53 protein-coding genes, 1 rRNA gene and 1 riboswitch (1 of these 55 running past the window's edge) are annotated in these 57,671 nt (G+C 46.5%); of the genes, 17 read left to right on the plus strand and 37 right to left on the minus strand.

Going from position 1 to position 57,671, the window contains the following annotated elements; all coding sequences use genetic code 11:
- The 5 genes from OIU26_RS20855 to OIU26_RS20875 all read right to left on the minus strand — a co-directional run.
- Positions 1-77: ribosomal RNA gene (locus tag OIU26_RS20855) — 16S ribosomal RNA — on the minus strand; the annotation flags it as partial.
- Positions 78-522: 445 nt separating this feature from the next.
- Positions 523-1,893 (minus strand): NCS2 family permease, encoded by a 1,371-nt coding sequence (locus tag OIU26_RS20860; RefSeq protein WP_013369458.1) that lies wholly within the window; start codon positions 1,891-1,893, stop codon positions 523-525.
- A gap of 220 nt (positions 1,894-2,113) precedes the next feature.
- A complete protein-coding gene (locus OIU26_RS20865; protein ID WP_230493830.1) occupies positions 2,114-2,254 on the minus strand; it encodes a hypothetical protein in 141 nt (46 codons plus the stop codon).
- A gap of 149 nt (positions 2,255-2,403) precedes the next feature.
- The gene (locus OIU26_RS20870) at positions 2,404-2,874 is read right to left on the minus strand and encodes a MarR family transcriptional regulator (protein WP_264217898.1); all 471 of its coding nucleotides are present in this window, start codon (positions 2,872-2,874) and stop codon (positions 2,404-2,406) included.
- Positions 2,875-3,018: 144 nt separating this feature from the next.
- Positions 3,019-3,864, minus strand: a complete 846-nt coding sequence (locus OIU26_RS20875) for a LysR family transcriptional regulator (RefSeq protein WP_436449187.1) — start codon at positions 3,862-3,864, stop codon at positions 3,019-3,021.
- 129 nt (positions 3,865-3,993) lie between these two features.
- Between OIU26_RS20875 and OIU26_RS20880 the strand changes: the two genes are divergently transcribed.
- Positions 3,994-5,124: a Gfo/Idh/MocA family protein gene (locus OIU26_RS20880; protein WP_264217900.1), complete on the plus strand. Its 1,131-nt coding sequence runs from the start codon at positions 3,994-3,996 to the stop codon at positions 5,122-5,124.
- A 99-nt stretch (positions 5,125-5,223) separates the two neighbouring features.
- On the opposite strand, the gene OIU26_RS20885 is transcribed toward OIU26_RS20880, so the two are convergent.
- Complete coding sequence (locus tag OIU26_RS20885) at positions 5,224-5,841, minus strand: Type 1 glutamine amidotransferase-like domain-containing protein (RefSeq protein WP_090736877.1); 618 nt, start codon at positions 5,839-5,841, stop codon at positions 5,224-5,226.
- Between the two features lie 466 nt (positions 5,842-6,307).
- The gene (guaA, locus tag OIU26_RS20890; RefSeq protein WP_017428420.1) at positions 6,308-7,846 is read right to left on the minus strand and encodes a glutamine-hydrolyzing GMP synthase; all 1,539 of its coding nucleotides are present in this window, start codon (positions 7,844-7,846) and stop codon (positions 6,308-6,310) included.
- A 145-nt stretch (positions 7,847-7,991) separates the two neighbouring features.
- On the opposite strand from guaA, the gene OIU26_RS20895 reads away from it, so the two are divergent.
- From OIU26_RS20895 to OIU26_RS20920, 6 genes are all read left to right on the plus strand, one after another.
- A complete protein-coding gene (locus OIU26_RS20895; protein WP_165082863.1) occupies positions 7,992-8,648 on the plus strand; it encodes a DedA family protein in 657 nt (218 codons plus the stop codon).
- A gap of 279 nt (positions 8,649-8,927) precedes the next feature.
- Positions 8,928-10,469 carry a spore germination protein gene (locus OIU26_RS20900; RefSeq protein ID WP_264217901.1) on the plus strand — a complete coding sequence of 514 codons (1,542 nt, stop codon included), beginning with the start codon at positions 8,928-8,930 and terminating at the stop codon, positions 10,467-10,469.
- Positions 10,466-11,674: a Ger(x)C family spore germination protein gene (locus OIU26_RS20905; RefSeq protein WP_013369449.1), complete on the plus strand. Its 1,209-nt coding sequence runs from the start codon at positions 10,466-10,468 to the stop codon at positions 11,672-11,674. Before OIU26_RS20900 ends, OIU26_RS20905 begins: the two co-directional genes overlap by 4 nt.
- A gap of 5 nt (positions 11,675-11,679) precedes the next feature.
- Complete coding sequence (locus OIU26_RS20910; RefSeq protein WP_165082865.1) at positions 11,680-12,789, plus strand: GerAB/ArcD/ProY family transporter; 1,110 nt, start codon at positions 11,680-11,682, stop codon at positions 12,787-12,789.
- A 30-nt stretch (positions 12,790-12,819) separates the two neighbouring features.
- Complete coding sequence (locus OIU26_RS20915; RefSeq protein ID WP_013369447.1) at positions 12,820-13,056, plus strand: hypothetical protein; 237 nt, start codon at positions 12,820-12,822, stop codon at positions 13,054-13,056.
- A 15-nt stretch (positions 13,057-13,071) separates the two neighbouring features.
- Positions 13,072-14,187, plus strand: coding sequence for a GerAB/ArcD/ProY family transporter (locus tag OIU26_RS20920; protein ID WP_165082867.1), 1,116 nt, complete (start codon positions 13,072-13,074; stop codon positions 14,185-14,187).
- 64 nt (positions 14,188-14,251) lie between these two features.
- Here the strand turns inward: OIU26_RS20920 and bcp are convergent, their stop codons facing one another.
- From bcp to OIU26_RS20940, 4 genes are read right to left on the minus strand one after another with little or no spacing between them, the layout of a single operon-like run.
- Positions 14,252-14,728, minus strand: a complete 477-nt coding sequence (gene bcp, locus OIU26_RS20925) for a thioredoxin-dependent thiol peroxidase (RefSeq protein ID WP_013369445.1) — start codon at positions 14,726-14,728, stop codon at positions 14,252-14,254.
- Positions 14,729-14,770: 42 nt separating this feature from the next.
- On the minus strand, positions 14,771-15,559 hold the full coding sequence (locus OIU26_RS20930; RefSeq protein ID WP_013369444.1) for an ABC transporter permease: 789 nt from the start codon (positions 15,557-15,559) through the stop codon (positions 14,771-14,773).
- A 4-nt stretch (positions 15,560-15,563) separates the two neighbouring features.
- Positions 15,564-16,358 (minus strand): ABC transporter permease, encoded by a 795-nt coding sequence (locus tag OIU26_RS20935; protein ID WP_013369443.1) that lies wholly within the window; start codon positions 16,356-16,358, stop codon positions 15,564-15,566.
- Positions 16,351-17,391 carry an ATP-binding cassette domain-containing protein gene (locus OIU26_RS20940; protein WP_264217902.1) on the minus strand — a complete coding sequence of 347 codons (1,041 nt, stop codon included), beginning with the start codon at positions 17,389-17,391 and terminating at the stop codon, positions 16,351-16,353. Before OIU26_RS20940 ends, OIU26_RS20935 begins: the two co-directional genes overlap by 8 nt.
- A gap of 103 nt (positions 17,392-17,494) precedes the next feature.
- Here OIU26_RS20940 and OIU26_RS20945 point away from each other — a divergent pair, with 103 nt between their 5' ends.
- The 3 genes from OIU26_RS20945 (at position 17,495) to OIU26_RS20955 (ending at position 21,173) form a co-directional block, all read left to right on the plus strand.
- Positions 17,495-18,616 carry an LCP family protein gene (locus OIU26_RS20945; RefSeq protein WP_013369441.1) on the plus strand — a complete coding sequence of 374 codons (1,122 nt, stop codon included), beginning with the start codon at positions 17,495-17,497 and terminating at the stop codon, positions 18,614-18,616.
- 82 nt (positions 18,617-18,698) lie between these two features.
- Positions 18,699-20,015: a glutamate-1-semialdehyde 2,1-aminomutase gene (locus OIU26_RS20950; protein ID WP_436449188.1), complete on the plus strand. Its 1,317-nt coding sequence runs from the start codon at positions 18,699-18,701 to the stop codon at positions 20,013-20,015.
- Positions 20,016-20,222: 207 nt separating this feature from the next.
- Complete coding sequence (locus OIU26_RS20955; protein WP_264217903.1) at positions 20,223-21,173, plus strand: DMT family transporter; 951 nt, start codon at positions 20,223-20,225, stop codon at positions 21,171-21,173.
- Positions 21,174-21,278: 105 nt separating this feature from the next.
- Here OIU26_RS20955 and OIU26_RS20960 read toward each other — a convergent pair whose 3' ends face one another.
- From OIU26_RS20960 to OIU26_RS21025, 14 genes are all read right to left on the minus strand, one after another.
- Positions 21,279-21,680 carry a sensory rhodopsin transducer gene (locus OIU26_RS20960; RefSeq protein ID WP_264217904.1) on the minus strand — a complete coding sequence of 134 codons (402 nt, stop codon included), beginning with the start codon at positions 21,678-21,680 and terminating at the stop codon, positions 21,279-21,281.
- A 51-nt stretch (positions 21,681-21,731) separates the two neighbouring features.
- Positions 21,732-22,766, minus strand: coding sequence for a glycoside hydrolase family 88 protein (locus OIU26_RS20965; RefSeq protein WP_264217976.1), 1,035 nt, complete (start codon positions 22,764-22,766; stop codon positions 21,732-21,734).
- Between the two features lie 73 nt (positions 22,767-22,839).
- Positions 22,840-23,952 carry a rhamnogalacturonan acetylesterase gene (locus OIU26_RS20970; RefSeq protein ID WP_165082877.1) on the minus strand — a complete coding sequence of 371 codons (1,113 nt, stop codon included), beginning with the start codon at positions 23,950-23,952 and terminating at the stop codon, positions 22,840-22,842.
- Positions 23,953-23,970: 18 nt separating this feature from the next.
- Positions 23,971-24,810 carry a carbohydrate ABC transporter permease gene (locus OIU26_RS20975; protein WP_013369435.1) on the minus strand — a complete coding sequence of 280 codons (840 nt, stop codon included), beginning with the start codon at positions 24,808-24,810 and terminating at the stop codon, positions 23,971-23,973.
- A 5-nt stretch (positions 24,811-24,815) separates the two neighbouring features.
- Complete coding sequence (locus OIU26_RS20980) at positions 24,816-25,724, minus strand: carbohydrate ABC transporter permease (protein ID WP_264217905.1); 909 nt, start codon at positions 25,722-25,724, stop codon at positions 24,816-24,818.
- Positions 25,725-25,914: 190 nt separating this feature from the next.
- Positions 25,915-27,207, minus strand: a complete 1,293-nt coding sequence (locus OIU26_RS20985) for an extracellular solute-binding protein (RefSeq protein ID WP_264217906.1) — start codon at positions 27,205-27,207, stop codon at positions 25,915-25,917.
- Positions 27,208-27,381: 174 nt separating this feature from the next.
- A complete protein-coding gene (locus OIU26_RS20990; RefSeq protein ID WP_264217907.1) occupies positions 27,382-28,941 on the minus strand; it encodes a response regulator in 1,560 nt (519 codons plus the stop codon).
- Positions 28,919-30,649, minus strand: a complete 1,731-nt coding sequence (locus tag OIU26_RS20995; RefSeq protein WP_264217977.1) for a sensor histidine kinase — start codon at positions 30,647-30,649, stop codon at positions 28,919-28,921. The genes OIU26_RS20990 and OIU26_RS20995 overlap by 23 nt, the downstream gene beginning before the upstream one ends.
- Before the next feature lie 166 nt (positions 30,650-30,815).
- Complete coding sequence (locus OIU26_RS21000) at positions 30,816-31,058, minus strand: hypothetical protein (protein WP_013369430.1); 243 nt, start codon at positions 31,056-31,058, stop codon at positions 30,816-30,818.
- 36 nt (positions 31,059-31,094) lie between these two features.
- Positions 31,095-31,961, minus strand: coding sequence for an inositol monophosphatase family protein (locus OIU26_RS21005; RefSeq protein WP_017428433.1), 867 nt, complete (start codon positions 31,959-31,961; stop codon positions 31,095-31,097).
- A 173-nt stretch (positions 31,962-32,134) separates the two neighbouring features.
- On the minus strand, positions 32,135-33,136 hold the full coding sequence (gene uvsE, locus OIU26_RS21010) for a UV DNA damage repair endonuclease UvsE (protein ID WP_058831220.1): 1,002 nt from the start codon (positions 33,134-33,136) through the stop codon (positions 32,135-32,137).
- Between the two features lie 139 nt (positions 33,137-33,275).
- The gene (locus tag OIU26_RS21015; protein ID WP_016819326.1) at positions 33,276-33,599 is read right to left on the minus strand and encodes a hypothetical protein; all 324 of its coding nucleotides are present in this window, start codon (positions 33,597-33,599) and stop codon (positions 33,276-33,278) included.
- Between the two features lie 104 nt (positions 33,600-33,703).
- Complete coding sequence (locus OIU26_RS21020; protein ID WP_137077850.1) at positions 33,704-34,792, minus strand: D-alanine--D-alanine ligase; 1,089 nt, start codon at positions 34,790-34,792, stop codon at positions 33,704-33,706.
- Positions 34,793-34,865: 73 nt separating this feature from the next.
- Positions 34,866-35,861, minus strand: a complete 996-nt coding sequence (locus OIU26_RS21025; protein WP_264217908.1) for an amidase domain-containing protein — start codon at positions 35,859-35,861, stop codon at positions 34,866-34,868.
- A 423-nt stretch (positions 35,862-36,284) separates the two neighbouring features.
- On the opposite strand from OIU26_RS21025, the gene acnA reads away from it, so the two are divergent.
- Together acnA and OIU26_RS21035 are read left to right on the plus strand one after the other, a co-directional pair.
- A complete protein-coding gene (gene acnA, locus OIU26_RS21030) occupies positions 36,285-38,996 on the plus strand; it encodes an aconitate hydratase AcnA (RefSeq protein ID WP_165082891.1) in 2,712 nt (903 codons plus the stop codon).
- A gap of 363 nt (positions 38,997-39,359) precedes the next feature.
- Positions 39,360-39,629, plus strand: a complete 270-nt coding sequence (locus OIU26_RS21035) for a hypothetical protein (RefSeq protein ID WP_264217909.1) — start codon at positions 39,360-39,362, stop codon at positions 39,627-39,629.
- Between the two features lie 478 nt (positions 39,630-40,107).
- Here OIU26_RS21035 and OIU26_RS21040 read toward each other — a convergent pair whose 3' ends face one another.
- Positions 40,108-40,944, minus strand: a complete 837-nt coding sequence (locus OIU26_RS21040) for a YitT family protein (RefSeq protein ID WP_013369422.1) — start codon at positions 40,942-40,944, stop codon at positions 40,108-40,110.
- A gap of 507 nt (positions 40,945-41,451) precedes the next feature.
- On the opposite strand from OIU26_RS21040, the gene OIU26_RS21045 reads away from it, so the two are divergent.
- Positions 41,452-41,604, plus strand: coding sequence for a hypothetical protein (locus OIU26_RS21045; protein ID WP_010348453.1), 153 nt, complete (start codon positions 41,452-41,454; stop codon positions 41,602-41,604).
- Positions 41,605-41,809: 205 nt separating this feature from the next.
- Here the strand turns inward: OIU26_RS21045 and thiC are convergent, their stop codons facing one another.
- Positions 41,810-43,624 carry a phosphomethylpyrimidine synthase ThiC gene (gene thiC, locus OIU26_RS21050; RefSeq protein WP_436449186.1) on the minus strand — a complete coding sequence of 605 codons (1,815 nt, stop codon included), beginning with the start codon at positions 43,622-43,624 and terminating at the stop codon, positions 41,810-41,812.
- Positions 43,625-43,807: 183 nt separating this feature from the next.
- Positions 43,808-43,919: riboswitch (TPP riboswitch) on the minus strand.
- 117 nt (positions 43,920-44,036) lie between these two features.
- A complete protein-coding gene (locus OIU26_RS21055) occupies positions 44,037-44,780 on the minus strand; it encodes an IclR family transcriptional regulator (RefSeq protein ID WP_013369419.1) in 744 nt (247 codons plus the stop codon).
- 298 nt (positions 44,781-45,078) lie between these two features.
- Here OIU26_RS21055 and OIU26_RS21060 point away from each other — a divergent pair, with 298 nt between their 5' ends.
- Entirely contained in the window at positions 45,079-46,116 is a 1,038-nt protein-coding gene (locus OIU26_RS21060) for an alpha/beta hydrolase (RefSeq protein WP_058831224.1), read from the plus strand.
- A 250-nt stretch (positions 46,117-46,366) separates the two neighbouring features.
- Positions 46,367-47,746, plus strand: a complete 1,380-nt coding sequence (locus OIU26_RS21065) for a Fe-Mn family superoxide dismutase (RefSeq protein ID WP_264217979.1) — start codon at positions 46,367-46,369, stop codon at positions 47,744-47,746.
- 11 nt (positions 47,747-47,757) lie between these two features.
- On the opposite strand, the gene OIU26_RS21070 is transcribed toward OIU26_RS21065, so the two are convergent.
- The 7 genes from OIU26_RS21070 to OIU26_RS21100 form a co-directional block, all read right to left on the minus strand.
- Entirely contained in the window at positions 47,758-48,603 is an 846-nt protein-coding gene (locus tag OIU26_RS21070; protein WP_264217910.1) for a lipoyl protein ligase domain-containing protein, read from the minus strand.
- A 192-nt stretch (positions 48,604-48,795) separates the two neighbouring features.
- Positions 48,796-49,389, minus strand: a complete 594-nt coding sequence (folE, locus tag OIU26_RS21075; RefSeq protein ID WP_013369415.1) for a GTP cyclohydrolase I FolE — start codon at positions 49,387-49,389, stop codon at positions 48,796-48,798.
- A gap of 54 nt (positions 49,390-49,443) precedes the next feature.
- Positions 49,444-49,698, minus strand: a complete 255-nt coding sequence (locus tag OIU26_RS21080) for a YneF family protein (RefSeq protein WP_013369414.1) — start codon at positions 49,696-49,698, stop codon at positions 49,444-49,446.
- Between the two features lie 105 nt (positions 49,699-49,803).
- Positions 49,804-51,537, minus strand: a complete 1,734-nt coding sequence (gene queG, locus OIU26_RS21085; RefSeq protein WP_264217911.1) for a tRNA epoxyqueuosine(34) reductase QueG — start codon at positions 51,535-51,537, stop codon at positions 49,804-49,806.
- Positions 51,538-51,632: 95 nt separating this feature from the next.
- Positions 51,633-52,070, minus strand: coding sequence for a ribonuclease HI (gene rnhA, locus OIU26_RS21090; RefSeq protein ID WP_019686138.1), 438 nt, complete (start codon positions 52,068-52,070; stop codon positions 51,633-51,635).
- 90 nt (positions 52,071-52,160) lie between these two features.
- On the minus strand, positions 52,161-52,745 hold the full coding sequence (gene lepB, locus OIU26_RS21095) for a signal peptidase I (protein ID WP_264217912.1): 585 nt from the start codon (positions 52,743-52,745) through the stop codon (positions 52,161-52,163).
- A 119-nt stretch (positions 52,746-52,864) separates the two neighbouring features.
- Positions 52,865-53,290: a GNAT family N-acetyltransferase gene (locus OIU26_RS21100; protein WP_013369410.1), complete on the minus strand. Its 426-nt coding sequence runs from the start codon at positions 53,288-53,290 to the stop codon at positions 52,865-52,867.
- A 520-nt stretch (positions 53,291-53,810) separates the two neighbouring features.
- Here OIU26_RS21100 and OIU26_RS21105 point away from each other — a divergent pair.
- Positions 53,811-54,425, plus strand: a complete 615-nt coding sequence (locus OIU26_RS21105) for a superoxide dismutase (RefSeq protein ID WP_013369407.1) — start codon at positions 53,811-53,813, stop codon at positions 54,423-54,425.
- Between the two features lie 137 nt (positions 54,426-54,562).
- Complete coding sequence (locus OIU26_RS21110; protein ID WP_264217913.1) at positions 54,563-55,051, plus strand: DinB family protein; 489 nt, start codon at positions 54,563-54,565, stop codon at positions 55,049-55,051.
- An 85-nt stretch (positions 55,052-55,136) separates the two neighbouring features.
- Here the strand turns inward: OIU26_RS21110 and OIU26_RS21115 are convergent, their stop codons facing one another.
- Together OIU26_RS21115 and OIU26_RS21120 are read right to left on the minus strand one after the other, a co-directional pair.
- Complete coding sequence (locus OIU26_RS21115) at positions 55,137-56,576, minus strand: PTS transporter subunit EIIC (protein WP_025677448.1); 1,440 nt, start codon at positions 56,574-56,576, stop codon at positions 55,137-55,139.
- 24 nt (positions 56,577-56,600) lie between these two features.
- A protein-coding gene (locus tag OIU26_RS21120) for an alpha-galactosidase (RefSeq protein WP_264217915.1) crosses the window boundary here: on the minus strand, positions 56,601-57,671 show its 3' end. Its footprint extends 1,125 nt past the window's final position; 1,071 of the gene's 2,196 nt are visible here — the last part of the coding sequence; its start codon lies beyond the right edge, outside the window; the stop codon is at positions 56,601-56,603.

Consider the following 57,671-nt stretch of genomic DNA (forward strand, 5'->3'; position numbering starts at 1 on the left):
AAATAACCCCGCTCGACTTGCATGTATTAGGCACGCCGCCAGCGTTCGTCCTGAGCCAGGATCAAACTCTCCATTAAAGACCAACCGAAGTTGGTTTATCGAAAGAGCGATTAGCTCATGTTGAAACTGACGAGATAAAATATCTCATTGTTGATTTTGCGAACAAAATCAGTTTACTCACTCGTTGTTCAGTTTTCAAAGATCAAACACTTCTTTTTTGAATCAGCTCATCGCCTCATCAACTCTTATATCATATCACTTCCGAACCAACTTTGCAAGCATTTTTTTCAAAATCTTTTTTTGAAAGATTCGCTCACAACCTTGTGTTTCTTGGCCGGAATTAGAATATACCATATGTAATTTTAGTTTGCAAGTATTATTTATATAAAATTTCACAACACATATTTATCAATCGTTTTCTTTCATATATTACTTGTTTTGTTTTTACTCGTGGTAAACTAAAAAAGAACCTCCTCCCTTTTAAACAACAGGAAAGAGGTTCTGTATTTTATATCTACTGAATTATTCGGAGCCCATAAAGGCAAAGCGGATTACTACAATAATAGCAAGCACCCACATAAGCCAGTGAATTTTAACTTTATTGCTGGTAAACAGATTACTGAACACTGCCAGCACAACGTAAGACAGAATACCAGCAGAAATACCATTCGCAATTCCACCTGTAAAAGGCATCAAAACGATGGTCAGAAACGCTGGGAATGCCAACAGGAAGTTATCCCAATCAATATTGCGAACCTGACTCATCATCAACACCCCAACGATAATCAAAGCCGGAGCAGTAGCCGCAGAAGGCACAACCAGAGCCAGCGGCGCAATAAAGAGGGCCAACAAGAACAGAACGCCTGTCGTTACAGCAGTGAGACCTGTACGTCCACCTTCTTCTACCCCTGCAGAGCTTTCTACAAATGCTGTAATTGTACTTGTACCCAATACTGCACCAGTACTTACGCCAACAGCATCTACCAGCATCGCTTTACCGATAATTTTCTCGCCTTTTTTCTTATCTTTCATTATGCCTGCGCGTGTAGCTGTACCTACCAGCGTACCGAAGGTATCAAACAACTCTACAAATGTGAAGATGAAAATAATATCAAACAGACCAATATGCAAAGCTGCTTTCAGGTCTAACTGACCTACTGCCAAATTGCTGAAATTTGGAATCCAGTGCCCTGTTGTCAAGCTACTCAGATCCGTTACACCCATCGGAATACCGATTAAAGTAGTAGCTACGATTCCAATCAGCAATGCGCCTTTGACCCGAACGACCATCAACGCTGCGATAATGAGTAACCCGATTAGCGCCAGCAACGCATCCTTTTGATGTACCAGACTACCCAGAACCAAATTAAAAGCATGACCCGGAACCGGTTGACCAACATCTGTCCCTGGAACAATACTCACCATAACCAGATTACAAAGCTTGAAACCAACAATTGTGATAAACAAGCCAATACCAACTGTAATAGCAGTTTTTAAATTTTCCGGAACTGCAACAAGCAACATCTGTCTTACCCGGGTAACGGTTAAAATCAGAAAGACGATACCGGATATAAATACAGCGCCAAGTGCCGCTTGCCAAGTAATCATCCCATTAGAACTCAAGACTACAGTCATAAAGTAAGCATTCAAGCCCATCCCTGGCGCCATACCGATGGGCACATTTACAAACAAGCCCATCAGAATGGTAACTAAACCTGCACCTACTGCTGTTGCAAAGAAAACAGCTTCACTAGGCATCCCCGCTCCAGTTGGTCCCAAAAAGGTATTGTTGACCACTAGGATATAAGCCATGGTCATAAAAGTAGTAATCCCCGCAATAATCTCGGTGCGGACGTTTGTGCCATGTTCCTTTAATTTAAAGAAACGCTCCATGAGTCGTAATTCCTCCTACGCAAAGCATACTCGTATTGTTGTCGTTCACTTGCTGTAATATTCGCCTTTATATGCGCTATATTACATCCGTTATTTTAGGCTCTCGCCTACGGCTTGTCAACAGAAAAAACGAATGTTACAAATTAAAAACATATGTATTGTTCGGAAAACAGATAACCCGCGAGCTATTATACAGCTGGCGAGTTATCATTTAGAATAATCAGATATTTTTGTACTTATCAAAAGCATCAGCTGTATCCGGTATATTTTCCAGATAAACGATCTTCCCTTCTGCATCCAGTCGGGCTTTGTCCACTCCAGTAAGTGTATAAACTTCGCCTGTTGCCTTTTTACCGCACACTGCCCATCTAGTTTGATAGGTATCAGCTTCTTCAGCTGATTAATCGTTCTCTACTTACTTGATATTATCTTTTGCTAAATCGTAGTAATAAAAATATTCTTCTAAAATCTTCATCGAGTGGCCTCCAAAATCATTTGTCCTCGCACATTTCACATATTCTTCACATTGCTAGACATACGCTGTAGTGCATCTGTTAAAGCCACAATTTCCTCATCTGCAAACTTATAGAGGAGCTTTTCCTGAAAAGCTTGTCTTTGCTCTGTCAAAACTTGCAGCTCTTGAATTCCTAATTCGGTTAAACGTATATAGGTTATACGCTTATCCTGCTCTTTTTTACTTCGTAAAATCAGACCTTCCTCCTCCAGCCTTTTCAGATGCCGGGTCACTGCTGCACCATCCAGAACGAGCAGATGTTGAAGCTCCAGCTGACTTAGTTCCTGACGATGATCAATATGATACAAAATTTCGACCTTGGTGAAGCTGGTTTTTAGCTGTGTTTCAAAAGCGTTATTCATTTCTTTACACAAAAGATGCATTCGATAAAATAACTGGCTTTTTTCAGAGCAATGTTTGATGACAAACCCTCCTCCTAATACTTGACCCATCAATTGATTCATCAAGCATTATACACCCTCACTAAAAATAAACAAGTCCTGAGACAAGTCTATATACAAATCTTACAATCATAAAAAAATGCTCAAGCTAAACGAATAGCCGCATTCTAGAATTTATAGTTAAGGTCATTCGATGTCTTTCCTACTCTATTAGATCGTATTATTGATTTCGATAAATTTATGTTCAATTGCTGTCATTTTGTGATTGGGACGGGATATTAAATATGTATCCATGTAGCCAAAAATTGAAGGAACCGGTAAATAAGACGTTACTTTAAATTGTCGCGCCAGCTTTTTGGACATAAGGGTAATTCCCATTCCCATCAGAGCGAATTCTACCATCGTATCAAATATTCCAACCTCGACAACCTCGCCATGGGTCAATTGCATGCCCTGATACATCTTCTCTAAATGCGTGAGGTACAAGCAGCTATCCGACAATATGATAATAGAAGCTCCTTGCAATACCTGTTGAAGATCCGAGCCCTCGTGTATACCTTTCCCCACCAGCACAAGCTCTTCACGGCATATTTTTTGATAATGAATATATGGGTTGGTAGGATATCCTGTAACAAAAGCAATATCAAGCTCGCCGTCGAGGATGAATTGCTCCATTTCGGTGGTAATTCCGGTTTTTAATGTCACCGAAGCCTGCGGGTACATCTCATATACCTTCGTTAGCGCCCTTGTTGTTTCGCCTGCTACAATGGACTGCATTGTGCCGACACGCAATTTTTCCTCCTGGGGTCTCATTTTCATCTCCGTGTCTTGCCATAGCAGTAAAATTTGCTTGTACTGAGTATATAGAATTTCGCCTGCGGGTGTCAGTTCCATACCACGAGGCTTTCGGTTAAATAACGCTGTGCCGTAATAGGCCTCCAGCTTCTTTATTTTAGCCGTCATATTCGATTGCAGATGATTCAGCTTCTGGGCAGCTTCTGTTAGACTTCTAAGTTCCGCCACTGAAACAAATGCCTGCATATTCTGAATATCCACCATTTCATCTCCCATCAAATAAAATGATATCTATATCATTAACAAACATTATTCTTTATGAGTTAAGTGTATTATATTGGGCTTGAGCGGTATTTACTACCCACATTTTAAAAACAGGAGGGATGGCACATGGTTCAACAGAAGATTCGTGCAGGTATCGTAGGTGGTTCAATGAATAACAAATGGGCCAGCCAAACGCATATTCCGGCTTTACTCAAGCACCCGAATTTGGATATTACAGCCATCGGCACTTCCCGTATGGAGAGTGCACGAAAAAGTGCAAAAGGCGTGGGGGCGTCATTAGCTTTTGACGATGCGAAAAAGCTCGCAGCTTCCAAGGAAGTGGACATGGTCGTGGTGAGCGTAAAAGTTCCCCATCATAACGAGGCCGTAATGGCGGCTATTCAAGAGGGGAAGCATATTTTTTGTGAGTGGCCTCTGGGAGCCAACACTGCGGAAGCTGCTGAAATGGCTAAGGCGGCGGAACTGGCGGGCATTCATCATACCGTCGGCTTGCAGGCACGGCAGGATTTTGAGGTTCAAACAATGAAAAAGCTGGTGGAAGACGGGACAATTGGTGAAATTGTATCCTGTCATATGCAAGTAGCTACTTCTGGCAAAGGAGGACGAACAGATCAGGATACGGCATACTTGCTGAATAGAGCCAGTGGTGCCAACCTACTAACCATTAACGGGGGACATTCTTTGGATGCACTGCAATACATCGTTGGTGAATTCCGCGAGCTGTCGGCTGTCACAGCATCCCGTTATAACGAAGCCATTATTCAGGAAACGGGTGAAATCATTGCCAAGGATACAGCCGATCAAATTCTGATTCACGGGCTGTTGGAAAAAGGAACTCCGGTATCGGTTCACATTCAGGGCGGGGTGAATTCTAAGTTTGAGCTAGAGATTCAGGGGAAAAAGGGCAGTTTGCGTTTGAGCCAGAATCCTTCGCTTGGACATGTTCAATTTGGGAATCTGACGCTTGTAAAACTTGTATATGATCAGGGAAGTCATCAAAGTTATATTCCTAATGGCTTTTTTGAACCCATACGCATAGCAGCTGAACCTGATAGCTGCTTAGACTTTCCCAAAGAAGGAGTAACCCTGAATGTAGCCAAGGCCCATCATGTATTTGCCGAGGATATTTTGACGGGCACCCGTCTCGCCCCCGATTTCAACCATGCACTAAAGCTGCATCAGCTACTGGACCGCATTGAGGAATCGGCTGCAACTGGGAAAAAGATCGTATGGTAAGGTAGATTTATAAAAAAGAACCTTCAATATCAAGATAGATGTGGAATTGAAGGTTCTTTATAATATTAATCAGTTGAAATTCTCCTTTATTTAATAAAGTCATGCATTCTCGACTTTTATACTATCACCTTCAACCAAAATAAATTCCGCGTTGCTGATTGGATATAAATTTAATTGGCTGCCATATTCCTCAATGATGTTCTCCACCGCTTTTTTAAACGGGATGTTCGTATGGTGGGGGACTGGATAGAATTCAATTATTCCGAGCGCAGCAAAAGAATCCAAAGCAGACGCCTCCTGCACATTGTCCATAAGTCGGACATACTCGATATTCGATGATAAAATCATCGAACCTGCCGATTCGCCTATATACAACTTCCCTGCATTAACTTCTTCAGCAATGATTTTGTCAGCCCCGCTTCTTCTTAGCTCTTGAAGTAAATAAAATGTGTTGCCTCCGGTAATATAAATATAGTCATTTTCTCTAATTTTACTTTCTATTTCATTCAATGTTGCTGTGCTGATTTCGATTTCATCCACGACTAATCCTAAATTCTCTAATGCTTTTTTCCCTGTATTCACATAAAACTTAACTTTCTCTGGAATACTTGCGGTTGGGATGAAAGTGACTTTTTTTCCTTCCAAGTTTTCATCGGCGAAATGGACTAAGCATGGTGCAACATCCTTAAATGAGGACGACAAAAATAATTTTCTCATGTCTTTATTCTCCTTAGAATAGCGTTTAATGAAGGGATATGTAACACTTTAATCTAGATAAATTATAAAATATATTAGTATCAAAACATGACACCATTAGAGGATGACATGAAAAAATAAACGTTTAATTCCATACTTGCTTTAAGCTATCTATAGCTTAAAGCAAATAAAATCATATAAAAAAAGGAGACATTACCATTGAATAATATCTCCTTTTTTCAGTCTTCATATTCCGTTTTGTAACAACAAATGAATTTATATCTTCGTAGCATGAGGCAATACTATTCGCCTTTAGCTAAAACCCAATTGAGGTTGCCGTGTAGTAAACTTTCCCGAGCAAAGATTCGACCTTGCCCCCGTAAAAAAGACTCCAACCGCATAGCGATAGTTCGCCGATGCGGAGGAGCCTGATGTTGTATTGGTGAATCTCAAAGGGTTCGTGGTTAAGATACGGGAGTCTCCACGCTTATTCCCACTCGATTGTTGCTGGTGGTTTGGACGTTACGTCGTACACGATACGATTGACGTTGTCCACTTCGTTGACGATACGAACGGAGATTTTCTCCAATACGTCCCAAGGGATACGTGCCCAGTCAGCGGTCATGCCGTCGATCGAGGTTACTGCGCGAATACCTACAGTGTAGGAATACGTACGGGCATCGCCCATAACGCCAACGCTCTTCATATTCGGCAGAGCGGTGAAGTATTGCCAAATTTCCCGATCCAGACCCGCTTTGGCAATCTCCTCGCGCAAAATAAAGTCAGAATCACGTACAATCTTGAGCTTGTCCTCTGTTACTTCGCCCAATACACGGATGGCAAGACCCGGACCTGGGAATGGCTGACGCCATACAATTTCGGCCGGAAGTCCGCATTCTTCGCCGACTTTACGCACTTCATCCTTGAACAAAGCATTCAGTGGCTCAATCAGTTTGAATTTCATGTCTTCTGGTAAACCGCCTACGTTATGGTGCGACTTGATGGTTTGCGCCGTTGCTGTTCCGCTCTCTACAATATCTGTGTACAACGTGCCTTGTGCCAGGAAGTCAAAATCATCGAATTTAGCTGATTCTTCTTCAAAGACGTAAATAAACTCGTTACCGATGATTTTACGTTTTTGTTCCGGATCATCCACTCCTGCCAGTTTGGACAGGAAACGCTCACGTGCATCAATTTTGACAACTTTCATATCAAATTTACCAACGAACGTCTCCATTACACTTTCGGCTTCACCCTTGCGCAGCAGTCCGTGATCAATGAACATACATGTCAGTTGGTCGCCGATCGCTCTGTGAATAAGCATGGCTACAACGGAAGAATCTACGCCGCCACTTAAAGCGCACAGTACTTTCTTGTCGCCTACTTGCTGACGGATTTCACGAATTTGCTCTTCAATGAACGATTCCATGGTCCAGTTGCCTTCACAGCCGCACACTTCATACAGGAAGTTGCTAATCATCTCATTACCTTGAACAGAATGACGTACCTCTGGATGGAATTGTACTGCATACAGATTCCGTTCCAGATTACTCATCGCGGCAATCGGCGCACTCTCTGTACCTGCATCCAGTGTAAAGCCGGTTGGCAGATCTGTAACGTGATCGCCATGGCTCATCCACACGGTTTGACGGGAATCCAGCCCTTTAGTCAAACGGGCATCCTCATTGAATTGCACGTCTGCTTTGCCATATTCACGCTTGCCCGCACGTTCTACCTTACCGTCCAGTTGATGAGCCATCAACTGCATACCATAACAAATACCAAAGATAGGGATGCCAAGATCATAAATTGCCCGATCCACCTGAGGAGCATTGTCTGTATATACGCTGGAAGGTCCGCCTGAGAAAACAATCCCTTTCGGCGCCAGCTCTCTCAGCTTCTCCGCAGGCGTATTGTATGGAAGGAGCTCGCTATATACGCCGAGATCCCGAATTCTTCTTGCAATTAACTGGTTGTATTGTCCTCCAAAATCGAGAACTACAACGATTTCATTAGGCTTATTCATTACCGTGCCTCCCTCAATTGTTCGTTTCATTATACGCAACGATAAAACAACACGTCAAGAAATCAACCATAGTTGAGTGGTCATGAAAAGATTGATAAAATAAATTGATTCTAAATTACTTAATCTGTCCGTAGGAGTGTACACAATGGATGTGCTGAAGTGGATCGCGCAATTGTTCGAAGAATATGGATACGGCGTCCTTTTTTTCGGCTTGCTGCTGGAATTTATTGCCTTGCCTTTTCCCGGGGAAACCACGATGGCTTATGCGGGATATCTCTCCTATGCCGGTACCCTGGATTTCAGCAAGTTGGTGCTGCTAGCGTTTTTGGGCACAACCATCGGTATGACCATTACCTACTTTATCGGAAAATGGGCTGGACTCCCCTTTATTCAGAAGTACGGCAAATGGGTTTTGTTATCGCCGGACAAGCTTCAGAAAACACAAAAGTGGTTTCAACGTTATGGATACTGGCTTATTTTCCTTGGATATTTCATTCCAGGTGTCCGGCATTTTACAGGCTATTTTGCTGGAATTATAGCTCTTTCTTTTCGTAAATTTGTCTTGTATGCTTACAGCGGTGCTTTATTCTGGGTCGTCCTCTTTCTAAGCATTGGCAAGCTGTTTGGTCCGCAATGGGATGCCATGTTCCATTTGGTTGAGCTATACGCACTACGAATCGCAGCTGTCGTTGGGTTCATCATCCTGCTGTATTTTATATATCGGTGGAGAAGCTTCCTGTTTGGATCGCTATACAAATCCAAAAAATCGGTAAAAACCAGCAACAAGGATGACACGGAATAGTCACACTCCTGCCGCCTTATGACTACAGGCCCTTGCATAATATATCGAAATCACGAAAGGTATTACTACATCCCCCGCTCTTCCAGCCGAGCCCACCATTCGCGGCTCCATCATTTCGGGCGCTCCCCTTACTCCAAACATAGACAATCCGATGATACCTTGGCTCTACGTCGTCAGCATACCCAACAATCGACCCTGTAAATACAATGGGGTCAAGCATAAATTCATATTTTCAGAGCATACTAAGCCAACAAACTCCAATATCGGAGGATTTTACGTATGCCGAATCCGAATAAAAGTTGTCCACTTACTCATGTATCCTCTAACTTGAAAGATAATGTAAATCATATCGAGAGCTCCTTTGGAAACAGCGGAGATGTAATCATTAAAGAGCTACTATGGATGCAGAAATGGCCAGCAGCTCTGTTTTATATCGATGGTCTGGTCAACACTCAATTACTTCATGATTCCGTCCTGCGTTCATTAATGCGCGTAAACGAACATCATGTACCGGAGGGCACAGAACCATTCGACTATTTGAAGGATCAAATTTTGATTGCAGGTAACTCGGGTAGTGTGGATGAAATGGATGCCTTATTCAACCAGATGCTATCCGGCGGTATTATCATTTTGCTGGACGGATACGCAAAGGGCATATGGATTGATGCGGTCGGTTGGGAGGATCGCAATGTCAGCGAACCCCAATCCCAAACCGTTGTACGGGGTTCCATGGAGGGTTTTACTGAAAATTTACGTACCAATACAGCTCTAATTCGTAGGCGAATCCGCGATCCGCGACTGTGGATGGAAACAAGACAGATCGGTCAAGTGACTCATACCAATGTAGCCGTGATGTATGTCAAAGGAATTGCTGACGAAGGGGTTATTCAGGAACTGAGAGAACGTTTGGACCGAATTGATATTGACGGAATTTTGGAAGGGGGTTACATCGAGGAGGAAATTCAGGATGAAACCTATACCCTGTTTCCCACCATTTATAACAGCGAGCGTCCGGATTCAGTCGCTGGCAGCCTTCTGGAAGGGCGAATTGCTATTTTGGTGGACGGAACACCATTTGTTCTGCTGATACCTGCATTGTTCGTTCAATTTTTCCAGTCGGCAGAGGATTATTACCAGCGTGCTGACATCAGTACGTTGCTGCGTTTGCTGCGTTTCTTTTCCTTTTTTATCGCAATGCTGGCACCCGCTGTTTATATTGCGGTAACTACCTTTCATCAAGAGATGATTCCTACAAACTTATTGGTCAGTCTCGCTGCACAAAGAGAAGGCGTACCGTTTCCGGCTTTTGTCGAGGCGATGCTCATGGAAATAACTTATGAAATTTTGCGTGAAGCAGGAGTTCGAATTCCGAAGACCGTCGGGCAAGCCGTATCCATTGTAGGTACACTGGTCATTGGACAAGCAGCCGTGGATGCAGGAGTGGTCTCGGCGGCTATGGTTATTGTTGTATCAATCACAGCGATCTCCAGCTATGTTATTCCGGAAAACGGTCTTTCCATTGCGGTTCGTATTGTTCGCTTCGCCTTAATGATGCTAGCGGCAGCCTTTGGACTTCTGGGAATATTGATGGGGTTAATCGTACTTTTGTTGCACTTAACCAGTCTGCGATCGTTCGGAGTATCTTATATGAGCCCGTTTGGTCCCTATGTGGAAAGCGATATAAAAGATACGCTGTTTCGCCTACCTTGGCCTCGTATGAAGACACGGCCTCAATCCATCTCTATCCAAAATACAATTCGTCAAAAAACGAAAAAAAGACGGATTGGCAATAAATCGAAAACCAGAAGGGATCAGCCATGAAACAGACCATACATTTGTTCTTCGTCTGGGGACTGATTGCATTACTATTAGGTGGTTGCTGGGATCGTAAAGAATTAAACGAGCTGGGCATCGCTATTGGGATCGGAGTGGATATGGAAGGTGACCAGTATCAGGTGACGGCTCAGGTGGTCATTCCTTCGGCAGTAGCTTCCAAATCTTCACCAAGTGCAGGCTCGCCCGTCGTTACTTATGAGGCTACTGCGCCCACAATTCAAGAGGCTATTCAAAAAATGACGGATACAAGCCCGCGAATCATCTATTTATCTCATATTCGTATGCTGATTTTAGGTGAAGAGTATGCGAGAAGAGGAATTTCTGATGCGATTGAAGCCTTGATGCGGGAGCCTTTTACCAGAAGTGACTTTTATATTGCGATAGCCAAAAATAACAAGGCTTCCACGATGTTAAAGATCCCCACTCCACTGGAAAAGTTACCGGCCAATAAAATGTTTGCTTCATTGGATACGTTAACTAAAACATGGGCTCCTGCCACCAAAGTAACCATGGATCAACTGCTGAGCGACTTGGCTAATCCTGACATCCAGCCCACTCTGCCCGCATTGGAAGCTTTGGGAGATACAGAATCGTCCAATGAAAAAGGTGTGGATGACATTAAAAGCATATCTCCTGGAACCACACTGAGGTTCTCCGGTATCGGTGTATTAAAAAAAGACCGCTTGCTGGGCTGGATCAATGAACAAGACAGCAAAGGGTTCAATTACATTCGAAATACAGTGGAATCAACTACAGGACACGTCGACTGTCAGGGAGGAGGTAATATCGCCTTATTAACCTTGAACAGCGAAACCCAAAGAAAAGTGATCATTCGCGATGGAGAACCTGTTATCTCCATATCCGTTACCAACGACAGCACAATACGAGAGGTCAACTGCCAGCATATGAAGTTAAGCAGTATGGCTGACATCAAAGAAATTGAAGCTGCAAGCAATGAAAAAATCGTTGAAATTTTGAGGCATTCTGTAGAGACTGTCCGACGTGAGTTTAAGTCAGACATTTTCGGCTTTGGTCAGCTGATCCACCAGTCCAAACCTGAACTTTGGAAACGACTAAAAGAAGAAAAAGAAAATCCATTTATGGACTTACAAATTGAATATAAAGCAAAGACCACGATCAAAAAAATTGGTTCCTTGTTTGAATCGTTCCAAAAAGAAATGAAGGAGTGAGCTTGGTGGAGGAGAAAGGGCGTATCAGCATTACAAATATAGCCGTACTCGTATTTTTGAGTATTATCGGAGACTGTGTATTGGTATATCCCTCCCTCATTACTAGCATATCCAAACAGGATGCCTGGATCAGCTCATTCCTAAGCATCCCTGCAGGACTGGCTGTATTACTGCTATTCCTGCGGGTACATCAGCTATACCCTGATCTCACCTTTGTTCAGCTATGCGAGCGAATTTTGGGTCCGTGGCTAGGCGCCCTCATTTCAATATGGTATTTGTTCCATTTAATGATGAATTCAGCGATTTATTTAAGAGAAGTCGGAGATTTTATGAACAGCCAAACCTATGTGATGACGCCTCTTCCCGTGATCAATTTACTTTTAATCCTTGTGCTAATGTGGGGCATGTATATGGGATTGGAACCAATTGCGCGTACGGCTCAAATCTTATTTCCATTTTGCTTGGCTTTTGCTTTGTTTTTAATCCTATGCTTGCTTCCCCAATGTGACAGTCAGCAGCTTAAGCCCATTATGGAGCAAGGTATTCCTAAAATTATGGAGGGCAGCCTATTTGCGCTCTCTTACCCATTCGGTGAACTAGCTTTTTTACTCATGATTTTTCCCCATGTGAACAAACAACCGGGTCTAAAAAAATCGGTTTTACTTTCAGGACTTGCTGCCAGCATTCTGTTAAGCGTACTACTCCTAGTTTCTCTCCTGGTGCTAGGCCCTTTTGTAACCGAACATAGCGTGTACACCTCTTATATGCTATCTAAAAAGATCAATATAGGAAATTTCTTACAGAGAATTGAATCCATGATGAGTACTGCCTGGATTATCACTACCTTTGTTAAAACCATTTTACACTTCTATGCCTTTACCTTAGGAATGACTCAGCTACTGCGATTAAATAATGTTCGGACCTTTCTTGGTCCTAGCTTCATGATCCTGTTTGGTCTGATTATCGTGTCGGCGCCTAATATTACTTATTATCTGGATACGATCGTCCACGCCTGGATTTATTGGGATTTGACGGATTCCATTGTCCTTCCTTCGCTGCTGCTTATCGTATACAAGTTAAGATCGAAAGGCCGCCACAGCCTGGGACCCAGTTGATCCACACCCTTAACGGAAGGAGCCTTCACTGTGCTGATCACCACTGTTATTATCTGTATCGGTCTAGCCATTGCTGCCAAAGATTTGCCAGGCTTGTATCGAAAACATCGCTTTAAAGATATGTTCGTGTACATCATTATGCTCGGAATAGGCACATGGCTTAGTGTCCTTGCCGCCAAGTCAGAGGTTACGCCAAGCCCGTTGGTACTGATTGAAATCATCTACAACCCTGTTAACGCTTTTGTGTCACATATATTTGGTTTTTAGAAAGGAGACAGCCACATGTCAAAAAAAGCACGTATTAGCGTTCGGCAAGTGACTGTCCTGATGTTTATGAGCTTAATCGGGGATATGCTCTTAATCTATCCGACTATGATTACACATATTGCTCTTCAGGATGCCTGGATCAGCTCCATACTGTCCATCCCGCTGGGCTTAATTATTATTTACGTGCTTATTCGCGTTCATGAACTCCACCCGAATCTTACACTTATTGAAGCGATTCGCAAAATTATGGGACCCGTGTTAGGAACCGTTGTCTCCTGCTGGTATCTGTTTTATTTTTTAATAAACACCGCTCTTATTGCGAGAGAGGTAGGCGATTTTCTGACTACACAGTTATTAGTACACACCCCTCTGCGTGTTCTACTCGCTATGGGAATATTCTTAATGGTGCTTACTGCGCTAATGGGAATTGAAGCTTTCGGTCGGGTTAGCGAGATGCTATTACCAGCATATATATTAATTTTCTCTGGTCTGATCCTTGCACTCCTGCCACAAGTTCAGCTTTCTAATATACGGCCTGTTTTGGAAAATGGGCTGGCTCCTGTTGCTAAAGGAATGGTTCCAGGCGTGGCAATGCCTTTTGCCGGAATGTCCATTATGCTTATGGTTTTTCCTTATGTAAACAAGAAAGCCCATTTTAAAAAGGACATGTTGCTCGCTTCCCTTATAGGCGGAATCGTGATTAGTCTGTTTCTGCTGCTCTCCCTTCTTGTGATTGGACCCTTTGTGACTAATTACAGTCCATACATTTCTTCTGTACTCACGACAAAAATTAATGAACTGAATTATATTACACGCGTTGAATCGCTTGTTGCTTTAACCTGGGCACTGGCTGCCTATTTCAAGGGAGTTCTTTTCTTCTACGCCTTCACTTTTGGAACCCCCCAGTTGTTCCGAATTTCTAATAGTCGTCCATTCGTCATACCCGCTGGAGCGATTGTGTTTGGTATGACCATTTTGATAACCCCAAATGTGTTTTATTATGTAAGAACTCTTGTTTATCCTATGGCTGCCTGGCATTATACGAACGGCTTGTTCATTCCGCTTCTTTTATGGGTTGTTTACCTCTGTCGGCGAAAGTGGAAGCAGCGGCAAAACATATCTACACATTAACAAAAAACCTTTTGAAACCGAGCTTAAAAAGCATAGCCCGATTCCAAAAGGTTTTTTTCATAACTTATGCCATGTCCTGAATGTATGCCAGTGCTGCATCAATATGCCCTTTTACTCTTAAACCGCGCCATTCATGAACTAAAATGCCATTCTCATCAATAAGGAACGTAGAGCGAACAATGCCCATGTACTGCTTGCCGTACATCTGTTTTTGCTGCCATACACCATATGTTTCAGCCACCTGATGCTCTTCATCAGATAACAACTGAAAAGGTAGACCGTACTTGGCAATAAACTTGTCATGCTGCTTAAGTGGATCGGGGCTTATGCCCAGAATCACGGTGTTCAAACCTTCAAACTCCGCATGTTTATCCCGAAAATCACAAGCCTGGGTCGAGCAGCTAGAGGTTAAGTCCTTGGGATAAAAATACAACAATACTCTACTGCCGCGATAATCCGACAGCTTGACACTCTTGCCCTCACTACCAGGCAATTCAAAGTCTGGTGCAGCTTGTCCAATAACGGTCAATGTCGTGGACATCTTATCATCTCCTATCTTGTAGGGGTTCTTATATCATCCACCCTATGAGCCAGCCCCCCGGTAACGCCGAATCCCCCAGTTCCAAGCCAGTAAGCCCAATGTCAGAAAAACAATTCCCATCACAGGAGTTAAGAGCGCCATATGGCGCATGTCCTCTCGTTGAAGGAACAGGGAAGCCGGGTATACACCGACAAAAGCAAAAGGCAGTATCCAAGTCAGCACAACCTGAATGGCACGGTTATAGATCGTTACCGGATAACGTCCGTAGCCCTGAATATTGTACATGAGCGGAATAATTCCTGTGGGCGCATCCGAAAAGAATGAAAGAGAAGTCAATATGGTGTATATACCCGTATAGATCGCCACGGCACTTAGACTCAAAACGATCAGCGCCGGTACGAACCACCACTCCATAGCCAAATCCATCTGTGCGCCGCTGATCCCCATAATAATCAGGCCGATCACTGAGCCGACCAGCGCGGGCGGGTCCACATTTTCAAGGAAAATCTGGAACAGATTATACGCAGGACGGGTCATTACCCGGTCAAGTTCACCTTTTACAATATAACGCTCGCTAAAATTCCAAAGGTTAACGAAACAACTGAACAGTCCATAAGGAACCATAAAAAATCCGTAAACGAACACAACTTCGCTTTCACTCCAGCCACCCAAGCTGTTCGTATGCATAAAAATAACTAAAATAAAAATAAGATTCGTGGCCTGAAAGAGCAGATCCGAAATGACTTCTACCCAAAAATCGGCACGATAGGTGAGCCGTGATTTCATGTAATTTTTCAAATATTCGCTAATGAGACCCAAATAATACATCATCGGCTTACCCTCCCTGCACGAACAGACGTCTGCGCGCCAGCCGCCAAATGATGATCATCGGCACGAGCAGAACGACCAGCCAAATGATTTGGATACCTAGCACATTCCAGATGCCAACGCCTTTTACACGTCCCGTAAATACAGAGCCCGGCAAATAAGTAATTGCCTGAAACGGCATCCATTGGGAAACTGTCGCCAGCCAGCCCGGAAACAAACTGATTGGCAAGATCAACCCCGAGAACAGGTCTACGACTACGCGCTTCATGCGCATCATGCCCTCATTATTTTCAATAAAAAAGGCCGTCAATCCTGTAATAATATTAATCTGAGTATTAATCAGAAAGCTGAAAAACAGCATGACCAGAAAACCAATCCAGGCTACCGGGTCACTAGGAAGCTTCACAGGAAACAGCAGCATCGCAATCGCCATGCCCGGAATCATAAACAAGAGGAAGCGAAACATCCCCTCGCCGAGCCCCTGCATAAACTTAACAAGTACATAGTTATAAGGTCGGATCATCTGAATAGCAATGCTTCCATCCCGAATATCCGTCGATATTTCGCGATCCAGATTGTTAAAATAAAAGGCTCTTGCCATCCACGATACGGCTACATAGGTTGTCATCTGAGCAGCAGTAAAGCCTCCAATACTACCCGCATCACCATATATCGCTTTGTATGTGAAATAATACACGCCAATATTCATGGAATAAATAAGTATGCCTGAATAATAGTTCACACGATAAGCAAGCATGGTGAGAAATCGAATACGAATAAAATCGGTATATACGCTAAGCATGAACTTTGGCCTCCACTATCGGATTGCCCTGGCGTTCTGCCGAGCCAGACTGATAGATACTGCGGACGATATCATCCGTGTTGGTTTCAATGATTTTGATATCCGTAATGTCCGTGCGACCAACTACGTTAGCTAGTACATCCGATACATTAATATGAAGAGGAATCCACACCTTGGCAGCCAAATCGTTATCCATGGTCCACGTCAGCGGCATATCGGCTGTCCATGTCTGCAATTGCTCCAGCTGTGTCGTCGTACCAAATTGAAACCGTACTTCCCTTCCTGTCCCCCAACGATCCTTGAGATCATCCAGTCCACCATCATAAATGATATTCCCATCATCCAACATAATGACGCGCGAGCACAGCGCTTCAATATCCTGCAAATCATGGGTTGTCAGCAAAATAGTGGTCCCGTGTTCACGGTTCATGTCCTTCAAAAACTCGCGAATTTCGGACTTCACCATAATATCAAGTCCAATGGTCGGCTCGTCCAGAAAAACAATGGACGGATTGTGCAGCAAAGCAGCTACCAACTCACAACGCATCCGTTGTCCAAGGCTAAGCTTGCGTACCGGGCGACTTAGCAGATCCTGCAATTGCAGCCTCTCTACCAGCTCATCCAGCCTACGTTTGAAGTCTGTGGCCGGAACCTGATATACTTTGCGCAGCAGTTGAAAAGACTCGATCACACCGATGTCCCACCAAAGCTGGCTGCGCTGACCGAAAACAACGCCAATGTTACCTACAAATTTCTCGCGGTCCTCATAAGGGACATATCCCCCCACCTTGAGATGTCCCGAGGTTGGCACGAGAATACCTGTCAACATCTTAATCGTGGTGGACTTTCCGGCCCCGTTCTCACCAATATAACCGCATATTTCCCCTTGCGGAATACGGAAGGATATATCTTTGACCGCAGCCACCTCGTTGTATTCGCGGGCGAATAAATCAAGGAAGGCACCTTTTAAGCCCTCGCGGTTTTTTTGAACCTTAAATGTTTTGCGCAGATCCTGCACATCAATTGCTAGCATGCTATACCTCTCAATCAGGATTTGTAAAATCCATAGTTAAATTGATTGTGCTCCAAAAAGAAATTATAATGTAATGAACTGAAAAGCGAAAGGGAGAGCATCCATGACAAGCAGAACCAAAAGGACGATATGGTCGGTTCTAGCCGTGGTAATCGTCGCGATTGTCGGCTTTGCCGTGTACTATTTTACATCCATTTATAATCAGCTGGATAATCTGCATAAAGAGGGTGCTAACTCCCCCTTCAAAAATGTAAAGCAGGTCGATCAGGTTCGTACACCAGAACCGCCGAAGTGGGAAGGTACCGATATGGTCAACATTTTGCTGATGGGTGTCGATGGCCGTGGCATCCAGAAAGGGGAAGTCCCCCGATCGGATAGCATGATGGTCGTATCACTGGACCCCGTGAAGAAAAAAATCCACTTGTTCTCTATTTTGCGTGATACGTACGTGGATATTCCCGGCTACGGAAAAAATCGAATCAATACTGCCATTACTCATGGCCCCAATACGGCCATGAAGACGGCTGGCGATCTATTGGGCATCCCAGTGCAATATTATGTGTATACGGATTTCCAAGGCTTTATCAAACTGGTAGACGCTGTAGGCGGCATTGATTTTGAAGTGGAAAAGGATATGCATTATACAAGTAATGCGGATAAGCATGAATACGATATTGATTTGAAAAAGGGTATGCAGCATCTGGACGGCAACACGGCGCTTCAATATGTGCGGTTCCGCCATGATGCCATGTCCGACTTCTCCCGTTCCGGACGGCAACGGGCATTTTTGGAGGCCGTAGCCCAGAAAATGCAGACCACAACTTCCATTGCTAATCTGCCAAGCATTTTAGAGCAGGTTAACCCGTACATTGATACGAATCTCAGTGTTAACGATATGTGGAAGCTGGCGAATGTAGGGTACCAAAGCAGCTTTGCAGGCAGCGAACAGGTTCCACCGATGAAGCTGCTTGGAGAAGAAAATGTGGGCGGCGCGGCAGTTCTTACCGTCCGCGATCCCGAAGAACTGAAATCATATGTGCAGGATATATTTAATAATCCTCCCACACAAACACAGGAACAAAATAAAGATCAGAACGAAACGAAACAGCCAGATAGTGCATCGTCTTCCAAGACGGATAAAGCTTCCTTTACAGGGGGCAGTAAAACCAGTAATGAGGATGCTTCCACACAATCAACAACAAAGACAGGACAAAAAGAGCTATAATGATGTATGCAGGGGCAGCCGTGAACGCTGCCCTTTGGCGTGTGTATACCCTATTTTAATGAACGGAAAGGAAGTTTTGATGATGAAACGGGATAACTCCGAAGCATTATATAAAGAAGCCCTGGAGCATATTGTCGGGGGCGTTAACAGCCCTTCACGCTCCTTTAAAGCTGTAGGCGGCGGCGCTCCAGTATTCATGAAACGCGCCCAAGGCGCTCATTTCTGGGACGAGGATGGCAATAAGTATATCGACTATTTGGCGGCCTACGGCCCTATTATTACCGGACATGCTCATCCCCATATTACCAAGGCCATTAGCGAAGCGGCTGCGAATGGCGTATTGTATGGAACCTCGACGGCATTGGAAATCAAACTGGCCAAGATGCTAAAAGAGGCCATTCCTTCTATGGATAAAGTTCGGTTTGTGAATTCCGGCACAGAAGCGGTCATGACGACGATTCGTGTGGCACGGGCCTATACTGGGCGGAACAAGATCATCAAATTTGCCGGCTGCTACCACGGTCACTCGGATCTGGTACTTGTAGCCGCAGGCTCCGGCCCTTCTACACTGGGCATACCTGACAGCGCAGGCATTACAACCAACATTGCGAGCGAGGTCATTACTGTGCCATTCAATGACCTTGACGCGTTGCGCCAAGCTTTGGAGCGCTGGAGCGACGATGTTGCGGCAGTCATGGTAGAGCCGATTGTCGGTAATTTCGGCATGGTGATGCCGCAGCCAGGTTATCTGGAAGGGCTGTGCTCGATGGCGCGGGCGAATGGCTCCCTCGTCATTTATGACGAGGTCATTACCGCCTTCCGCTTCCACTACGGCTCAACCCAAACGTATGCAGGTTTGGACAACCATGATGCGATTCAGCCGGATTTGACCGCACTGGGCAAAATCATGGGCGGCGGTCTGCCGATTGGTGCATACGGCGGCAGCAAGCAGATCATGGAGCAGGTTGCCCCACTCGGCCCAGCCTATCAGGCAGGTACAATGGCGGGCAACCCGGCTTCGATCTCGTCAGGCATCGCCTGCCTTGAAGTTCTTCAAGGGGAAGGCGTGTATGAAGAGATGGAACGTCTGGCTGTGAGACTGACGGACGGTATTCAGTCTTCCGCTGATCGTTACGGCGTGCCATTGACGATCCACCGCATTCGTGGAGCGTTCTCGACGCATTTCTGTGATCATCCGATCACGAATTACGCGCAGGCGCAGGATACGGATAGCGAAGCGTTCGCATCCTTCTTCCGCCACATGCTGGATCGCGGTATTCATCTGGCTCCATCCAAGTTCGAAGCCTGGTTCCTCACAACAGCGCATACGGACGAAGATGTGGATGCCACGCTGGAAGCGGCGGACGATTCGTTCCGTGCGATGTCACAAGGTAAATAAGCAGAGCAGTAAGGGATAAAATATGAATAGGATGAGAGCTGGAAGTAATCTTAGGGACGGGTATCCGACCTCTGGGAATGCGTTCTGGCTCTTTTTCATTTCACAACTGTACCCGTACAGTTGCAGATTTTATGAATTGTATCTGGTTATGCTATCCCGTTATATTGAGAGAACCACAAGTTGAGATCATGATTACGGAGGTTTATTATGCACAGTCGTTCCAGAAATGGGGTCGCCTATCTGGCAGCTCTCAGCTATGCAGCTATACTTGGCTTTTCATTTTTATTTGTAAAATTGACGGTGACAGAGGCAAGCCCGCTGGATGTGATCGCCCACCGCTTTGCGTTGTCATTTATCGCTCTGACCATTCCAGTACTGCTTGGTTGGATCAAAATCAATATCAAGTTGCGTGATATGCTGCGCATTTTACCATTGGCGCTGCTTTCACCTTTACTGTTTTTCCCCTTGCAAGCGTTCGGACTGATGAGTACTTCTTCATCTGAGGGTGGAATTATTCAAGCTACCGTTCCGATCTTTACGCTTCTGCTAGCCTCCTATTTTCTTAAAGAGCGCACAACAGTGCTTCAAAAGATATCCTTACTGCTATCTGTCTTTGGTGTCGTTTTTATATTTGTGATGAAAAGCGGAGCACCGTTAGCTTCCAATAGCTTTGGCGGTATTTTTCTGCTCGTGCTCTCTGCTATATGCCTATCTGGCTATAACGTACTGGCTCGTCCATTAACACAAAAGTACAATCCGATGGAACTGACCTACGTTACCTCCATTTTGGGATGTATCGTTTTTAACTTGGCGGCCTTGGGGTATCATGCCATAGACGGTTCCATGAGTGCTTATACTGCGCCGCTGGTAAAGCCTGATTATTGGATGGCACTGGCTTATCTGGGCATACTATCTACCCTCGTCACCTCGCTGTTGTCCAGCTTTGCCTTGAAGTGGATCGAAGCCTCCAAAATGAGTGTGATCGGTAATTTATCCACCCTTATTTCCATGTTAGCGGGTGCTTATATTTTGAAGGAACAGCTTGCCTACTATCACATTATTGGTACTGTGGTGATCATTATCGGTGTGGTGGGCACCAATTTCGGAGGAAGAAAAAGCTTCACGCCGATCAAAACAACTTCGGCTAAATCACAATAATGGGCTAAAAGCAGACAGGTGTTAATTTGCCTTCAAAAAAAGAAAACTCCAAGCTGGGTCATTCCAGCCTGGAGTTTTCTTGTTTAACTTCATCGTTTTCGTGGACTAGACCGGATACGCCATGACACTCATTAACGCCAGCTCCGGCTGTGTCGTGTCCAGTCTACTATATTGTACAATGATAGGCACGTCGCTAGTGACCGTAATTGCGTAAGGAATACCTGGCGGAATCCGTTCGCCGAACTTTTCCAGCGAGGCTGTTCGGATATGGCGGGTTCGTCTTCCTTCCACCACCTCGATCATTCCCTCCAACGGCTCACGGTCTTCAAAATAAATGTCTATGCTCAGCTTTGCCGCACGGTTTCCACAGTTCAGCACACATATACTCTCATGACTGAGCAGCTCTCCCCGGCTTTCCGGTGGAATATATCCATCGGGGATGACCCAGAATAAACTTCCTCGCGGCTGGTTAGCCGCCTTTTCCTGAGACTGTTCAGGTTCTCCCATGCCAATGGCCTCCTTTCAGCTATGAATACCTTCACACCTCTAAAGTCTTTTTTACCCGTATGGGTTCTCCTTGGTACGCAGCAGTTGAGCCAGAAAAGCAAGCGTCAATCCCTGGCCCCATCCCTGAATGCGTTTGTAAGGTACGTTGCGATAGCCATCTATATCGTTCATTACAGCAGTTCCAGCGGATACGCCAGTCACTGTGCCGTCCTCTTTAATGCGGGAAAGGATGCCGTCGATCGCCTTTTGCGTGTATTTGTTAAACAATCGGCCCTGCATAAGCAAAGCAGTCGCAATCCCTGCCGAGCCGGAGGTTTCCAGATAAGAGGTATCATCATTCAGCACTGTATGCCATAGTCCTTCTGAGGATTGCAACCGCACTAGTGCATTGAGTTGGTCACGCAGCGAGCCGTCAATGATCATATAGGATGGATGCTGCACCTCCACACATTTCAGCGCCTTGGCCATCGTGAGGGCTGCCCATGAATTGCCGCGCGCCCAGTATATTCCCGACATGCGGCTTTGGTTCGCATGATCCCAGCCGTGATAATACAAATTCGTATCCGGGTCCTGCAAAAATTCTTCATGCCCGTGATATTGCCGGATTCCATCCTCCCAATATGTCTTGTTGCCCAGCAAATGCCCAATCCGCAGCAGATAATAACCGGCCATAAACATCGTATCCACCCATGCTTGCTGCGGAAATACATCATGTAGTGAATTCACGGTATGCTGGAAAATGCCGTTGGCAAACCGCTCAGCCTTTTTGACCAAAAATTCTGCCATCTCGATGGCGATATCCAGGTATTTTTGCTCACCTGTAGCCTGATGTAGTGTCAACAAACAATGTCCAACAGAAACGCCGTTTACCGACAGAGGCGGAAGTCCATCCTCGATATTCTCGTCAACCCATTCTTTCAGCTTGGTCAAATACTTTTCATTGCCTGTTGCTTCATAGGCCTCGCATACTCCATAAAAGGCTACTCCACCCGGCCAATCCCAGCTATAGTGCATTTGAAACGTGCGTTCCACTACCCGGTCAATCACCTGTTTAATCTGTTCCTCATCAAAACTCAATGCGGGCATTGCTACGTCTCCTCCTTTGGTAAGCTTCACGTTAGTTGCCCTCCTTGCCACCTGTTCCAAAAAAGGTCATCCGTCAACGTAAGTACATGCGCAGCGGTTGCAAATCCAGTTCCTTCACAGCCGCCGCCACCATATTTGCAATCCGGATCGCACCATTCTCATGAAAATGCGTATTATCCTCCAGGCCGCCGGAAAAGTTCATGTATTCCCCAGGCAGCAGCCACATAAAAAACTCCTTGCTTTCTTCAGGGCCCAGCTCTTCATATAACTCCTGCGTGCGGGCAGACAAATCAATGAGCGGCACGTTCGCTTCTTCTGCCAACTCGCGAACCGCCGTTATATAGTCGCCATGTGTATCGGACAGCGTACCATCCTCGTTAAAATAGCGACGATGTACAGGCGTAATCAGCACCGGGGTTCCGCCCTTGCTTCTCGCTCCGTCGATATATAGGCGCAAATGCTCCGTGTAGGTCGTAAAAGGCTCCGTGGCCCGTTCGGGATCAGGCTTCTGATCATTATGACCGAACTGGATGAACAGGAAGTCTCCTGTCTTCATTTCTCCCAAAATAGCATCTAGACGTCCCTCGTCCACGAAGCTTTTGGAGCTTCGTCCCGATACAGCGTGATTATCCACGCAGACATCATGCTTGAACAGGGCTGGCAAAGCCTGACCCCAGCCTGTATAAGGATAGCCGGACAGCCCTTGATCCGTAACCGTAGAGTCTCCGGCTAGGAATAGTCGGAGACTCTGCAGTGCGGGTGCAATTTCCAGAGCATTGAGCCGTGGCGCAGTGCCAGATACGGTGAGGCGCAGTCTGCCGCCTCGGACAGGCACCGTAAACATCGCCTCCGTGAACTGGCCTGGCAGCGTGTGGACGGGAGGCAGCATATGTTTACCCTCGCCAGCCCGTAGCCGCGTGAGCGTTTCTGCCAGTGGATCGCCGAGCAATACGGTGACCAAAACTATTCCGTCCGGTACATCTGCAACAAACGAAGCGTTCAGTGGAATACAAAAGCTGCTGCGCAGCCGTGTATGTGCATCCTTGGCTGGATTCTGCCTTTGTCGCCCGTACACATGCTCTGTAGTCTCGAAGCCATAGCCCTGTTCAGCTGTATATATGCAATCCGGGGACACGGCCTTGTAGCCATCCGCAGGCTCTCCCGGACCAAAGTCAAACTTCCACATTTTACTCACTCCTCGGTCTTAACCCTTCAGGCCACTCGTGCTCATTCCTTCTACAATTTGTTTTTGGAAAGCGAAGAATACAGCGATAACAGGTAGCAGGCTTAAGATGGACATCGCGAACATTCCTCCCCAGTTGGAGGCTGACTCGCTATCGAGGAACATTTTGAGTGCAATCGATACGGTATATTTCTCTGGAGAGTTCAGATACAATACCGGACCTAACAGATCCTCCCACTTCCAGTAGAATGAGAAGATGGCCGCCGTAGCCAGCGAGGATTTGAGCAAGGGTAAAATAATTCGAAAATACAATCGGAACTTGCCGCATCCATCAATCGTCGCCGCTTCATCCAACTCTGCTGGAATCGTGCGTATAAACTGCACCATCAGAAAGATGAAGAACGGCATCCCGAAAAAGGATGGTACTACCAACGGTAAGATTGTATTGATCCATCCAAGCTTGGTGAAAATGATATATTGCGGTACCAGCACTACATCCCCTGGCAGCATCAGCGTCACCATCATCAGAGCAAACCACAAGTTACGCCCTTTGAATTTCAAGCGTGCGAAGCCAAATGCGATCAATGAGGAGGAAAGCACAGCGCCAATCGTGGAAATCACTACGATCGTAAGCGAATTTAGAATATATGTGCCGAAGTTATAACCCGTCGTGCCTTTCCAGCCTGTTACATAGTTTTGCCAAATCCATTCTGTAGGGAAAAGTGAGGAGGCTGTGACGAATATCGTCCGACTTTCTTTAAATGAGCTGAACAGCATCCAAAACACGGGATACAGCATTAGGAGCGCTAGTGCAGCAACCAGAATGTGATAAATTGGCCATTTGAACGTTTTCCATGCCATTGGTATCAGCGCCCCTTTTCCGTTTCATAAAATACCCAAAATTTGGATGTTATAAATAAAATCGCAGTCAGTATCGCAATCATAATAAGCATGACCCAAGCCATAGCCGCCGCATATCCCATATTGCTGAACATAAACGCCTGCCGGAACAGATACAGTGAATGCAGCATCGTTCCATCCATTGGGCCGCCCTCACCCTTGGAGATAACATAGGCCGGGACGAAGGTCATAAAAGCACTGATCGTCTGCATTATCAAGTTAAATAAAATAATCGGACTCAGCAGTGGCAGCGTAATACTGAAAAATTTCCGTACTGGCGTAGCACCATCTACACTGGATGCCTCGTACATTTCATGCGGAATGTTTTTCAGTCCTGCCAGAAAAATAAGCATGGATGAACCAAATTGCCATACAGACAAGGTGATTAGCATCATTAGCGAAGCATTCGGATCACCAAACCATTTCACCGGGGTTGCCCCAAAGGCCGAAAGCAAGCTGTTAACAATGCCCTCATTACTGAAAATATTGCGCCACATGATGGATACTGCAACGCTCCCCCCGATAATAGAAGGCAGATAGTACATCGTCCGATAGGTGCCCACCATGCGTGACTTGGTATTCAAAATCATCGCCACAAACAACGCGAAAATCAGCCGCAATGGTACACCGACCAATACATACGTAAACGTGACTCTGATCGAATTCCAGTATTTCGGATCGCCTGTAAACATTTTTTCGAAGTTACCCAGACCAATCCATTTGGGCGGGGTGAACAGATTGTAGCTGGTAAAGGATAGATACAGCGAAATAAACATTGGAATTAATGTAAATGCCAGAAAGCCCACAATAAACGGGCTGATAAACGCATATCCGGTCATATTGGCTTTCAAGCTCTGATGATTTCGCAAGCTCATCAAGCCTCCCTTCTGTTGCATTTTAAAAATTAGCAAATTTAAATATATATATTAATCGTTGTTATATGAATTATATTGTGATATCTACAAAGCTTGCTTCTACGATGGGTTCGTCCGATTAACCGTGCGCAATCATTGCTTTGCACTACGCACGGTTAACCTAACGAAACGTTCCTTCAACCCTGCATTGTTACTGCTTGTTATTCGCAAGGATAGTATTCGCATCAGCCCGGAATTTGACCGCTGCGTCTTCAGGCGTCATCTGTCCGAAATTGACTTGCTCAATATAATCGGTCAGAGTAGCAATCACTTCCGGCGATCCAACCGGCGGCGGCGGGCTCATTGGAGAAGCCTTTGGCTCCATGGAAGCCACAAATTCAAACACCTGCTTCGTTGCCTCGCTTAACTCCGGCGCTACAGCTTCCTTGATTTTGGCAGAAATCGGTACGCCGCGTTCGCCTTTAATCAATTTATTCGCTTCTACATCATTCATCCAGAAATCAATAAATTTTGCGGCCTCATCCTTCACCTGTGAACGGGAAGCCACTGCCCAGTACATTGTAGGCTGCATATACACGCCTTTTTCCATATTCGGTCCAAACATCGGAGCAAGCGCCATTGGCCGATTAACGACCTGTTGTAATCCCACATATTGATTGGACCACTGCCAAATGCCGATGCCTGTTCCTTTAACAATATCCGATTCCTCAAGAATTCCCTTGGTTTGGTTCATGACTTCAGGAGTCGGTGTCGCCCCCTTTTTAATTAGCTCAGCTAAACCGCCGAAGAAATCAACAAACAGATTATCGTCGTCATACCCCAATCCTGTTCCTTCCGTATTGTAGAGAGACTTTCCATGTGTCCGCAAATAGTAGTGGAAGAAAATATCCGCAGCCATTGAGCTGTCAAAGTAAACTTTATTAGAGGCTGCCTTCAAAGCCAGCTCCTTGTATTGATCCCATGTCCAGTCGTCAGGAATTTTGTCTATGCCCGCTTTTTTGAGCAATGCCGGATCATATTGGAAGCCCAGCACATTGACACCTGTTGGAATACCATATTGCTTTCCGGCAATGATCCCGGTTTTGAGTACATTTTCGTTCACATCAGCGACTTGGATTTTCTGATTCAAGTAAGGCGCCATATCCTCCAGTTGGCCGTTCTTCGCATATTGGCTAATATACGAAATGTCCATCTGTACGATATCCGGCAGTTGGTTTGCTGCCGCCTGCGGGGCGAGCTTCTTCCAGTAGTCATCAAAAGAGGCATATTCCACATCAATCGTCACATTCGGATTTTTTTGCTTATACAAATCGATAACCTTCTGCGTATATTCGTGGCGCGTATCCGATCCCCACCAAGCGATCCGCAACTTTACTTTCCCGTCTGCACTTGTGCCCGAATTGCCTCCACCGTCTGCTCCACTACATGCCGTCGTCAAAACGAGCAGCATCGCTATGATCAGAAACCATCCCTTTTTGCCCACCTATCTCTCCCCTTTTCGCTGTTCTAGAAAGGAGCCTTATTACAAGTAACAATGTACTTACGCAAATTTGATAGCGTTTACATTTGCTCCTGTAGTTATTTTCCCAAAAGCAGAGAAACATTGGAATACACAAATCAGATTTCAAAGGTTTAAAAAACAGAGGGACTCAGCAGCTTATCCCCGTTCGTGTGATTTAATGTACTCGGAGGGTGTCATACCTGCCCATTTTTTGAACACCTGGCTAAAATATTGCGCATTCCCGCCGAAGCCGAACCATTCGGCCAGCTCAAACACCTTTACGTCCCCTGTTTCCCGAATATGCTCAGCCGCACGTTCGATCCGGTAACGATTGACGTAGTGCGAAAAGTTTTCGCCTGTCACTTTTTTGAAAATTTTCCCTAAGTAGTCGGAATTCATATAGAGCATTTGCCCCGCCACTCCGTTCAGTGAAAGATCGGATTTTCTATAATTTTGCTCAATAATAGTGATCATTTTATCCACCGTGGAAGATTGGCGGTATACATTGCTTTTATAATAAATTGCGGTCATTCGTTCGGCAGCTTCCTGTACAAAAGATTTGAGACATGCCAATGTTTTTTGCTCTGCCAGCACGACCATTCGGCTCGTGAACGCCGCACGCTCTTCTTCAGGGCATATACGGATCATGGCCGCATAGAGCTGTAGCACATAAGAACGGGTTACGGAGATTTCCAGCTTCATACGGGACAGGATGCCAAACAGCCGATCCACTTCCTGCGCAACCTCCTCCCTATTTCCAGCCTTGATCAGCAGGCCGAACTTCTCCTCGTCCAGCTCCAAATCTGCCATCTCCCGGGTGTCCTCAGCCGCCAAATCCTCCTTCGTAATGAGACTCCCCTCTCCGGTGTAAAAGCGGTGATTCATACAATGCAAAGTCTCCCGGTACATCCCCCGCGAATGCTGCATGCTATCCGACTCGCTAACTGCGACGGTCACCTCCAACTTATAAAAGCGGTGAAATGTCGTACGTACCGCTTCAATCTGTTTCATAAATCGAGATGTGTCATCCTCACTTTCCAGCACAATTAGCAGCTGCCCTTGCATAGTCGTACTGAGCAAGACATGATCCATTAAATCCCCTGCTATATTTTGCAAAGCAAACAAATGCTCCGGCTCGTGGGACTCCTCCACCCGCAGCAGCAGCATTCGAACCTGCTTATCTTGCAACTCCAGACCGAACAAACGCTCATAAAAAGCGATATCACGGCTGCCGTAAGTTTTATAGGAAATAAACTCCTTCAAAAAATGCTCCTTCACATGCGGCAACATACGCTGAAAATCAAGCTTCATCCGGCTCACAAACTGCTTGCGTTCTTCCTGTTCCTCTCGCTCCTGTCCTAACTCTGTCAGAGCCTCATGAATTTGCCGCTCGTTGCAGGGCTTCAGCAAGTAGTGCTTTACCCCGTATTGCATAGCCCGACAAGCATAGTCAAAATCTTTGTAACCTGACAACAGAATAAACCGAACGTCTGGAAAATGCTCCGTCGTTTTGGCAACGAGTCCGATACCGTCCAGTCCTGGCATAGAAATATCGCTGATCACAAAATCAGGCGGGCTCGCCTGGATCTGATCATATGCCTCAATCCCATTACGCGCCGTACCTACCAGCCTTGTTCCTGCCTTACCCCAATCGACCACCTGTGAAATGCCTTCCAAAATCATACGCTCATCATCAACCAGTAGCACCTTGTACACGACCCTGATCCCCTTTCACATATGGAATACAGACATGAATTGACGTTCCTGCTCCTGACTCGCTATGCAGCTCTATCCCCCAAGGTGTACCAAATGTCAGGTTAATCCGTTCTTGAATATTCGCAAGTCCAATACCCCGCCCACGGGTTGTGATCTGTCCGCTCCGCAGCTTTTCCAAGAAATCCGGGGTCATTCCAGGTCCGTCATCTTCAACCCTCAGGAACAGCGCCCCCTCGTTTTCTCTGACCACAATTGTGATCCGACACGGTTCAATACGCGGCTCCAGCGCATAATGGATCGCATTCTCCACCAAGGGCTGAAGTGTTAGCTTCGGAATTTGCGCGTCCATCAATTCTTCCGGGACATCGAGATGGAAAACGAGACGTTCGTCAAAACGTGTTTTTTGGATCGTTACGTAGCTTCTTACGATATCCAGTTCTTTTTGAAGCGGAATCAGCTGCTCTTCAAAACTGACCGCGCTGCGTAGTAGAAAAGCAAGGGCTTCCACCATTTCTGAAATCCGGTCCTGCTTGTTGGCCTTGGCGAGCCAGTTCACAGACTCTAATGTATTGTATAGAAAATGTGGATTTATCTGTGCCTGAAGCGCCTTTAGCTCTGTTTCCCGCAGCAGTAGCTGCTTGGCAACATTCTCATTAATAAGCTCACGGATACGGCGGATCATCTTCTTATACGTCCGATGCAGTAAGCCTACCTCATCCTGTGTGGAAAGGGGGACCGCTCCAAGCGCTTCCTCTTCCAGACGGTCGAGATCTCCTTTTTCTATTTTACGCATGTTCTGAATCAACTGAACGATCGGTTGGGTAATGCTGCCCGATAACCTAGCGCCCAGCGCCAGTGCAATAAGCAGCATAATTACAAAAATTGCGCTTACAATTTCTTTGATTATCGTAATACTGCGAAACATATCATCAAAGGGAGTCATATGTAAATACGTCCAGCCCGTATAAGAGGATTTGATTTGAGCAGCAAAAAAGGTCCCGCCTGTATAGGTCGCGATCCCGTAAGGCTGCTTCCGCCCAAGCTCTGCCTGAATATCGCTCTCACTCAAAAGCGGTGTTTCGGGATAGATCATCCGTCTTCCGTCTGTAATCATCAACTGTCCGTCACGGCCGGAGGTCTGCACACGATCCGCTACAATCCGGTCAATTCGCACACGAATCGCAAGCGTTCCAAGCCCGTTCAGCGTAAAATTGGAATCGGTAAAAGATTTGAATTGCCGTGCTGCCAGCAAGGAGGAATGGCCTGCCGCATACCATGCATGGGAGCCGTCATATTCGTCTGCCAACTCCGACAGGGTGGATCGAAGCTCTTGGGGGATACCTTCGCGGTTGCCCGCACTCATCACCTGTCCCTCTTTGTCGATTACCATCATAGAATAGACATAGGTTTCAGAGCCGGCAAAGGCAATAAGCCTATTCGTTATTTTTTTGCGCAGTACCATTTTGACATAAGGTGACGTTTCCTTTTCCAACTGGAGCAAATAACGCTGAAGCTGCTCGTCCGTTATTACCTTAAAAGTAACCTTTTCAACATCCTTCAGTTCATTTTCAATGCCAATTGAAGAAATATTGAGTACCTCGGATGTCTTTTTGTACATTTGATTATCATAAATATGAAATACGTATTTAAGTATAACTGCAACAACCGCAAAATTAACCAGCATGAGCACCGTAATCAGCAGTACCATCTTATGATGGATTCCAGCATTTTTGTAAGCGCTCTTAACATAGGTAATCAGTACATGTCGCCTCCTTCGCTCATCCTGCACGGTCCAGCTCAAAATGGAGAAAACTCTATATATTATACAAAATACCCCATGCCTTGGTCATTCGGCAAGAGGTATTTGGGTTTGCTTAGCGTTGATCGTTTGCTTTCGATTTGTCCGCCTTGCTCATATATTCGTCATATCGGTCATCAAGTTCACGTGCCATACTCCGGTATTTTCGCGTCTCTTCGACAATAGGGTCCATTTGAGTCTGAACCCGCACCTCATATTTGGGGCTGAGTCGTTCCCGTTTTTTGGCCTCATTCTCACGAATTTCGCCTTCCGTCAGCAGTTCACTGAGCTGGCGTTCCAATTCTTCGGATTGGCTCATCGCGATTTCCTCCTTCAGGATGATGGTTACGTAGTATTATAACCCGGTTGCGTCCGCTTCTTTCAGCACTTGAATAAGTTGAGAATGAATAGCTGTATTCGTAGCTACAACATGCCGTACACTCAGGTCATAAGGTTGGCCTAATGTGTTCGTAATGGTGCCTCCTGATTCCTGTACCAACAAAGCACCCGCGGCCACATCCCAGGCATTCAAACCGATTTCGCAATAAGCGGACAAACGTCCCGACGCCACATAAGCCAAATGCAAGGCTGCCGAGCCGAGCGCCCGAATGCCCCGTACTTGAGGTGTAAGAACCTGCGTAATTTTCATATTCAACGGTTGTGCATACGTACGATCCGGCGGGAAGCCGATGCACACCAGACTATCTCCCAGCGTTTCTTCTTTCGATGCTTGCATACGATTTCCGTGGACGTATGCGCCTTTTCCCTTCTCCGCTACAAACATTTCATCGCGGGACGGATCATAAATTACACCGACAATTACCTCTCCACGATGAGCCAAGGCAATAGACACACTGTAGTACGGCAGACTGTGCACGAAATTGGTAGTGCCGTCTACCGGATCAATGATCCATAAATATTCCTCTTCACGGGCAGCCTCTAATGCTCGGGCTGAAGCTTCAGCTCCCGGCTCTACCCCTTCTTCACCCAAAATGGCATGATCGGGAAAATGGGTGAGGATGAGTCTGCGAATCATCTGTTCTGCACCTTTATCTACCTCGGTTACTAGATCGGTCGAAGATTGCTTGGTATTCAATTGTTCAACAGTGCCCAGTCTGCTCTTAATCCATTCCCCGGCTTTGGATGCCGCATTAATAGCCACGGCCGTATAGCTTTTTCCTGATACGATATAGGGAACCTTTTCGTTTTCATGTTCGTTCAACGTGTTCACTCTACTTTCTATATCATTGTTACGTGGTTTACGAATCTGCCCTGCAGACAGTCTCTTAACCATCTCTGTTTCAGTACAAGTTTGCTAGTTTACACATTCTAGTATACACAATAAGCTTCATAAAGTTTCTCCATATGGAAGCTTTATCCGCAAAATACTACTTTTTAAGGCGTAATTTCTATGGAAGCCCCATCCAACACTTTGACCCCGTTATCTTCCTGAAGACGCAGTTCATTCATTAATCCGAACAATGCTTCATCCTTAAGTTTGGCTTCAAGCATGACATCAATCCGATCCGTATATCCAGAAATATTACGCAGAAAGGTCAGCAACGGCTCCACCAGAACACCGTCTGCATGACCACGAGGGTCTTTTTCACTTTTAGGACTGGAGGCATGAATTTTGGGCGGCAATGGATGATCAGTAGAAGATCCGGCTTGAGCCAATTCCCCTTTCCAGGTCTCCAATATATCCGGCCATAGCTCCCACGGCTTTTCCCCCTCGTTATTGACCCATTGATGATGAATATCGAGAACCATCGGCAAGCCCGTTATTTTGCAAGCTTCCAGTGTTTCCACCGCATTGAACGTTTTATCATCATTTTCCAATGTTAACCGTTGTCTTAATGAAAGATCCAGGGCATTCACTTGCTCTACAAAACGCTGACCTGAGGTCACCTTATCTCCGTATGCACCACCAATATGAATGTTGTTCTTGGCTTCGGCACCAAGTCCCATGGCCTCCAGCATCGCCACGTGGTACTTCAGATCATTAATGGAGCTCTGTAACACTTCAGGACGGGGAGTGCTGAGCACTGTAAAATGATCAGGGTGAAACGATACCCTCATCTTATTCGCCTTGACATAGTCCCCCACCTCTGCAAAATCAGCGGCAAGCGCCTCAAACGGGTCCCAGTCCCGCAGATCCTGATGGGTCGCAAGCGGAATCAGCTTGGATGAGAAACGATAGACCTGAATATCACTCGCACGATTATGACGCAGCAGCCTCAATGTATTATGGAGATTTTCGGCTGCAATCCGTTCTAGCTTGCGGATCGCCGCTTCTCGGTCTCCGATCTTGTTAAAGCTGGCCATGGTCATGGTTTTAGAAGGGGATGCATTTTGCACGGTGACTGACATGGCAACATAACCGAACCTTACGATCATAGATGTCCTTCCTTTCAGCAGTTCGCAGTAGATGGTAAGGCCGCTTTCACTCTGTGACCTAAACCCCTTTTCTACTGATCATACCCGGAAAAGCACCTGCTGATTCGGTGTATTGCACAAAACTGTAAGAAACAAACAGCTAGGATTGCTGCTGTGCTCCAAAAAACATTTCATCCGCCAATGCGGTCTGAATTCTTGATTCCTCTTCATTCAGCTTACGAATGAGAGTCATTTCTACCTCGGTCACTTCGTCACCTTGGAAATTGATTTCGGCGATACAGCCCACAATCTGAACGATGGCTACTGCCACGTTGTCCACGCTATATGCGATGACCTTCTGTCCTGTCGGAAAAACGCGCAGTCCGGATTTAACCATTTTGCCACGTCCATATTCCAGCAGTTCATAAAGTTCTTGTTCGCTCTTGAATTTGCACACCGAGTTAAATTCAGTTTGAAAGCCCATGTCTAGCCGCCACCTTTCATATTTAAGGGATTGGTAAAATGCTCAAGTACATCAATATATATGAACAAAAAGGAGAGTGATCAGCTCCCCTTCATTTTTTTCGTTTATGAGTTCTCATAGTGCAGTGCCGACCGGCGCTCATAACGCTCCAGTGCAAGAGCAATCATGCGATCCAGTAGACTTACATAGGATACGCCGGTTTCTCTCCACAACAATGGATACATGCTGAACGGTGTAAAGCCAGGCATCGTATTCACTTCATTAATAAGGATATGTCCATCTGAGCGTCTGACGAAGAAATCTGCACGGGAAATCCCACAACCTTCCAGAGCGCGGAAAGCTTGCAATGCGGCTTCACGGATACGATCTGCCACTTCCTCGTCCAGTGGTGCCGGAATGAGCATTTCCGATTGACCATCGGTATATTTGGCAGCATAGTCGTAGTAATCACTCGACGACACAATTTCACCCGGTACCGAGGCAATCGGCTCATCATTACCAAGTACGCTGACCTCAATCTCACGGGCATCGACGTACTCTTCCACGATCACCTTCAGATCAAATTGCAAAGCCAGATCTACAGCCTTTTCCAGTTCTTCTCGGTTGCTCGCTTTGGAAATACCGACACTTGATCCCAGATTGGCTGGTTTGACAAAGCAAGGATAACCTAGCTCAGTTTCTATGTTACGCACCAAGTCATGACCGGTTTGTGCCCACTGTGTACTATTAAAATAGCAGTATTTCACTTGCGGCAATCCTGCATGCTCAAACAGCTTCTTCATGACGCCTTTATCCATACCTGCTGCCGAAGCCAGCACTCCTGCCCCGACATAGGGCATATCCGCCATTTCGAACAGACCCTGAATCGTTCCGTCCTCGCCAAAGGTGCCGTGCAGCAGCGGAAACAGTACATCCAGTGTCTGCTCTCCATACAGCTTGCCGAACAACGTATCTAATGCCGCCTTGGTGCCGCCCTCAGCATGCTCCAGCTTCAATTGCTCTACAGTAGTCAGAGGCGCATTTAACAGCGTCCCTCTACGCCAATCGCCAGCCTTCGTAATATAAAAAGGAATAATCTCGTATTTCTCATAGTTAAAAGCGTTCATTACCGCATACGCCGTTTGCAGCGATACCTCATGTTCGCCCGATTTACCACCGTACACCAGCCCTACGGTCAATTTTTGATTTGCCATGCCTATCCTCCGCTTTCTTGCTTTCGTCATTGTGCCTGATTTGCTTCACTGTACCTGTTATCCATCATCTCATTTAAAAATAGTCGGCGATGTGATAAAAGCGATATACCGTATTGTCCGTCCACGCATACGAATTTTTATAGTCCCAATAACGACGTCTGGAGCTTACCGTATGTGCATTGACTAGCGGCATGCCGCCAGCATCAAAGGCCGTTACCACCGTGCTGTGCTGGAAAGTTCCGTCACCATCCCAATCATAAAAAATGACGTCCCCCAGCATGAGCTGCTCCGGTCGACTCACCTGCTCTGCGGTCAAACCCCAGGAACTGGAACCCAAATACCGTTCCAGACTGTTGGAAACCGCCCAGCTATAGCTCCACAGCTCACGTCCGGCGACCCGTCCTTTATACCACCAGCCCGATTCTCTTTTACCAGTATAGTGGATCGGTGCACCACCTGCAAAGAGGCACTGCGAGATATAATTGGTGCAATCCACATCAAAAGCCTCAAACTCCGGGTTAAAACTATCCCACCACTGATCTGCATAGGCCGCTGCTTCTTCACGGCGATATCGACTGGGGCGTGCTGATGAACCGAAGCCCAGCACACCACGATTTAGCAGCGGCAGACTTCCTCCCTGATTAAACGACGCTTGTTCGAAAGGAACCTCTCCTCCCGCTGGCTTTCTTTCTGCCGGGTCACGCTCAATCCTCGTCACCTGCCAGGCTTCACCCTCGCGTGTAAACGTCAGGCGCTCCCGTTCAATCCGATCCTCCCGGTGAGTCATTCCGCCCTTCTCATAAAAGAGCCGCACATGCAGTTGTACATCGACCACTGCCTCATCCGGAGTATCCTGCACTATTCGTATCGGCTTGGCGCGTGTCTCGCTGCGTAGGGGAACAGCGTCCCGTTCGCTGTACCACTGCTCCAACCTGGCCGCACGTGCTGCCCGCTCCATTCGCTGGCCCACCTCCAGGTACTCATCCGGCTGTGGTACACCATTTACCTCACTGCGATTGTACTGATTCACGTAAGCAAAAAGGGCCTGTTTCCATTCCCGCTCCCCCATCCCTATCCCTCCATTTTTCGTCTCGCTATCCTTATTCGGGGATAACCACGCCGATATATAACTTCCTTTCTTTCCTCTCTGGTCTGATATGCTCTCTATCTATAAGTATGAATCTCTAAAGCTTGGTATGAACATCGAAAAACGCGGGGGAACGGAACGTTTTATTTTCCAGTCTGACACGCATAATTTAGGTCAAAAAAACTTTACGGAACCGTCTGAAAACGGTATACTTAATCCAAAAGCAATCATTTTGAAATCATGTTTCATCTAATGAAACGAATTACATTCATCTCAACCTCTTAACTTACGATGAACCACTGAAGATGAAATTGAGAACGCAACCAATTAAAACCAAATGTGCAAGACGTCGAAAAAAGACATCCCTATTTTCCCGCAAGCATCCACTTCAAGGAGGTAATACTTATGTCAGGAAAAGATCAATTCTCCATTGCCCGTAGCTTGGAAGTTAACGGGAAGCCTTATCGCTACTACAGTCTTAAGGCACTGGAGGAACAAGGAAAAAGCGGTGTTGCCAAGCTGCCTTTCTCCATTAAAGTGTTGCTGGAAGCTGCGGTTCGCCAGTTTGACGGACGCGCCATTACTGAGGAACATGTGCAGCAGCTGACAGGCTGGGCTGAGGATCGTGACACCAACAAGGAAATCCCGTTCATTCCTGCACGTATCGTGCTTCAGGATTTTACAGGCGTCCCGGTGGTTGTCGATTTGGCGGCCATGCGTGATACGGTGAAAAAAGCGGGCGGCGATCCGAAACAAATCAACCCGCTCGTTCCCGTCGATCTCGTAATCGACCACTCGGTTATGGTTGATGCTTTCGGTACTAGTGACGCGCTGGACTACAATATTAATGTAGAGTTTGAACGCAACGAAGAACGGTATCGTTTTCTGCGATGGGCGCAAACGGCATTCAATAACTTCCGTGCGGTGCCGCCGTCCACTGGTATCGTTCATCAGGTTAATCTAGAGTATCTCGCCTCCGTAGCCGCGACCAAAACCATCGACGGCGAAACCGTGGTCTTCCCAGATTCCCTCGTGGGAACGGACTCCCATACGACGATGATTAACGGGCTGGGTGTTGTGGGCTGGGGTGTCGGCGGGATTGAGGCAGAGGCCGGTATGCTGGGGCAGCCGTTGTATTTTGTCACTCCCGATGTGATCGGCTTCAAACTGACAGGCAGTCTGTCAGAAGGTGCTACCGCTACGGACCTGGCGCTAACAGTTACGCAAATGCTGCGTAAAAAAGGCGTGGTCGGGAAATTCGTAGAATTTTTCGGTCCAGGTCTGGCCAACATCAGCTTGGCTGACCGTGCGACTGTGGCCAACATGGCACCGGAATACGGCGCAACGATCGGCTTTTTCCCGGTTGATGCCGAAACGCTGGCTTACCTGCGCAGCACCGGACGTTCCGATGAGCAAGTCAGCCTCGTAGAGGAATATTACAAAGCTCAAGGCATGTTCCGCACAGCCGATACCCCAGACCCTGTGTTCAGCGATACGATTGAGCTGGATCTGGCTTCGGTTGTACCGAGTCTCGCCGGACCCAAACGTCCGCAGGACCGTGTTGAGCTCAGCCGCATGAAAGAAACCTTCGAAGGCATTATCCGTACCCCGGTAGACAAAGGCGGCTATGGACTGAGCGATGAAAAGATTGCACAGAAGGTTCCACTGACCCATCCGGACGGCTCCACCAGTGAACTGGGTACTGGCTCAGTCGTGATTGCAGCGATTACAAGCTGCACGAACACCTCCAACCCAAGCGTTATGCTAGGCGCGGGCTTGCTCGCCAAAAAGGCAGTACAACGCGGGCTCAAAAAGCCAGGCTATGTTAAAACAAGCTTGACACCAGGTTCCCTTGTTGTAACGGAATACCTGCAAAAAGCCGGGCTGATCGAACCACTCGAAGCCCTCGGCTTCCATGTGGCAGGCTACGGCTGCGCGACCTGTATCGGTAACTCCGGTCCACTTCCCGACGAAGTGAGCCAGGCCATTACAGACCATGATCTGACCGTCGGCGCAGTCATTTCCGGTAACCGGAACTTTGAAGGACGTGTGCATGCGCAGGTCAAAGCCAACTATCTTGGTTCGCCGCCACTGGTTGTCGCTTACGCGCTGGCAGGTACGGTGAACATTGATTTGACGAATGACCCGCTTGGTTATGATCAGGACAATCAGCCTGTCTACCTGAAAGATATCTGGCCTTCTTCCGAAGAAATCAAAGAAGCGATCAGCCTGTCTCTCAGCCCGGATATGTTCCGCCGCAAATACGAAAATGTATTTACAGCCAACGAGAAATGGAATTCCATTCCGGTTCCTGAAGGCGAATTGTATGAGTGGGATGAAAACTCAACTTATATTCAAAATCCGCCGTTCTTTGAAGGACTTCAAGATGGTGTGCAGGATATCAAGGAAATCCGTAATGCCCGTGTACTTGCCCTGCTGAATGATTCGGTCACGACTGACCACATCTCGCCAGCAGGCAACATCGCCCCTTCCAGCCCGGCAGGACTGTACTTGAAGGAGCATGGTGTAGAGCGTAAGGACTTCAACTCCTACGGCTCTCGTCGCGGTAATCATGAAGTCATGATGCGCGGTACATTTGCCAACATCCGTATCCGCAATAATGTAGCTCCAGGCACCGAAGGCGGTGTGACCAAGTACTTGCCAACAGATGAGGAAATGTCCATCTATGATGCGTCCATGAAATATCAGGCAGCCGATCAGAACCTGATCGTCATTGCCGGCAAGGAATACGGCACAGGTAGCTCCCGTGACTGGGCGGCAAAAGGTACACTGTTGTTAGGTGTTAAAGCCGTCATTGCTGAAAGCTTCGAGCGGATTCACCGCAGCAACCTGGTCGGCATGGGTGTACTGCCGCTGCAATTCCAGGAAGGCTATGGCTGGTCCAGCTTGGGTCTCAATGGTCGCGAAACCTTCGATATCCTCGGCATTGACAATGACGTGAAACCAGGTCAAGAACTTACGGTTGTAGCCAAACGCGAGGATGGCACCAAGTTCGAATTCCCGGTCACTGCCCGTCTGGATAGCACCGTCGACATCGATTACTACCACAACGGTGGTATTTTGCAAACCGTATTGCGTCAAATGATTCAAGCGTAATGATCGATTGAATCATGAAAATCCCCTCCCAAATGCGGTGTAAACTGCAATTGAGAGGGGATTTTTTTACATGCTCGAAGCATTCAGGAGAAAACATATGCCTATGGTCGAAAATACAGCAGTTATAAGCACTGTAATGAGACCAGGCAGGCTTTTCAACATTTCAGAGCCTTCTTGGCTCTTGAATTGACGTCTGAGAACAAGCTGGAGCAAAAGCATAACTATAAAGGATATGAGGCTAAGTCCACATAACAACCATATAAAACATATAGAAGAGGTGTGTATGGACCTGCTTCTTGCTTTTCGCCTCCAAGAGTAGTAGTTATTAATTAGAGAGTATTTCTACATTTGAGAGGTGAGGAATTGAAAGTTATCGAATTAGCAATTGTATTAAATGACAAAGAGGGCTACTATACTGAAAAATTTGACCTTGTTGCCTTGCCTTTTGTCCCAAGAAAAGGAGAAATGGTTTTATGGAATAATAAACTTTATCGTGTGCTAGATGTAATGTATAGTTTTGAAACAACTGAGTACGACTATAATTATGACGCTAACCCTAGTATTCAAAGCTCGGTAGCTCATGATGTAACCTATAAAGTTTTTTTGAAACCTGATAATTTTAACAGACATTGAATAAAGTATTTTCTTAGTGCTTAGGCTAAGAAAATACTTTATTTGTTTTTCACAATAGCATCCCTATAAATTGCCGTTATAAAACCTTAATAGGTTAACAAAACGCTTGTTTTGCCTTGTCTTCCAGACTCACAAATAAGTTCTTCGCTGGTTCTACCCCTAATAATAGCAGTCAGGCGCACGCCAGGAGCGCCACCGCACGGTTATGAGCTGAAGCACGAGCATCCGGAATATGGCTGCTCTCTCCGATTTTAGACTGTAATTTATCCCCATCCACTTTGCCACCGGTGACAGCGACGCTGGCACTGCCCCATAGAGCTAATTCAATTCATATTATACACATATCAGCAATCTATATTTTTATACCTATGGCTTAGAAAAAGAGAAATAATCAACTAATGATCGTGGACAAAAAAGCCGACCCACTCAGGACCGGCTTCCAACTGTATTCTCTTATAACCTTACCTTCGCTTGCCAATTACTTCGAAATATCCAAAAAGCCCTCTCCGAACACATCCCGTACGTCATGAATGGTAATAAACGCTGCTGTATCGATAGCTTTCACAATCTTTTTAAGCGCTGATACCTCTTGTTTACTAATGACGATATATAGGACCTCTTTCGGATTTTTAGTGTAATATCCGTGTCCTGACAGGACGGTAACTCCACGGTCCATTTGCGTAATGACCATCTCGGCAATTTTATCTTGGTGCTCCGAAATGATCATGACCGCTTTTTTCGGATTCAGTCCTTCAATCATGAAGTCCATCACCTTCGTACCAACGTACAAAATAACGATAGTCAGCATCAATTTTTCCGGACCAATAATAAAATAGGAAGAGAATGCAACAATCAGATCAAAAAACAACAAGGCATAGCTGATATTCCAATCCAGATATTTGTTGGCGATCCGGGCTAAAATGACGGTTCCTGCCGTTGTACCACCGACCCGTACAATTAAGCCAATTCCAACCCCTACCAAAACTCCGGCAAATACAGCATTAATCGTCGGCTCATGCGAATCAATCCGCCAGTTGACCGTTAAATGCAAAAACAATGAGTTAAATGCGACCGCAATTATAGTGTACAAGGTCGTTCTCTTGTCCAAAAATTTATATCCAACAATCAGCAGCAAGCCATTAATCACCAGATTGACGATCGAGGGAGACCACTGAAACAGGTAGTACAAGATGATCGTGACCCCTGTAACGCCCCCCTCGCCAAACTCATTCGGGATCACATACAGATTAACAGCCAGCGCGAAAAAAAACGCACCCAGAATAATAAATACGATATCTGCAATACTTTTTTTCATATATGCTCTAATCCTCTCTCTAACATTTCAACGGATGAATTGCCAGATGGATTGGCTGACTCTTCTTGCCAAAATACGCTGACAACCAGTTCATGGTATCCACTCCCCAACATAAAGTCAATACAACTTTGACACTTTAATTCGCCACCAGACTGCCTTAGTCCAACCTTAGAATTCCGCAAAATTCTGCTAATACAAGGTTATTCGACAAAAAAACACAATCCCGACTACTAAACTAAGAAAACGGGCCTCTAGCCCTTGTTTAGGCCCTAGGCACATTTTCCCCTAAAATGACCATCCTCCTAATACACATTTTGGACACATACGACCATCTTCCTGTTTTATGGCAAAAGCGTTTTACTTTGGATAAATGCGGGTATAATGATTGAAACCTTACCAAGCAACCTATACGGCATTACGACATCAAGTACATATAAATAGTCCTATACAGACGTCCTAAGCAACTCAATCTGAATTTGACAATATGGAATTGGAGGAATGACCCAAATGAATACAATGAACTTAACTGTCCACACCCTGATGCCCTTTCACCACCAATACCAACGTGCCAACGCGGTGAGTATGCAGAAGAAAGAAGATAGCTCGGAGAAGAAGCTCAGCTTTCAGGACATTTTGAATGAAAAAATGGGTAAAAAATAAAGCTCCGTTAATCCGGTGCATATCTCGCTTTACATAAGCTGAAAAGCCGTAGTTTTCTACATCGACTGTAGAGAACCACGGCTTTTTGCTATCTCACGCGTTTCTAAACCTAAACTCATACATTCATGGAAATAAACCTCTGACGAGCTTAACTGTACTATTTGTTGAGGCTTCCCAGTTGATTGACTTTCGTATGGCTACCGATTTATCGCTCGCCATCCCGATACTGCTCTGCCTTCTCACGCATCCCGGCGACGACGGCTTCCTCGGTATTCAGTCCCTTATCTGCCGCATAGGCACGAATGTCCTGTGTGATACGCATACTGCAAAACTTAGGACCGCACATCGAGCAAAAGTGTGCTTCCTTGGCCCCCTCTGCCGGTAGTGTTTCATCATGGTAGGACAAGGCCCGCTCAGGGTCAAGCGAAAGATTGAACTGATCGCGCCAGCGGAATTCAAAACGCGCCTTGGACAAAGCATCGTCCCGCTGCTGTGCACGTGGATGGCCCTTCGCCAGATCGGCAGCATGTGCGGCAATTTTGTAGGTAATAACTCCCTCGCGGACATCATCCTTGTTCGGCAGACCCAAGTGCTCCTTCGGCGTAACATAGCACAGCATGGACGTCCCGAACCAACCGATCATGGCCGCCCCGATAGCTGAGGTAATATGATCATATCCTGGTGCGATATCCGTCGTCAGCGGCCCTAAAGTATAAAAGGGAGCCTCCTTACAAATTTCCATTTGTAAATCCACATTCTCCTTGATTTTGTGCATAGGGACATGTCCCGGCCCTTCAATCATGACCTGGACATCATGCTTCCATGCGATTTGCGTTAGCTCGCCCAACGTCTTCAGCTCTGCAAATTGTGCTTCATCATTCGCATCATAGATACTACCCGGACGCAGACCATCCCCGAGAGAAAAGGCCACATCGTAGGTTTTCATAATTTCACAGATTTCTTCAAAATGCGTATACAAAAAGTTCTCCTGATGGTGCGCAAGGCACCAGGCTGCCATAATCGACCCGCCCCGGGATACAATTCCCGTCATTCTATTCGCCGTCATCGGTATATATCGCAGCAATACACCCGCATGAATTGTAAAATAGTCCACTCCTTGCTCCGCCTGCTCAATCAGTGTGTCTCGATACAGCTCCCACGTCAGCTTCTCTGCTTCGCCGTTCACCTTTTCCAGTGCCTGATATAGCGGCACCGTCCCAATCGGTACGGGTGAATTCCTAATAATCCATTCGCGTGTCGTATGGATATTACGGCCTGTGGACAGGTCCATGACGGTGTCTGAGCCCCAGCGTACAGCCCAGGTCATCTTCTCCACTTCCTCCTCGATGGAGGACGTAACCGCGGAATTTCCAATGTTTGCATTGATCTTCACGTGAAAATGGCGCCCTATGACCATGGGCTCGCTTTCCGGGTGATTGATATTTGAAGGTAAAATGGCTCGTCCAGCCGCCAACTCCTGCCGTACAAACTCGGGCTCCACTCCTTCACGGATCGCCGCAAATTCCATTTCAGGCGTAATGATCCCTTGCCGCGCATAATGCATTTGCGTCACGGTGCGCCCTTGTGAAGCCCGAAGCGGACGGTTGGTCACACCGGGAAATTCCACTGTTTCCCGTTTGGAGCCGGGTTTCAGTCCATTATCCTCCGGCTTGACGGTACGGCCGTCGTAAGCCTCCACATCCCCCCGTTCCAGTGCCCAAGCTCGCCGTAATGGTGGCAAGCCCTGACGAATATCCACCTGATAGGCTTCATCTGTCATCGGACCGCTGGTATCGTACACACGCAGTGGCTCATGATACTCTATTCCCTGCGGCGTATGTGTGGGATGCAGCGCGATTTCACGCTCTGGCACGGCAATGTCCGGCCGAGAACCTTGAATATACACCTTGCGGCTCCCTGGGAAAGAATTAACCCTACTGGCTTGCTCCGCACTTGTCTTCTCTACTGTTGTTGATTTCACTCCTGTTTCTTTTGTTCCTTCGGTTTCCATCGATTTCATGATCCATTCCTCCCGTATCGTTGAAATGACACACCGATCCGGAACCATTCCCAGGGTGGCGCTGATCTATGCAAAAAAGCCGGTTCCCTAGGGAACCGGCTAATCAAACGAGACAGCTATCCAGACAGTGCGCACATGGAATAAAACCCTATGCGTCACCGCAGACAGCAGCTGCGTATACATTTCAATGGCCGATTACTTCCCTACGCTGGTATGATCCAGATCAGGTGCAAAGGGTCCGGAATCTTGCCCGATTCCATCTCAGCCCGCATTACAGGCTCCCCCAGTAACTGTGATACTTTCTATTCACATGAATTGGCGGCTATAACAGACAACCCGCCATCTCTATCAGACTACTTTAAATTTATAGCTTTGGCAACCCTTGTATGATTTCCTTTTGTATTGATTACTGTTACGGGAGCATAAGCCCCATTTCCTTAGCTGCTTCGATCAAAACCGGAGCAAAATCATGCAGCGTCTCGGGTGCAAGTCGACTGACCGGGCCGGATACAGATAAAGCCGCCGCGACCTGTCCCTTTCGGTTCACAATAGGCGCGGCCACAGCCGCAGCCCCTGGCTCACGTTCTTCATAGCTAGTCGCATACCCCTTCTCACGAATGTCCTGCAGCTGGGCTTTATATACCTCAGGATCTACCGAGGGAGGCCATTCTTCACTGCTTAGCAGTACCTCCAGCTCCTGTGGCGGCATAAAGGCCGCCAGCACCTTGCTGGAGGCTCCCACAGCCAGCGGCATACGCGCACCCACAGGCGCAACCCTGCGGATCGCCTGATTGCTCTGCACGGCTTGTATGCGAATACGCATGCTTCCATCCCGCAGGTACAAGCTGACCGTTTCCCCTAAGCGATCACGCAGTCCTTCCATTGCAGGCTGTAACAACACCGCCGGCTCATCGCTTTGGGACAGATGCGTGGACAGCTCCCATATGCGAAAACCAAGCCGATATTTTTCCGTTTCGGCATTCCGAACGACAAATCCCCGATCCTCTAGCGTAGTCAAAAGACGATGAACGGTGCTTTTATGTAGACCAATTTGGGAGGCAATCTCCGTTAGACCAAGATCAGATTCTGCGGTAAAACACAGCAGTATATCAAGTGCACGCTCTACAGCGCGGACGGTTAATTTACGGTCTTCCATCGTGAACCGCTCCTCTTGTATCCATATTCGTTTCACACTATGAAACATGGTTACATAAATTATATAGAATAGTCGCAGCTACTGTAAACCGATGTTTTTGTGACAACCATATTACAGAACAAGAACAAACATCGACAATTCTTTGCATCATTTTTACTTTTCCGGTTCAGACGTTGACTTTGGATAATACCCATCATACGATAATAGGTATCTATACGGACATACCCTACTATTTTCAAGTGGAATTATACCTAAATTTTATGATTCGAAGATCAATTCTATATAAGGAGGCTCTTACATGATTTCCACATCCCAGCGCAACGCTCAGCTACAGACCGCTGTTCAGGAGCCGTCCACCCCACTCTTTAATCCCCGTATGCTGCGGTTCAAGCACGTTGTGATTGCTCTGCTGCTGTCGGTCGTATTTTTTCTGTTGTTTTGTTTTATTGCCTTGCATGCTTACATCGCCTGGGTGCTTACGAATCCCACCGTCGCACCATTATACTCTAATCCGATGCAGGCCAAAGGTATGCCTTATGAGGAAGTCAGCTTCCCAGCCAAGGATGGTAGCCGTATGGTACAAGGCTGGTATATCCCGGCAGATCAATCGCGGAAAACCATAATTTTCAGTCATGGCTATGGAGCCAACCGCGAAGAAAGCTGGATTCCCATGTATGATCTGGCGCATTATGCCCATAGCTTGAACTTTAATGTGGTCATGTTCGATTACGGATTTGCGTCACAAAACAGCAAGGCCGTCGCAACCGGAGGCAAGGCAGAATCCCAACAGCTCCTTGGAGCCATCCAGCTGGCAAAACAACGCGGCTCGTCGGAAATTATTGTATGGGGCTTCTCTATGGGAGCAGGAACCGCTCTTCAGGCGGGTTTGCAAACCAAAGATGTGGACGCGATGATTTTGGACAGCACCTTCCTACTGGAACCGGATACGCTATACCATAACATTCACAATCAAATTAATTTGCCGAGACATCCATCTTTGGAAATACTGGAGTTGCTGTTTCCAGTTTTGAACGGCACCAGTTTGCATCAGATTCCATATCAGGAAGTAAAAAAGGAGGACTATCCGTTTCCAATCATGTTTGTGCATGGTACACAGGATGAAAAGGCTCCTTACCCCATTGCGGAAAAGCTCGCTGCCAATCAGACCAACCCACTTTCCAGTGTATGGATTGTAAAAAACGGGATACATGAGCTTATTTTCAGAGAGCATCCTCGTGAATATTTACGACGGGTATCGACATTTTTAAGCAGTGTACAGGAGCTGGAGGACAAGAAAACCACGGCTGCTGCCCATAAACAAACGACTACGAAGTAAAGAATTATTTTCGAATAAGCATTCATCGCCTTGAAGAAGCCTACCTATGGACACTTAACCCGTGCCGTAGACAGGCTTCTTTTTTTATTTTCCACGATTAATTATTGTTCTGTGCAACAGATATAACCTGATGAAGGAAGTTCATAGACATATTCCCGATGGGACGGCGAATATACTGGGTACATATGCATCCAGGACAGATCTGCTAGATCTGCTGGATAGCCATAGTGGGATACGGGAGGTAAAAACGATGCTGAGTACTTATGGGTCTTTCCTGCCCTTACGTGTGCTGGAGGAAATCCGTCATTGGAAGCAGCAGGAAAGTTGGCATGTGGAAGTGATTAAATCCGCTACTGAAGGGCTAGAACCTGCTTATGTGCGGCTGCTGGATGATTGGCGAACCGTATTTGAACAAACGGAACGCACCGCCATAGAGTTGCTTGAAGAGCAACGGAGCGCGCTTGATCCGGTAGAACAGGCATGGCAACATCAGGAGAAAAAAGCGTCGTCTGCCCCCCAAGCTCATACACACCAGCTGGATAAACCATCAGCACATTCAAGGGGATCAGACGCATCAGCAACTGGAGAGAAACCGTTGTCCGAATCAGGCTTGAATTCACAGCCTGCCTCTCAAGAATTAAATCGTCGACTGGACGATTTGCTGCAAACTGCGAACCGTCAATCACAAGAATATGTACGGCAGCTAGGTTTGCTGACCGAGCACAGTCATGCATTGCGTCAACAGCCAAAATCCGCCGGAGTTGTAATACACGCAGCACATGAAAGCCAATATTTCCTGATTTCGACAACTCCCTTTCAAGAGCCCGGCTCCATCGCACGAGCCGCTGGGTTGTATCATGTAGCGGCAGAGGGTGAGGATTACCCGGAGCAAGCGTTTCGAGAGAGACATGCCAGCATGAGAGGAGAAGGTTCTGGGGCTACTAAAGGCGTCCAGTCCGGTCAGACGCAACCTTCAGCAGCGGAAAAATCCTTAGTCGGTCGCCCGGTCCCTATTGGGGGACATCGGCTCCCTCCGCTTCCTTACCCTTATAATGCGCTTGAACCGTACATTGATGAAAAAACGATGCGTATTCACCATAACAAGCATCATTTGAGCTATGTGAATGATCTGAATAAAGCGGAAAAGAAACTGGAAGAAGCCCGAAAAACAGGTGATTTTGACCTCGTAAAGCATTGGGAACGTGAACTGGCATTTAACGGTGCAGGTCATTATCTGCATACTCTTTTTTGGACGATCATGAGCCCTCAAGGCGGTGGAAACCCAAGCGGACCGCTGGCTGAACAAATTAAAAAGGATTTTGGCAGCTACGATGCCTTCAAAAAACAATTTAGTTCGGCAGCCGAAAAGGTCGAGGGCGGCGGCTGGGCTATCCTGGTATGGAGCCCACGCGCCGGGCGGCTTGAAATTTTGCAGGCCGAAAAGCACCAGAACCTGACTCAATGGGAGTCTATACCGCTGCTGGCGATCGATGTGTGGGAACACGCATATTACTTAAAGCATCAGGCCGAACGTAATAAATACATCGAAGATTGGTGGCATGTCGTCAACTGGCCTGAGGTGGAGGCGCGCTATGCCCAAGCCTCCAAGCTAAGATGGCAACCATTCTAAGCTAAAACAAACTACACCTGCAAATCGTATCGCTCTCTGAGCGCTGCCATCTGTTCTGCCAATCCTTCCGGTTGCACCAGCGAGCCATCGGCAGGCAAAATGGCAGCCCGGCTCTCAACTACACAGCGTAGCGATGCTGTATACGCCTCGACAGACGGCACACCAGCCAGCTCTGCCAGACTGCCCATCGTTGCCGGATTCACCCGGGGATAATCCGGCTCCTGCACGCCTTCAGGCGTACCCCCGGCCGCCTCCCTATAAAACTGCTGCACCGCCTGTGCGCGCTCTGCTCCGCGGCCCTCAATCATCACGAAGGCTGTGATGATATACGCCTTGGCTTGACGCCGCTGCGCAATGCCGCAAAACTTGCGTCCCCCAACGCTCACATCGTAGTCCCCGGGACAGAAGGACCCGATGATTTCTCCAGTCTGCGCCTCGACAGACCACGGGGCCAGTGCATCGGCAATCAGCCCTGCCATGAGCCGAAAATCCTCATGCAGGCTGATGGCCCGCTGCGGATTCGGCAGGATCAAGGACAGGTTCAGTACCCCCCTGTCCAGCATGACGGCTGCTCCGCCTGAAGGACGCACGCATACCGACGTTCCTGAGCTGCGCACCCGCTCCATCGCCTGTGGGGCGTTGGGAAGCCTGCGGTCCCGGTGACCAATCACAAGCGCCGCTGGATGCCGCCATAAATGCAAAATAGGCGCAGCTCCCTTCCCAACTTGCCGACAAGCTAGCTCCTCCCAAGCCAGCGGAAACAATACGTCTTCCTGCGTAGTCGTCAGTGGCGCTTCCAACCATTGCAACTCAGGCAACGCTGTTGTTATTTCTGTTGAGCTATGTATATGATCCATACGTTATCCCCTATCTTAAAAATAACTGTTATCCATAGGCTAATCGTAACTTTCAAGGCAGCTATGCTGCCATTTTTTTATTTCATTCTTCACAGCAACGATCTATTTTCTCTATTTCTGATGTTAACAAAAAAAGGCAGCTACGCCTATGCGTAGACCACCCTTTTTTTCATCCTATCACGCCGTGTTCAATCATTCCTTAATCAGGGACAAGAACTCTGCGCGTTGTGCTGCATTATCACGGAACGTGCCGCGCACTGCAGACGTTACCGTTTTGCTGCCAGGCTTTTTGACGCCTCTGGCACACATGCACAAGTGCTCGCCTTCCACGACCACCATAACTCCGTGAGCGGAGACCGCTTCATTTAGAATATCAGCGATCTGCGATGTAATACGCTCCTGTACCTGTAATCGGCGGGTCACCGCCTCCACCAAACGGGCAAGCTTGCTTAGTCCTACAATTTTACCGCTGGGTACATAGCCGATATGCACTTTTCCGAAGAAAGGAGCCATATGGTGTTCACACTGACTGTAATAGACAATATCCTTCACGATTACAAGCTCCTCGTGATTCTCGTCAAATGTCACACCCAGCGCATCCCGTGGATCAACCTCATAACCCGCAAATATTTCCTCATACATGCGCGCAACGCGTGCCGGTGTTTCCAACAAACCTTCACGCTTAGGGTCCTCACCGATCAGTTTTAAAATCTGCTCCACATGGTACTCGATTTTATCCCGGTTATCCGCAGCTTTGCGGTTAATATAATCTTTTACGCCAGCCACAGTAATCCTCCTCTATGCAGCAACCTCATGCGGCATCCGTGCTCACGTTGCTCATTATTTCCGACGGCCCTGATTTTTACGCGCACCAGGCTGATTTTTGGAGAACTGTTGGTTCTTCATCATCTGCTGGGCTTTTTGCATCTGTTTCCCATTCAAGTTGTAGCCCATCTGTTTGGCCATTTTTTGCAGCGTTTCAGGGTCGTTTTGCATCTTTTCAAGCTGTTTGCGAAGATAATAAGCACCGATGAAAAATCCCCCGACCAAGCCAACAATCAGGGTAATAATCGGAATGACAATATTCCACACCACGAAGTCGTCACCTCTGTATATTTATATGAAACATCTTGAATTACACGAACCTATCATAGCAAAACATGGGACAGCTAGCAAATTACTTTTTGCAAACATATGTCCTTATTCCTTCTCCAATTCCAGCAGCTTCATCTTGACTGGCAAGCCTCCGGCATAGCCGACCAAACTTCCATTTGCACCTGATACCCTGTGACATGGAAACAGGATTGGCAATGGATTTTTGTTATTGGCTCCGCCGACAGCACGTACCGCCTTGGCTCGTCCGATCGATTCTGCAATATCTTGATAGGACACACTTTGTCCGTACGGAATATTTTGCAGTGCGCGCCATACCTGCTCTTGAAAAGGAGTGCCTCTCAAATCATAGGCTATACTGAATTCCCGTCGTTCTCCCGCAAAATATTCACGCAGTTGTTCTGCAGCTTCGCGCAGCTTTTCCGGCTCCTGTACATAGACATATTCCCCGACCCATGTCCGGGCCCATTGCTGAAGCAATGCTTCCTTCGCATAAAAAGAGCCATAGTCAATTCGACATAGCCCACGATCCGTAGCACACAGCGTCAGCGTGCCCACAGGTGTCTCCATCTCATCATAATAAATCGTAGTTGGACCCTGTGAATCCTCCGCCTTTAATTCAGCAGAAGTTTGCTGCTCTGCCTGCTCTTGTTCCTTTAGCTTGGAATGCGCCTGTGCGATCATTTCGCGTGCTTGCTCATGTTGTTCTTTCTCTGATGCTTGCTTGATCGCTGTCATAGCGTTTTCCCCTCCTATTCGACTCAAAGCCCACGCCGCCGTGCCTCGCAGCTCGGGACGCGGATCATCCAATAAAACCTCCGTCAATTTGGGCACCGCGCTAACATCCTTGAAATTGCCAAGACCAATGACTGCATTGCGTTGAATCGGCTTCTTCCCCCGCCAAGCCGCTGCACTTTGACCAAATCGGTCTTTGAATTCGCGATTGCTCAAATCCAGTAACGGTAACAGCAACGGCTTCACAATTTCAGGATCGGGTGTAAGCTCGGGATGATGATCCCAGTTAAGGCCTCGATTTTTGGGACATACGATTTGGCACGTATCACATCCATACAGCCGATTCCCTATTTTCAGCATAAACTCCTCGTCCAAAAAGCCCTTGGTTTGCGTCAAAAAGGACACACACCGCTGGGCATTCAGCTGTCCCGGACCTACAAGCGCGCCGGTAGGACATGCATCCAAACATTTGGTGCACTCTCCGCAACCATCCGTAACCGGTTCATCTGGCTGGAAAGGAATGTTCGTCAACAGCTCCCCCAGATAAATCCATGATCCCAGTGTCGGTGAAATCATCATCGTATTTTTGCCGCTAAAGCCAATCCCTGCGCGTTCCGCAACAGCTCGATCCGACAGTTCTCCGGTATCCACCATGTTTTTCAACACTGCATCAGGTACCCGCTCACTTATAAAAGCCTCAAGCTTTTCCATCGCTTCACGCAATACCAGATGATAATCTTTACCCCAGGCTGAACGCGCCAAAATACCACGGTACTTGCCCTTGTCCGACTTCGGCGGGTCCTTCATTTTGGAAGGATACGCCACCGCAATGGCAATCAGGGATGCAGGCTGCGAGCCATACAGCTCCGGATAGATGCGCTTATCAATATCGGGCTCTTCAAAGCCGGACTCATAGCCTTTAGCACGATGCTCTTCCAATATAGCTTTCAGAGACAGAAAGGGATCGGCGGATGCGAACCCGATGGAGTCGATACCCAGCCCTGGAGCTGCCTCAATAATTTCCTGCTTGAGCGAAGCCCAAGTCGAAGCCGTTCCGGTAGCCGTCCGAGTTAATTCGCGTTGCATCCGATACTCACCTCTCTTCTACTTTTATCATTACGGATATGAGAATGTTGCAACATTCTCATATCTCAAATTTCAACAGAAAACAGCAACAGATGCTACCGTAAATTTTTAACAGCACTCGTCGCCAGAAAATCACAGCGATTATTCAGTTCGTTGTCACTGTGGCCCTTCACCTTCACATATTCAACCTCATGCTTACCCATTAGTTCCCATAGTTCTTCCCAAAGTTCCTTGTTCTCCACCGGCTGATTTTTACTGTTACGCCAGCCATTACGGAGCCAATTCTTAATCCAGCCTTGTTTGAAGCAATTGACGACATAGGCAGAGTCACTGTGTACTTTTACACGGCACGGCTCCTTGAGCAGCTTCAGCGCTTCAATCACCGACTTGATCTCCATACGGTTGTTTGTCGTCATCTTTTCGGCACCCGACAGCTCCTTTCGATGCTCACCATACAGCAATACGATCCCCCAGCCCCCTGGGCCCGGGTTCCCCGAACAAGCACCGTCGGTATAAACCATCACTTCTTTCATCGTTCTCTTCCTTCCTGATTGGGAATCGCTGATCCGTTATAACTCTGATCGGTTCGCACGTATTCCGCATTGATTTCAGACTATCGTTGCTCATAGCCACTTCCACTCCGAGATCGGCCAAAATATAAACTCTGCACGTCCCAGTAAATCTTCAGACTTAACGCTGCCAAAATACCGGCTATCCTTGCTTGCAGCCGTATGGCGATTATCTCCCATGACAAAAAAGTGTTCCGGCTCCACTGTAAAAGGACCGTAATCACCATCCTCCACGTCCGAGTTGGTGTACGGCTCATTTAGCAGCTCGCCGTTTACATACAAACGATTATGCTCAATCCGAATGACATCTCCGGGAATACCTATGACTCTTTTCACTAAAAATCTTGGGCTGGACAGTTTGGAATCAGGATCTTTTAAAATCACAATGTCCCCTCTCCCCGGATCATGAAAATTATAAACCAGCTTATTAACGAACAAATGCTGGCTTTCCGTTAGCGTCGGTTGCATCGAATGTCCTCTGACCGTGGACAAGTTAAATACAAACAGGTTCAGAAGCAACAAGACGACCATTGCAATCAGCAGAGTAACTAACCAATCGCGTATGTAACCAGAGCGACCTGCCTGTTTGGACGTTTCCGGTGAAGGTAGCAGGTCTGACGAAGGAGTCAAAGCATCCATAATTAACCTCCTCAACCCTGTTATAAATAGAAAAGCATATCCCGTACCCGATTGCAACGGTTACTCAGATATGCTCTAAATGTAAATATTATACTTCATTTCTGTATATCGATTGTCGATTAATGAGGTGCCAAAATACTCAGCTTCTGAAACGCCTGTAAAATCTGGCTTGCTCCGTAACCCATAGCTTCGTACAACGGCATGGCCGCACTGTTATGCTTGTCCCCGGCTACCCAAATACGGCTAACCTTACGTTGCTGAAAACGCTGCTCCATGGACTCCACAAGCGATTTCCCAATTCCCATCCGACGATGATCCGGGTGAATAGCAATACGATAATAACAACCATGATTCTGATCAATCGTGCCAATCAGGGCACCAACGATCTCTCCCTCTTCTTCGGCAACGACGATCAAACCGGAATCCCACGAAAGCTGACGGGCAAAAGCACCCACCGTCTCTTTGTAGCACTCCTCCGACAAGGCAATTTGCATGAGCTCCGTTACTGAATTCACATCACTTAATTGAAAGGAACGAACGTGCATAGTAATATCTCCCTTTTCGTAAGCATAATAAATAAATTGAGACAGCACCGTCATTTTTACATAAATCCATAAAGCGCTTATCATGGTGTTAATCACAAGGCATTATGATAAAAATGCATACGATCTGCTATATATGAAATGAAGAACAGGAAAAGGGTGTATGCCCTCAAGTTTGTCGTGTCATAGACATGACAGCTTATAGCAGACGACAAAAAAGCCCAAAATTCTGCTTCCTTGACCATTAAACCATACTTTTTGACGGAATACATCCCTTTTTCTCATGTAAGCGCTGTATATAAAGCGTTTACATTTTAATGTTCACAATTTACCTCTTATAACCTATGTATTATGTATTCCAATCGTGTTTTTGGACATGCTAGCTACCAGGCCCAATTGCCCAGTTTGGTATTTTACAAACAAAAATGTTGAAAAAATAGGCTGAATGCGGTTTAATATAACTATCGAGGGTATTATTACATAGGAACACTTACCCAACCATATAACCAGGAGGGATTTTATTATGGCATTTCAATTACCTGAACTTCCTTACGCAAAAGACGCACTGGAACCACACTTTGATGCACTGACAATGGAAATTCACCATGATCGTCACCATAACACATATGTTACGAACTTAAATGCAGCTCTGGAGAGCGCTCCTGAACTACAAAGCAAAAGCCTGGAGGATCTGATCTCCAATCTGGACAGCGTTCCTGAAAGCATCCGCACTGCGGTTCGCAATAACGGTGGTGGACACCACAACCACAGTTTGTTCTGGGAAGTTATCGGTCCTAACGGCGGTGGACAGCCAACAGGTGCAATTGCTGAAGCAATCAACAACGAACTGGGTGGCTATGACAAATTTAAAGAAGACTTCACTAAAGCAGCTACAACTCGTTTTGGTAGCGGCTGGGCTTGGCTGGTTGTCGGCAAAGACGGCAAACTGGCAATCACTAGCACTCCAAACCAAGATAGCCCGCTGTTCGAAGGTCTGACTCCGGTACTTGGACTGGACGTTTGGGAGCATGCTTACTACCTGAAATATCAAAACAAACGCCCAGATTACATTGCAGCTTTCTACAATGTAATCAACTGGGATGAAGTTAACAAACGTTACGCGGCTGCAAAGAAATAAGCCAGTAGCAACATTCTTATCCTTAATCATGAAGGGCTGTCTCAAAAGTAGATTTTCTACGAATGAGACAGCCCTTTTGGCATTCTGTGGTAAACTGGTGGAAATCATTCTTTATTACAGTCCCAGGAGGGTAATGGATGCAGACTTTTTTTCGTTATAACTGGATGGTTCGAGAACAATGGTATCGCTGGTGTGAAGAGGTGCCGCAGGAGGAACTGCTGAAAGAACGTATTGGCGGGGCTGGCGCCATTCTAAAAACGCTCTTTCATATCGTTGATGTAGAATGGAGCTGGGTTCAAATCATTCAAGGCAAACCTGATTTCCAGGAGGACTTCTCTCAGTATAATACGCTGGCTAAAGTCCGCGAGCTGGACGCGAAGTTTCGACTCGATGTGGAGCCATTCGTCCTCGCCTGGCATGAAGGTCTGGTACGAAAAAGGTTTGAAGATCACCTCCCGGACGGCAGAATTGCGATCGATGCCTGGGGCGAGGTGATGCGTCATGTCATTGCCCACCAAATTCATCATATCGGACAGTTGTCCGTATGGTCGCGTGAGCTCGGCAAGGCCCCGGTTTCAGCCAATGTAATTGGCAAAGGACTGATTGAGAGCGATCCATCCATATAGGTATAATATCCGCAATTAAAAATGAGTAGAAAAGAGCCTTCAAGCTCCTTCTACTCCTTTTTATGCATACACTTCGACTCATTTCTTAAAGTATTGCTTTTGACCTCTTGCTCTTGATAACACCATAAGCCAATGTAAATAATGCTCCACATATCAGGGCAATAAGATGAGCGACAAGATAATTGATATGACCGTGGTTATCTGACGCTGCAATTGCAAAGCCAGGAAGAGCCGTGGTTCCGAATCCTATGGCTGTCAGCTTGCTTAAATATACATATGCTCCGGCAACCATTCCTCCGAGACATCCAGCAACCAGAGGGAACTTATACTTCAAAGTGACCCCGAAGATCGCGGGTTCCGAGATTCCAAAAAGTACAGACCCGAATGCAGAGTAACCCAGTTCTTTAACCTTGGTGTCTTTGCGATTCAAAAGAATATACCCCAATACGGCGCCCCCTTGAGCCATCAAAGCTACCGATGCCAATGGATTGATAAAATTTCTGCCTGTGTCAGTTAACAGCTGTGCTTCTACCGCGCCCATAACATGGTGCAAACCTGTAATAACGATGATCTGCTGAATACCTGCAAAAAACATAAAGCCGAATATTCCTAGGTTTTGCGTCATCCAAAGCAACGAAACAGTCACCAGACTGGCTAGCTCCCGCCCAAGAGGGCCGATAATCGTAAACAATAGCAGAGAAGAAACAAAGACCGTCAGCAAAGGAGCCAAAAATAGTTTAATCATGTCTGGAACCTTTTTGTTAAAAAACTGATCCAACTTGGCTACCACATATCCCATCATCAAAGCAATAATAATACCGCCCTGAAAGCCTACCAACTGTACGGGAAGGCCGAAAAGACTGATCGATTCAGGATTTTGGCTCCCTTTAGCTACCTCAAAGGCATCCGCCAAGGCTGGATGAAGCATAATCGCACCCAGCACAAGCCCCAGAATCGGACGGCCGCCATATCTCTTGGTTGCAGAATAAACAACAAGCAGCGGCAGGATGGTGAAAATACCTGTGGAAACGATTTGAACAAAGCGATTGATCCCTTGGAAAATTGGATACATCTCCACAATCGATTTAGGGCCGAATAGCCCTTTCTGGCCTAATAGACCGGTGATCCCCATTAACAATGCGGCGGCAAGAATTCCAGGCATGATCTCAATGAAGACATCTGACAGCGATTTAATGGCTTTTTGAAAAGGATTTTGCTTTTGTGCGGACTTCGATTTGACATCACTTAATGACATATCTTCTGTTCCGGTCAGTTTGGAGAACACGGCATAGATATTATTGACCAACCCAGCTCCAAAAATGATCTGCAGTTGATCCCCCGCTATGAACACACCTTTAACCAGATCAACTTCTTCAATCTTTTTTAATTCCGCTTTTTCATTGTCTTCAAGTACAATTCTTAATCTTGTGGCACAATGAGCCACACCGATAATGTTCTCTTCACCACCGATATATTTTAAAATTTCTTGAGAAATGTGCTTATACTGCTTTTCTTTTGCTTCCATCTAGTAAAACCTCCTCTAGCTGAATCAGATGATGTCTTCTTTAACAAATCTCCAGAACAGACCTAAAAAGTCCTGCTTCACCCTGGTCAGCGTTATGCCTACATGCATTAATTCATCACCGCCAAACAGCTCACCAGTTTCTATATTTCTGTAAATGTAGTCTGGATTCAGACCTTTGAATTTTAACGTTTTAATCGCGGCAGCGGGTTGGGATAAAACCTTGAAATAGCTGGCCGCCATTTCCGTTTGATCCTCTGACACAAAGCTCCATGCGGCTTCATTTTCATCAAACGGATTAATAATTCTGTAAAAGTTTCCAAACTGAATGAGTGATCTCATTTCCTTATACAGAGCTATCTGCTTTTTCACCACTTCTTTTTCTTCAACGGTTAATGTCGTCAAATCCAGCTCATATCCTAAATTCCCGGCCATAGCGACATAACCTCTGGTCTCCAACGGAGTTATTCTTCCCACTTGATGGTTGGGTACGGTGGAGACGTGTGCTCCCATCGTAATCGGAGGGTAGACAAGACTTGTCCCCCATTGAATTTTCAGTCGGCAAATGGCATCCGTATTATCACTTGTCCAGGTCTGAGGCATGTAATAGAGCATACCGGCATCAAAACGGCCTCCTCCACTAGAACAGCTTTCGAATAAGACATGGGGAAACTTCGATGTAAGCTCTTCCATAATACTGTAGAGTCCCAGGATATAACGATGCGCCGTCTCCCTTTGTCTCTCAGGTGGCAAGGCGACCGAGCCCACATCTGTCATGTGACGATTCATGTCCCATTTTACATAAGTAATTGGAACGTTCGATAAAATATCGGAAACCGACTTAACGATGTACTCACACACTTCCTTCCTCGATAAATCCAACATAAGCTGATTTCTTCCCAGCGTATACGGACGATCAGGGACATGGATACACCAATCGGGATGCTTTCTGTATAAATCACTGTCTATGGATACCATCTCAGGTTCAAACCACAAACCAAACTCCATACCCAGATTTCGAATGCGATTGGCAAGATCCGGCAATCCATCTGGAAGTTTGCGACGGTCCACCACCCAATCGCCTAATGAAGTATTGTC

Source organism: Paenibacillus sp. BT-177 (assembly GCF_025846815.2).
Lineage (GTDB): Bacteria > Bacillota > Bacilli > Paenibacillales > Paenibacillaceae > Paenibacillus > Paenibacillus polymyxa_C.

Bases quoted from the DNA above. Each gene is read 5' to 3' on its own strand.
- OIU26_RS20860 (WP_013369458.1), bottom strand. From the start codon at position 1,893: ATGGAGCGTTTCTTTAAATTAAAGGAACATGGCACAAACGTCCGCACC.
- OIU26_RS20880 (WP_264217900.1), top strand. From the start codon at position 3,994: ATGGTTCAACAGAAGATTCGTGCAGGTATCGTAGGTGGTTCAATGAAT.
- OIU26_RS20885 (WP_090736877.1), bottom strand. From the start codon at position 5,841: ATGAGAAAATTATTTTTGTCGTCCTCATTTAAGGATGTTGCACCATGC.
- guaA (WP_017428420.1), bottom strand. From the start codon at position 7,846: ATGAATAAGCCTAATGAAATCGTTGTAGTTCTCGATTTTGGAGGACAA.
- OIU26_RS20895 (WP_165082863.1), top strand. From the start codon at position 7,992: ATGGATGTGCTGAAGTGGATCGCGCAATTGTTCGAAGAATATGGATAC.
- OIU26_RS20900 (WP_264217901.1), top strand. From the start codon at position 8,928: ATGCCGAATCCGAATAAAAGTTGTCCACTTACTCATGTATCCTCTAAC.
- OIU26_RS20905 (WP_013369449.1), top strand. From the start codon at position 10,466: ATGAAACAGACCATACATTTGTTCTTCGTCTGGGGACTGATTGCATTA.
- OIU26_RS20920 (WP_165082867.1), top strand. From the start codon at position 13,072: ATGTCAAAAAAAGCACGTATTAGCGTTCGGCAAGTGACTGTCCTGATG.
- bcp (WP_013369445.1), bottom strand. From the start codon at position 14,728: ATGTCCACGACATTGACCGTTATTGGACAAGCTGCACCAGACTTTGAA.
- OIU26_RS20930 (WP_013369444.1), bottom strand. From the start codon at position 15,559: ATGATGTATTATTTGGGTCTCATTAGCGAATATTTGAAAAATTACATG.
- OIU26_RS20935 (WP_013369443.1), bottom strand. From the start codon at position 16,358: ATGCTTAGCGTATATACCGATTTTATTCGTATTCGATTTCTCACCATG.
- OIU26_RS20940 (WP_264217902.1), bottom strand. From the start codon at position 17,391: ATGCTAGCAATTGATGTGCAGGATCTGCGCAAAACATTTAAGGTTCAA.
- OIU26_RS20945 (WP_013369441.1), top strand. From the start codon at position 17,495: ATGACAAGCAGAACCAAAAGGACGATATGGTCGGTTCTAGCCGTGGTA.
- OIU26_RS20950 (WP_436449188.1), top strand. From the start codon at position 18,699: ATGAAACGGGATAACTCCGAAGCATTATATAAAGAAGCCCTGGAGCAT.
- OIU26_RS20955 (WP_264217903.1), top strand. From the start codon at position 20,223: ATGCACAGTCGTTCCAGAAATGGGGTCGCCTATCTGGCAGCTCTCAGC.
- OIU26_RS20960 (WP_264217904.1), bottom strand. From the start codon at position 21,680: ATGGGAGAACCTGAACAGTCTCAGGAAAAGGCGGCTAACCAGCCGCGA.
- OIU26_RS20965 (WP_264217976.1), bottom strand. From the start codon at position 22,766: ATGCCCGCATTGAGTTTTGATGAGGAACAGATTAAACAGGTGATTGAC.
- OIU26_RS20970 (WP_165082877.1), bottom strand. From the start codon at position 23,952: ATGTGGAAGTTTGACTTTGGTCCGGGAGAGCCTGCGGATGGCTACAAG.
- OIU26_RS20975 (WP_013369435.1), bottom strand. From the start codon at position 24,810: ATGGCATGGAAAACGTTCAAATGGCCAATTTATCACATTCTGGTTGCT.
- OIU26_RS20980 (WP_264217905.1), bottom strand. From the start codon at position 25,724: ATGAGCTTGCGAAATCATCAGAGCTTGAAAGCCAATATGACCGGATAT.
- OIU26_RS20995 (WP_264217977.1), bottom strand. From the start codon at position 30,649: ATGGTACTGCTGATTACGGTGCTCATGCTGGTTAATTTTGCGGTTGTT.
- OIU26_RS21000 (WP_013369430.1), bottom strand. From the start codon at position 31,058: ATGAGCCAATCCGAAGAATTGGAACGCCAGCTCAGTGAACTGCTGACG.
- uvsE (WP_058831220.1), bottom strand. From the start codon at position 33,136: ATGATCGTAAGGTTCGGTTATGTTGCCATGTCAGTCACCGTGCAAAAT.
- OIU26_RS21015 (WP_016819326.1), bottom strand. From the start codon at position 33,599: ATGGGCTTTCAAACTGAATTTAACTCGGTGTGCAAATTCAAGAGCGAA.
- OIU26_RS21020 (WP_137077850.1), bottom strand. From the start codon at position 34,792: ATGGCAAATCAAAAATTGACCGTAGGGCTGGTGTACGGTGGTAAATCG.
- OIU26_RS21025 (WP_264217908.1), bottom strand. From the start codon at position 35,861: ATGGGGGAGCGGGAATGGAAACAGGCCCTTTTTGCTTACGTGAATCAG.
- acnA (WP_165082891.1), top strand. From the start codon at position 36,285: ATGTCAGGAAAAGATCAATTCTCCATTGCCCGTAGCTTGGAAGTTAAC.
- OIU26_RS21040 (WP_013369422.1), bottom strand. From the start codon at position 40,944: ATGAAAAAAAGTATTGCAGATATCGTATTTATTATTCTGGGTGCGTTT.
- OIU26_RS21045 (WP_010348453.1), top strand. From the start codon at position 41,452: ATGAATACAATGAACTTAACTGTCCACACCCTGATGCCCTTTCACCAC.
- thiC (WP_436449186.1), bottom strand. From the start codon at position 43,624: ATGAAATCGATGGAAACCGAAGGAACAAAAGAAACAGGAGTGAAATCA.
- OIU26_RS21055 (WP_013369419.1), bottom strand. From the start codon at position 44,780: ATGGAAGACCGTAAATTAACCGTCCGCGCTGTAGAGCGTGCACTTGAT.
- OIU26_RS21060 (WP_058831224.1), top strand. From the start codon at position 45,079: ATGATTTCCACATCCCAGCGCAACGCTCAGCTACAGACCGCTGTTCAG.
- OIU26_RS21065 (WP_264217979.1), top strand. From the start codon at position 46,367: ATGCTGAGTACTTATGGGTCTTTCCTGCCCTTACGTGTGCTGGAGGAA.
- OIU26_RS21070 (WP_264217910.1), bottom strand. From the start codon at position 48,603: ATGGATCATATACATAGCTCAACAGAAATAACAACAGCGTTGCCTGAG.
- queG (WP_264217911.1), bottom strand. From the start codon at position 51,537: ATGCAACGCGAATTAACTCGGACGGCTACCGGAACGGCTTCGACTTGG.
- rnhA (WP_019686138.1), bottom strand. From the start codon at position 52,070: ATGAAAGAAGTGATGGTTTATACCGACGGTGCTTGTTCGGGGAACCCG.
- lepB (WP_264217912.1), bottom strand. From the start codon at position 52,745: ATGGATGCTTTGACTCCTTCGTCAGACCTGCTACCTTCACCGGAAACG.
- OIU26_RS21100 (WP_013369410.1), bottom strand. From the start codon at position 53,290: ATGCACGTTCGTTCCTTTCAATTAAGTGATGTGAATTCAGTAACGGAG.
- OIU26_RS21105 (WP_013369407.1), top strand. From the start codon at position 53,811: ATGGCATTTCAATTACCTGAACTTCCTTACGCAAAAGACGCACTGGAA.
- OIU26_RS21110 (WP_264217913.1), top strand. From the start codon at position 54,563: ATGCAGACTTTTTTTCGTTATAACTGGATGGTTCGAGAACAATGGTAT.
- OIU26_RS21115 (WP_025677448.1), bottom strand. From the start codon at position 56,576: ATGGAAGCAAAAGAAAAGCAGTATAAGCACATTTCTCAAGAAATTTTA.